A 57671-nucleotide genomic window follows, 5' to 3' on the forward strand; every position below is an offset into this window, starting at 1 on the left:
TCCCGCTAGAGTAGGACGTTGCCAGGCAATTAAATCGTATGGATGCGATGAGCCGAATCGAGACCGAAAGGTCTCTTTTTTTATGTCTAAAACAATCGGCGCCCCGAAGGTACGTAGTCTATTAGCTATGGAGAAAGAATAATTCTCTGCGAAGAGAAAGCGATTGAAGCTGATGAATTAAGGAAAGAGCGCAACGAGTTTAGTCGAGCTAAATGAGTTAGCGAGAGACGCGAATGAAGAAAGATGCGAACGCTTGACTCAAGCAGAGGAAGCTCCTTAGCGCCAGATGGTAGCCCGGCTTACGTCTAAAGGTGGTTGAGGCATAATTAATTGTCTCAGTTTTCTTTAACATATTGGCAGTAGATGTCTGAATTAAAAGTGCGCTTATATCAAGCTTCTTTCAATTCTAGCCATCCTTGCCGGGGTGGCACAACGAAAATAATTTTGTTAAATTATATTTCTGTTCCACTCCCTCTTACTTAATGGCATAAAGCCATTAAGAACCACTGAAATAATTGCCAGGCAAGTTAGAGACCGGAAGGTCTCTTTTTTTATGTCTAAAAAGCAATTGGCGCTCCGAAGGTACGTAGTCTATTAGCTATGGAGAAAAAATGATTCTTTTCACAAATGTTAATTAAAATACGATAGCCTAAAAGCTATCGCATAAGTAACACTAACTTTTAAAAAAGAAGTGTTACTTTATAATTAACGAGTTAATCAGAGCGTTCACATGGTCTTCTAACTCATCTTGTTTAATCCCGCCGAAACCTAAAATGAATTTAGGATATTTAGAAGGTTTGTCTTCATAGTTATACAATTCTAATTTTAGATTGTTCTTTTTTGCTTTCTCTAAGCATTGGGGTACACTCAAACCATTCATTACAGTTAAGGTGAAATGCATACCAGTCAAAGCGCCTTCTATTTTTAACTGTTCACTATATTGGGCGAGTTTTTTTAATATATAATTCAATTTATCTCTATAAATTCTTCGCATTTTATTTAAATGTCTTTCAAAGCTGCCACTACTCATGAATCTTGCAACCATATGTTGAAGATGAACGGGTACGGTATTTCCTTCTTTAAATCTTCTTTGTTTATAAGTGTTCATTACTTTTTCAGGCAGTACTATGTATGCAATTCTACAACTAGGAAATAGTGATTTTGAAAATGTACTGATATATATAACTTTTCCTTTAGTATCTAAACTTTGTAAAGCTGGGATTGGTTTGCCAAAGTATCTAAACTCTGAATCATAATCATCTTCAATAATATAACGATGCGTATCTTTTTGAGCCCACTGGATAAGTTGCGTTCTTTTTTTGAGATTAGTGACGTGGCCAGTTGGAAATTGGTGGGATGGTGTAATATATAAGACGTTATTTTGTGAATTTAGTATAGGTTGGATTTGTATACCGTTTTTATCAACTGGAACTTGTAAGTAATTCATATTCTTTTTATCTAAAACGTGTTTAATTGGAGGGTAACTTGGTTTCTCAATAATAAATTTTTCATGTTTCAGTAAGTTGGTAATCATATCAAGCAGTTGACTGGTAGAAGAACCAATGATGATTTGATTAGGGTGACATGTTACGCCTCTACTATTAAATAAGTAATGTGCAATTTGTTGTCGTAACGCATAAACTCCTTGAACTTCACCACGTTGTAATAGATCGAGTTGATCATCTTCGAACACGTCTTTGGCATATTTTCTGAAAATGTGCATAGGGAAGCTTTCCGAATCTATTTCAGCTAGGTTAAAAGCGTATTGAGGTCCGTCATTGTTATAAGTTTCTTCATTGATTTCATTCCCCATATAATCATGATAAGACTCTGTATTAACAACAGGTAGAGATTCTATATCTGATACATAATAACCTGATCTAGGTTTTGAATAAATAAACCCCTCATCTAATAGTAGTTGATATGCATGTTCAATAGTCGTATGACTCATTGATAAATGTTCGCTCAGTTGTCGTTTAGAAGGAAATTTATCATTAGAATGGTATAGACCTTCAATAATTTGTTTTTTTAATTTTTCATATAGGGATAAGTAAAGTGGTTGTGTTGATTTCATATAAACTGGCCCCTTGTTTTATGTATAAATTGTACCTTTTTAAATATCAGTTTATCTTTTAAAATGAATTTAATCAAGAAGTAAAGGGGTAAATAACATGTCAAAAATTGTAGGCTCAGAACGAGTAAAAAGAGGAATGGCTGAAATGCAAAAAGGTGGCGTCATTATGGACGTTGTCAATGCAGAACAAGCTAAGATTGCTGAAGAAGCAGGTGCGGTTGCAGTTATGGCACTAGAACGCGTTCCATCAGACATCAGAGCAGCAGGCGGTGTAGCACGCATGGCTAATCCTAAAATTGTTGAGGAAGTAATGAACGCAGTGTCTATACCTGTTATGGCTAAAGCCCGCATTGGACATATTACTGAAGCTAGAGTATTAGAAGCAATGGGTGTCGATTACATTGATGAATCTGAAGTATTAACTCCAGCTGATGAAGAATATCACTTAAGAAAAGATCAATTTACAGTACCATTTGTATGCGGATGTCGTAACCTAGGCGAAGCTGCACGCCGTATTGGTGAGGGAGCAGCAATGTTACGAACTAAAGGTGAACCAGGTACAGGTAATATTGTTGAAGCTGTTCGTCATATGCGCCGTGTAAATGCTGAAGTGAGTCGTCTGACTGTTATGAACGATGATGAAATCATGACATTTGCGAAAGAATTAGGTGCGCCTTTTGAAATATTAAAGCAAATTAAGGATAAAGGTCGTCTTCCAGTAGTTAACTTTGCAGCAGGTGGTGTAGCAACGCCCCAAGATGCTGCTTTAATGATGGAATTAGGTGCCGACGGTGTATTTGTAGGATCAGGTATTTTCAAATCAGAAGATCCTGAAAAATTTGCTAAAGCAATTGTACAAGCTACAACACATTATCAAGATTATGAACTGATTGGTAAATTAGCAAGTGAGCTTGGCACAGCTATGAAAGGTTTAGATATTAACCAAATTTCATTAGAAGAACGTATGCAAGAGCGTGGTTGGTAATTTATGAAAATAGGTGTATTAGCGTTGCAAGGTGCGGTTCGTGAACACATTCGTCATATAGAATTAAGTGGTCATGAGGGCATTGCAGTGAAAAGAGTAGAACAACTTGAAGAGATTGATGGATTGATTTTACCGGGTGGAGAGTCCACAACATTAAGACGATTAATGGATTTATACGGATTCAAAGAAGTATTACAGAATTCTGATCTACCAATGTTTGGCACCTGTGCAGGTTTAATTGTACTTGCCAAAGATGTAGAGGGAGAGTCAGGCTATCTGAAGAAGTTGGATATCACCGTCGAGCGTAATTCATTTGGTCGACAAGTCGATAGCTTTGAATCTGAGCTTGATATTAAAGGAATTGCAGAAGATATTGAAGGTGTATTCATTAGAGCACCTCATATTGCTCAGGTTGAAGAAGGCGTTGATGTGCTAAGCCGAGTAGGCGATAAAATTGTGGCAGTGAAACAAGGTAAATATCTTGGAGTCTCATTCCATCCAGAATTAACCGATGATTATCGAGTAACTGAATATTTCATTAATCATATGATTAAGAAGGATTGAACATTTTCTAATAAAGCGGTCATCTTGAAGATGGCCGTTTTTAATTTTGAGGAAAATGCATTTCAAAAAAGTATAAATTCTAAATTAAAAAATAAAAAAGCAAGAGTAACTCCCCAAGTTACTCCTGCAATAATTAAGTATGAATTAAATAAAGAATCCTGCGATGGCTGCTGAAATAAATGATACAAGTGTTGCGCCAAATAATAGTTTTAATCCGAAACGTGCGACGACGTCACCTTTTTTATCATTTAATGATTTAATTGCACCTGAAATAATTCCAATCGAACTAAAGTTAGCAAATGATACTAAGAATACTGAAGTGACACCTTTAGCGTGTTCAGATAAACCATGTGTTTTACCAAGTGCTTGCATTGCAACGAATTCATTTGATAATAATTTAGTTGCCATAATAGAACCAGATTGAACAGCGTCATGCCATGGTACACCTGCTAAGAATGCAAATGGAGCAAAGACAAATCCAATCAATGTTTGGAAATTCCATGTAATTGCGCCGTGTGAGAATAAACTAAAGATACCGCTGACGATTCCATTTAATAAAGCGATGATAGCTATATAACCAATTAACATTGCGCCTACGATGACCGCAACTTTAAATCCGTCTAAAATGTATTCCCCGAGCATTTCGAAGAATGATTGGTTCTTAGTTTCACTTTCATCAACTAATAATTTATCATCTTCTTCATTCACTTTATAAGGATTGATGATTGACGCGATGATGAAACCACCAAATAAATTAAGAACAACAGCTGTTACAACATATTTAGGTTCAATTAACGTGAAGTATGCACCGATAATTGATGCCGATACTGTAGACATAGCTGATGCTGTTAACGTATATAAACGTTGTTTAGGTATGTATGGCAGTTGTTGTTTTAATGAAATAAATACCTCTGATTGTCCCAAGATTGCTGCTGCTACAGCGTTATATGATTCTAAACGTCCCATGCCATTAATTTTAGAAATTAAGAAACCTAAAAAATTAATAATAAGCGGTAAGATTCGCGTATATTGTAATATACCGATAAGTGCTGAAATAAATACAATAGGTAACAATACGCTAAAGAAGAATGGTGGGTTCTTTGGATCTACAAATTTAAAACCACCGAATACGAAATTGACACCTTCAGCAGCTTGCTTTAATAGGTAACTAAAGCCGTACGAAATACTACCGATGACACTGATTCCGATATGTGTTTTTAATAAAATAAATGCGAATATAAGTTGAATTACTAATAGTAAACCAACATACTTCCAGCGTATATTTTTTCTGTCTGAACTAAATAAGAATGCGAGTGCTAAAAAGAAAATAATTCCTATAATCCCAATCACAATATGCATATTTTTTTCATTCCTTTAATTTTTTCTATTCTCTATCATACAATAAATTGAACGCGCTAACATCATAAAATTTAAATTTTAAAATCAAATTGGTTGAAAAAGGTCAAAGGTGGTCATATAATAAAGTCAAAGAAGGTCAAAAAGAGGTGATATCCATGCATAACATGTCCGACATCATAGAACAATACATTAAACATTTATTCGAGGAAACAAACGAAGATGTGGTAGAAATCCAACGTGCAAATATTGCACAACGATTCGATTGTGTACCCTCCCAATTAAATTATGTTATTAAGACTCGTTTTACAAACGAACATGGTTATGAAATAGAAAGTAAACGCGGTGGTGGAGGTTATATCCGAATCACTAAAATTGAAAACAAAGATGCAACAGGTTATATTAATCACTTACTTCAATTGATTGGACCTTCTATTTCACAACAACAAGCTTATTATATAATAGATGGTTTATTAGACAAAGGATTGATTAATGACAGAGAAGCTAAAATGATACAAGCAGTTATTGATCGAGAAACACTAAAAATGGATGTCGTTGCAAGAGATATTATAAGAGCTAATATTTTAAAACGATTATTACCAGTGATTAACTATTATTAAATGAAGTGAGGTGTTTAAACGTGCTTTGCGAAAATTGCCATTTAAATGAAGCGGAAGTAAAATTAACAGTTAAAAGTAAAGACGGTACGCATGAAAAATGGGTATGCTCAATATGTGCTCAAGGCGATAATCCTTGGCATCAATCTCATGACGACACGTCTTACCATTCGCATCAAGACGATATAGAAGAAGCATTTGTGGTCAAACAAATATTACAACATCTCGCTACGAAACATGGTATTAATTTTCAAGAAATGGCGTTTAAAGAGGAGAAGCAATGTCCGACATGTCATATGACACTGAAAGATATCGCGCATGTTGGTAAATTTGGTTGTGCTAACTGCTACGCAACGTTTAAAGACGACATTATAGATATCGTTCGACGCGTACAAGGTGGACAATTTGAACATGTAGGTAAAACGCCTCAATCTTCACATAAGAAACTTGCAATTAAAAAGCAAATCGAAGAAAAAACGAAATATCTAAATAAATTAATAGAAGAACAAAACTTTGAAGAAGCTGCAGTGATTCGTGACGAAATTAAAGCATTAAAAGATGAAAGTGAGGTGTCTCGTCATGAGTGACATTCATACTAACATTAGTCAATGGATGAAAATGACTGAAGAGGCACCTGTAGTCATTTCTTCTAGAATAAGATTAGCAAGAAATCTTGAGAATCATGTTCATCCTTTGATGTTCCCGTCCGAGCAAGAAGGATTTCGAGTAATAAACGAAGTTCAAGATGCGCTTCCAGACTTACAGTTACAACGTTTAGATACAATGGATCAACAAAGTAAAATGAAATTAGTTGCGAAACATCTTGTAAGTCCTGAACTTATTAAACAACCAGCCTCTGCAGTATTGCTTAACGAAGATGAATCTCTAAGTGTGATGATTAACGAAGAAGACCACATTCGTATCCAAGCGTTAGGAACTGACTTGTCGCTCAATGATTTATATCAAAGAGCTTCAAAGATTGATGATGACTTGGACCAAGAACTAGATATTAGCTATGACGAACATTTAGGCTATCTTACAACCTGTCCAACAAATATAGGCACAGGTATGCGTGCGAGTGTCATGTTACATTTGCCTGGACTTTCCATCATGAAGAGAATGAACCGCATTGCACAGACGATTAACCGTTTTGGATTTACGATTCGAGGTATTTATGGAGAAGGTTCGCAAGTATATGGTCACATTTATCAAGTTTCAAACCAACTCACTTTAGGGAAAACTGAAGAAGAAATCATTGATAATTTAACTGAAGTCGTTAACCAAATCATCAATGAAGAGAAACAAATTAGAGAAAGACTTGATAAGCACAATCCAGTAGAAACGCTTGATAGAGTTTATCGTTCGCTAGGGATTCTACAAAATAGTAGAATTATCTCAATGGAAGAAGCATCCTATCGCTTAAGTGAAGTCAAACTCGGTATCGATTTAAATTATATAACACTTAATGATTTTAAATTTAATGAATTAATGGTAGGTATACAGTCACCATTTTTAATAGATGAAGATGATGATAAAACAGTAAATGAAAAAAGAGCCGATTTATTAAGAGAACATATAAAATAGGAGGTATTTTATATATGCTATTTGGTAGATTAACAGAACGTGCGCAGCGAGTTTTAGCGCATGCACAAGAAGAAGCAATTCGTTTGAACCATTCAAATATTGGTACAGAACACCTTTTATTAGGTTTAATGAAAGAACCTGAAGGTATTGCTGCTAAAGTATTAGAAAGTTTTAATATTACTGAAGACAAAGTGATTGAAGAAGTTGAGAAGTTGATTGGTCACGGTCAAGAACAAATGGGCACGTTACATTACACACCTAGAGCTAAGAAAGTGATTGAACTTTCAATGGATGAAGCAAGAAAGTTACATCATAATTTCGTAGGTACAGAACACATTCTTTTAGGTTTAATCCGTGAAAATGAAGGTGTCGCAGCACGCGTGTTTGCCAACTTAGATTTAAATATCACAAAAGCACGTGCGCAAGTTGTTAAAGCTTTAGGTAGCCCAGAAATGAGTAATAAAAATGCTCAAGCAAATAAATCAAATAATACACCAACATTGGATAGTTTAGCTAGAGACCTAACTGTTATAGCGAAAGATGGTACTTTAGACCCCGTAGTAGGACGTAATAAAGAAATCACTCGTGTCATTGAAGTGTTAAGCCGTCGTACTAAAAATAATCCAGTACTTATCGGTGAACCAGGTGTAGGTAAAACAGCAATTGCTGAAGGTTTAGCACAAGCGATTGTTAATAATGAAGTACCAGAAACATTAAAAGAAAAGCGCGTCATGTCACTTGATATGGGTACTGTAGTTGCTGGTACGAAATACCGTGGTGAATTCGAAGAACGCTTGAAAAAAGTTATGGAAGAAATTCATCAAGCAGGTAACGTCATTCTATTTATTGATGAGTTACACACATTAGTTGGCGCTGGTGGTGCTGAAGGTGCTATTGATGCATCTAACATCCTTAAACCAGCCTTAGCTAGAGGAGAATTACAATGTATAGGTGCTACAACTTTAGATGAATATCGTAAAAACATTGAAAAAGATGCAGCATTAGAACGTCGTTTCCAACCCGTTCAAGTTGATGAACCAACAGTAGAAGACACAATTGAAATCTTGAAAGGCTTACGCGATCGTTATGAAGCACATCATAGAATTAATATTTCTGATGAAGCTTTAGAAGCAGCTGCAAAATTAAGCAACCGTTATGTATCTGATCGTTTCTTACCAGATAAAGCAATCGATCTTATTGATGAAGCAAGTTCTAAAGTTAGACTTAAAAGTCATACAACACCTAACAATCTTAAAGAAATTGAACAAGAAATTGAAAATGTTAAAAATGAAAAAGATGCTGCTGTTCATGCACAAGAATTTGAAAATGCAGCTAATTTAAGAGATAAACAATCTAAACTTGAAAAACAATATGAAGACGCTAAAAATGAATGGAAAAATTCTCAAGGTGGCGTAAGTACGGCATTATCTGAAGAAGATATAGCAGAAGTAATTGCAGGATGGACAGGTATTCCATTAACTAAAATTAACGAAACTGAATCTGAACGTTTACTCAATCTTGAAGATACACTCCACGAACGTGTAATTGGTCAAAATGACGCAGTGAATTCAATCAGTAAAGCTGTGAGACGTGCTCGTGCGGGACTTAAAGATCCTAAACGTCCAATCGGTAGCTTTATCTTCCTAGGACCTACTGGTGTAGGTAAAACTGAATTAGCACGTGCATTAGCTGAATCTATGTTTGGTGAAGATGATGCAATGATTCGTGTTGATATGAGTGAGTTTATGGAGAAACATGCAGTGAGTCGTTTAGTAGGTGCGCCTCCAGGCTATGTAGGCCATGACGATGGTGGTCAATTAACTGAAAAGGTAAGACGTAAACCATACTCAGTTATCCTATTTGATGAAATTGAAAAAGCCCACCCTGATGTATTTAACATCCTTTTACAAGTCTTAGATGATGGCCATTTAACTGATACGAAAGGTCGTACTGTAGATTTCCGTAATACAGTCATCATCATGACTTCAAACGTTGGCGCACAAGAATTACAAGACCAACGATTTGCAGGATTTGGTGGCGCTTCTGAAGGTAACGATTATGAAACAATTCGTAAAACAATGATGAAAGAACTTAAAAATTCATTCCGTCCAGAATTCTTAAACCGTGTAGACGATATCATTGTATTCCACAAACTTTCTAAAGAAGAATTGAAAGAAATCGTTACTATGATGGTAAATAAACTTACTGCTCGTCTTTCTGAACAAAATATTAATATTGTTGTAACTGATAAAGCGAAAGAAAAAATTGCTGAAGAAGGTTACGATCCAGAATACGGTGCGCGTCCATTAATTAGAGCAATTCAAAAAACTGTAGAAGATAACTTAAGTGAATTAATCTTAGATGGTAACAAGATTGAAGGTAAAGAAGTTACTATTGATCATAATGGCGAAGAGTTTAAATATGATATTCACGAGAAAACATCTTCAGAAAAAGAAACGACAGAAGCTTAAATTGATATAACGCATAGAAAGTAAAATTGAATCAACGATAGTAATCTATGACTATTATTGGTATTCCTCTTTAATTGAGGGGTACCTTTTTTTATTCATAAATTTTTCCGTATGTTCAGATAAACTAATTTATCTTTATTTTTCATAGAATGCAGTGCGATGTATAAGAATTAAAATAAACTTAAGGAAATTAAATTTCTCGAAAAATCAATAATTCTCAACTCGCATAAGCATAAATTCATAATAAAATTAATCGTTATCAAAATCATTCACATTTAATTTGTCATAATCAAATTGTCAGTTTAAAATAGATTTGTTCATAACAATTTGGAGGTGCAAAAGTGGCCAAGAAAAAAGTAATATTTGAATGTATGGCGTGTGGCTATCAATCTCCTAAATGGATGGGGAAGTGTCCTAATTGCGGTGCATGGAACCAAATGGAAGAAATTGTAGAGAAAGCTGCGAACCCTAAACATGGTGTGAAAACTAAAGAAGCAGCAGGAAAAGTACAGAAATTAAATAGTGTTAAACATGAGACGACGCCTAGAATTCTCACAGATTCAAAAGAATTTAACCGAGTGCTTGGTGGAGGTATTGTAAGTGGGTCACTTGTGCTTATCGGAGGAGACCCAGGTATTGGTAAATCTACATTACTGTTGCAAATCTGTGCTGCGTTATCTCAAAGTAAAAATGTCTTATATATCACTGGTGAGGAATCGATAAATCAAACTAAACTACGTGCTGAGCGTTTAGAAGAAGATTCTAGTCAACTCAACGTTTTAGCTGAAACGGATTTAGAAGTTATCCACCAAACCGTTAAAGATGAACGCCCAGATTTACTCGTCGTGGATTCCATCCAAACCATTTATCATCCAGAAATAAGTTCAGCGCCAGGATCAGTGTCTCAAGTAAGAGAAAGTACACAAAGTCTGATGAATATCGCGAAGCAAATGGATATTGCGACATTTATTGTTGGGCATGTGACGAAAGAAGGTCAGATAGCAGGGCCGAGATTGCTAGAACATATGGTAGATACGGTGCTTTACTTTGAAGGCGATGAACATCATGCATACCGAATTTTAAGAGCGGTTAAAAACCGTTTTGGATCTACAAATGAGATGGGCATTTTCGAAATGAAGCAGAGTGGTTTGAAAGGTGTCTTAAATCCTTCTGAAATGTTTCTAGAAGAACGATCAACTAATGTACCAGGATCGACCATTGTGCCAACCATGGAAGGCACACGTCCTTTGCTGATTGAGGTACAAGCATTAGTTACACCTACTACGTTTAATAATCCTAGACGTATGGCTACAGGTATTGACCATAATCGGTTAAGCTTACTTATGGCAGTATTAGAAAAGAAAGAAAATTACTTGCTTCAGCAACAAGATGCATATATCAAAGTTGCAGGTGGAGTGAAGTTAACAGAACCGGCTGTAGACCTAAGTATTATAGTAGCCACTGCCTCAAGCTTTAAAGATCAAGCTGTAGACGGCTTAGACTGTTTTGTAGGTGAGGTAGGTCTAACGGGCGAAGTTCGTCGAGTCTCTCGTATAGAACAACGGATTCAAGAAGCGGCTAAACTTGGTTTCAAACGTGCGATTATCCCTCAAACAAATATAGGAGGGTGGACTTTCCCAGAAGGTATCCAAGTGATTGGTGTATCTTCTGTCCATGAAGCTTTAAAATATGCGCTCCGTTCTTCATAGAAAGTATTTTATGAAAAGAATGAAAATGTTTATCATGTATCAAAGAAGTATATATGTATTTGATGTTTTCATTCAACGCATGTCGTTTTTTACTACAATAAATTTACGCGTATGAAATCTCGATTCAATAATACTGAAATAAGTATACATACAGAGAATAGACATCCGTGAGAGGAGGATAAGGTTGAGTATCACTAGATTAATGGTGTTAGTTATTTATATTATTATCGGCGCTGCATTAGGAATTATTATTATTCCAGAAGTCGTAGCTGATATAGGTATGAAAGTTCCACCGATTATTACGAATCACTATGTAGATGGATTTGTAGGCATTATTTTATTTTTTGCTATATTTGGATTTTTTATTAAAAGAGTGACCCATGCTTTTAAAGAACTTGAACAAGTCATTATGCGACGAAGTGCAGTGGAAATTTTATTTGCAACAATTGGTCTGATTATAGGACTCTTTATCTCAGTTATGGTTTCTTTTATTTTAGAACTTATAGGAAATTCGATACTTAATCATTTTATTCCTATTATCATTACGATTATTTTATGTTATCTAGGTTTCCAATTTGGTTTAAAGAAACGCGATGAGATGTTAATGTTTTTGCCGGAAAATATGGCAAGATCCATGTCTTATAATACACGTAAAGCTATACCAAAGATTATAGATACAAGCGCGATTATTGATGGTCGTATATTAGATGTCATTCGTTGCGGTTTTATCGATGGCGATATCCTTATTCCTCAAGGAGTCATCAATGAATTACAAGTTGTAGCAGATGCAAATGATAGTGTAAAGCGTGAGAAAGGACAGCGTGGTTTAGATATCCTTAATCAACTCTATGATTTGAATTACCCTACACGTGTGATACATCCGACGAAGTCTCATAGTGATATCGATACATTACTCATTAAGTTAGCGCAACAGCATCATGCCCATGTCATTACCACTGACTATAATTTAAATAAAGTGTGTCACGTGCAAGGCATTACAGCATTAAATGTCAATGATTTATCAGAGGCGATTAAGCCAAATGTTCATCAGGGTGACCGCTTAAATATACTTTTAACTAAGATGGGGAAAGAACCTGGTCAAGGTGTAGGTTATCTAGATGATGGTACGATGGTCGTTGTTGACAACGCGAAGAAATTAATTGGTCAACAGGTTAATTTAGAAGTAGTGAGTCTATTACAAACTTCTTCAGGTAGGATTGTTTTTGCAAAACATCATGAAGAAGACACTTCCAATTCTGAAAATTAAATCAAAAGCAGGTTTCATGTGAAACGGTATATTTTGAACTAAAATATGAATTTTACATGAAACCTTTTTATATATAAAGAGAAGTTTGAAGAAGACTTACGTAAACAATAGACTTATCAAAGACGCATTTAAGTGCTACAATATTACTGAATGTTATGTAAGAATGAATAATCAATTATTGAGGGAAGTTATTCACAAAGGAATGGTCCAACACATCATTAACTTTTGAATAACTTTTTTAAAATTGAATTAAACCATCAAAAACTTGGCAGCTTACATGCTTAAATTGGTTTGAAAAGTGGCTAAAAAATAAAGAAATTACAATTGCTTTTAAAATGTAATGATTTCTTTTAATCAACTTCTGCCATTACATCAGCCCATAATTAATAATCATAGGAGTGAATATAATGAGTGAACGCATTAGAGTAAGATATGCACCGAGTCCAACTGGATACTTGCATATTGGTAATGCTCGAACAGCATTATTTAACTATTTATTTGCGAAACATTATGATGGAGATTTTGTTGTTCGTATTGAAGATACAGATAGCAAACGTAACCTCGAAGACGGAGAATCTTCTCAATTTGATAACTTAAAATGGTTAGGCTTAGATTGGGATGAATCTATCGATAAAGATAAAGGTTATGGCCCATACCGCCAATCTGAACGTGCGGACATTTATAACCCACTAATTCAACAATTACTTGACGAAGATAAAGCATATAAATGTTATATGACAGAAGAAGAATTAGAAGAAGAACGTGAAGGACAAATTGCTCGTGGTGAAATGCCTCGTTACGGTGGTCAACATGCACACTTAACAGAAGAACAACGTCAACAATTCGAGGCAGAAGGCCGTAAACCTTCTATTCGATTCCGTGTGCCTAAAGATAAGACTTATACATTTAACGATATGGTTAAAGGTGAAATTTCATTCGACTCTAATAATATAGGCGACTGGGTTATCGTGAAAAAAGACGGTGTACCAACATATAACTTTGCAGTTGCTGTAGATGATCATTATATGAAAATTTCAGATGTTATTCGTGGCGACGACCATGTTTCTAACACACCAAAACAATTAATGATTTATGAAGCGTTTGGTTGGGAACCACCACGTTTTGGACATATGGCTCTTATTGTTAACGAAGAACGTAAGAAGTTAAGTAAACGCGACGGTCAAATCCTACAGTTTATTGAACAATATCGTGACTTAGGCTACTTACCAGAAGCACTATTCAACTTTATTACATTATTGGGTTGGTCACCTGAAGGCGAAGAAGAAATCTTTTCTAAAGAAGAATTTATTAAAATCTTTGATGAAAAACGTTTATCTAAATCACCTGCAATGTTTGATAGACAAAAATTAGCTTGGGTAAACAACCAATACATGAAAACGAAAGACACTGAAACAGTATTTGAATTGGCTTTACCGCATCTAATTAAAGCAAACCTCATCCCTGAAAATCCTTCTGAAGAAGATAAAGATTGGGGACGTAAACTTGTTGCACTTTATCAGAAAGAAATGAGTTATGCAGGTGAAATCGTTCCATTATCAGAAATGTTCTTCCATGAAATGCCTGAACTTAATGAAGAAGAACAAGAAGTTGTCAATGGTGAACAAGTTCCAGAATTAATGAACCACTTGTATGGTAAATTAGAAGCTTTAGAACCATTTGAAGCTGCTGAAATCAAGAAAACAATTAAAGAAGTTCAAAAAGAAACTGGAATCAAAGGTAAACAATTGTTTATGCCTATTCGTGTAGCTGTAACAGGACAAATGCACGGACCAGAATTACCAAATACAATTGAAGTATTAGGTAAAGAAAAAGTATTATCTCGTTTACAAAAATATGTATAAGAGCTTTCAAGATTGTCATTTACATACGCTGAATTCATTTTTCTAAAAAGCGTATGTTACGACTTGAAATTTCACTACTAACGACCTATTATTATAACTATAAAATGAATCAAAGGATTAGTAATTAATCATTATATGACTCAGAGAGTGTGCGGGTAGCTGCGAGCATACCATATAGATTAATGAATGCACCTTTGCTACTTTAAATAAATAATGATAATGAGAGTAATGAATACGATTATAAGTATCATTGCTGAATGAAGAGTGGAACCGTGCGATAGCGCCTCTAGCAACTGAATTGTTAGAGGCGCTATTTTGATATCATGAATTTTTAAATCAGGCACATGTATTAAAAAAGCATTGATGAAATAAAAATCAATTTGATTAGGCTAAGGGGGAGAAGGTCTTGTTAAAAAGAATGAGAGACGATATAAAAATGGTGTTTGAACAGGATCCAGCAGCACGCTCAACTTTAGAAGTTGTTACTACTTACGCGGGATTACATGCAGTATGGAGTCATTTAGTAGCGCATAAACTTTATAATAAAAAGCGCTATGTTGCAGCGAGAGTTATTTCACAAGTGTCACGATTTTTCACAGGAATAGAAATTCATCCTGGTGCTAAAATAGGTAAACGTTTATTTATTGACCATGGTATGGGTGTCGTTATTGGTGAAACATGTACAATCGGGGATAATGTCACAATTTACCAAGGTGTGACACTAGGTGGTACAGGAAAAGAGAAAGGAAAACGTCATCCTGATATTGGAGATAATGTTTTAATCGCCGCAGGTTCTAAAGTTTTAGGTAATATACAAATTGATTCAAATGTAAATATTGGTGCGAATTCTGTTGTACTACAATCTGTACCAAGTTATACAACTGTTGTCGGTATTCCAGGTCACATTGTTAAGCAAGAAGGCAAACGAATTGGTAAAACATTTGACCATCGTAATTTACCGGATCCACTTTTCGAACAAATCAAACATTTAGAACGACAACTTGAAAAAGCTAAGAATGGAGAGATTCAAGATGATTACATTATATAATACGTTAACACGTCGGAAAGAAACATTTGAGCCGATTGAACCAGGTAAGGTGAAAATGTATGTGTGTGGTCCGACGGTTTACAATTATATTCACATCGGGAATGCACGACCTGCAATTAATTATGATGTAGTCAGAAGATATTTTGAATATAAAGGATACGAAGTTATTTACGTTTCAAATTTTACTGATGTAGATGATAAGTTAATCAATCGCTCTAAGGAATTAAATGAAAGTGTTCCAGAAATTGCTGAGAAATATATCAAAGCATTTTACGAAGATGTTGGCGCTTTAAACGTCAAAAAAGCAACATCAAATCCACGCGTGATGAATCATATGCAAGAAATTATTGATTTCATCAAAGAACTCGTAGATGAAGGATATGCTTATGAAAGTGATGGCGATGTTTATTTTAGAACACGTCAGTTTGATGGATATGGTAAACTCAGCCATCAATCGTTAGATGACCTCAAAGTAGGTGCACGAATTGAAGCCGGTGAGCAAAAGGAAGACGCCCTAGACTTTACGTTATGGAAGAAAGCGAAACCTGGAGAAATTAGCTGGGATAGTCCATTCGGTGAAGGCCGTCCAGGTTGGCATATTGAATGCTCTGTAATGGCTTACCACGAGTTAGGACCAACGATAGATATTCATGCTGGTGGTTCCGATTTACAATTCCCACACCATGAAAATGAAATTGCCCAATCAGAAGCACACAATCACGCACCATTTGCTAACTACTGGATGCATAACGGTTTTATTAATATCGACAATGAAAAAATGAGTAAGTCATTAGGTAACTTTATTTTAGTGCATGACATTATTAAAGAAATAGATCCTGATGTGCTTCGATTCTTCATGATTAGTGTACATTATCGTAGTCCTATCAATTATAATTTAGAACTTGTGGGTGCAGCTCGAAGCGGTTTAGAACGTATACGTAACAGCTATAAACTTATAGAAGAACGTGAAGCGATTGCTACAGATTTAGAAGAACACACAGAATATATGAACCAAATTGATGAAATTCTTAAACAATTCGAAACTGTAATGGATGACGACTTCAACACTGCCAATGCTGTAACTGCATGGTATGATTTAGCTAAACTCGCTAATAAATATGTTCTTGAAAATACAACTTCCACAAAGGTATTCAATAAATTTAAAGAAGTATATCAAATCTTTAGTGATGTTCTTGGCGTTCCCCTTAAAGGAAAAGAAGCTGATGAGTTATTAGATGAAGAGATTGAGAAATTAATAGAAGAGCGTAATGAAGCCCGTAAAAATAAAGATTTCGCTCGTGCGGATGAAATTAGAGATATGCTTAAAGAACGCAACATTATTTTAGAAGATACACCACAAGGTGTAAGATTTAAGCGTGGTTAAATGATGAATGTTAAATTGTTAAATCCGCTTACACTTGCATACATGGGCGATGCTGTTTTGGATCAACATATTCGAGAATACATTGTTCTTAAGTTGCAAAGTAAACCCAATCGTTTACACCAAGTATCAAAACAATATGTTTCTGCTAAAAGTCAAGCACAGACATTAGAACGATTAATCTCAGATGATTGGTTCACTGAAGAAGAGTTGAATGTCTTGAAAAGAGGGCGCAACGCTAAAAGTTACACAAAAGCTAAAAATACAGATATTCAAACATATCGAAAAAGTTCAGCATTAGAAGCTGTTATAGGTTTTTTATATTTAGATCATCAACAAACGCGTTTAGAAGAATTACTTCATAACATTGTTGAAATAGTAAATGAAAGGTAGTGTGGATGTGGAAGATATCGTCATAGTAGGCAGACATGCAGTTAAAGAGGCAATTATTTCAGGCCATGCCATTAATAAAATTTTGATTCAAGATGGTATAAAAAAACAACAAATCAACGAAATTTTAAAAAATGCAAAAGCTCAAAAACTGATTGTTCAAACAGTACCGAAATCTAAATTAGATTTTTTATCAAATGCACCTCACCAAGGCGTTGCTGCATTAGTCGCCCCATATGAATATGCAGATTTTGACCAATTTTTACAAAGTCAAAAAGATAAAGATGGTTTTTCTACTGTAATGATTTTGGATGGTTTAGAAGATCCGCATAATCTGGGTTCAATATTAAGAACTGCTGATGCTTCTGGTGTCGATGGCGTTATCATACCTAAAAGACGTTCAGTAGCCTTAACACAAACTGTTGCTAAAGCTTCAACAGGTGCAATACAACATGTTCCAGTTATTCGTGTAACTAACCTTTCAAAAACGATTGACGAATTAAAGGATAATGGTTTTTGGGTTGCAGGCACTGCAGCGAATAATGCTACAGATTATAGAGACTTACAAGCGGATATGTCTTTAGCTATCGTTATTGGCAGTGAAGGTCAAGGTATGAGTCGCTTAGTCAGTGATAAATGCGACTTTTACATTAAAATACCTATGGTCGGTCATGTAAATAGTCTTAACGCTTCTGTAGCAGCGAGTTTGATGATGTATGAAGTTTTCCGTAAAAGAAATGAAACTGAGGCATCCTCATGAAAGAAAGATATTTAATTATCGATGGCTATAACATGATAGGTCAATCGCCGACACTCAGTGCGGTAGCTAAAGAAAGTTTAGAAGAAGCACGAGAACAACTTTTAGACGCTATTGCGAATTACAATGCACTGATTGCAGATGAAATTGTTTGTGTTTTTGATGCGTATGAACAATCAGGTATCGAACGAGAATATGTGTATCACGGTGTAAAAACAGTGTTCACTAAAGAAAAGGAAACTGCAGATAGCTTTATTGAGCGCTATGTCTATGAGCTATATGACAAACATACAACGCATATTACTGTTGTAACGAGCGATATGAGTGAACAACATGCAATATTTGGGTCAGGTGCCTACCGTATTTCCTCAAGAGAAATGTGGCGCGATTTAAAAGAAAATGAAATAACAGTGAGTAAATCCATTGATGATTTTAGTGAAAAGAAGCCAAGAACTCGAATTCAGCTATCAAATGAAATACTAGAAGAATTTGAAAAAATAAGACGCGGAAACCATCATAAAGACTGATTTGGTACTATTGCGAATTTGACCTTACTTCATTTAAACTAACCTAAATTTATACGGAAGGTTAGGTAAATCAGTTTGAATAATAAACATCACGAGCAAACATCAAAGTGTTATTTTACTGATGCAAATGAAGACATTGATCAATTATTTATAACGTTACTTGAAGAATTAAGGCCATTTATTTTTAGAAAGATTGGTTACTTAACATCAAATCAATTTGATATTGAAGATATGTATCAAGATATTCTCATAAAAATGTATCTAGCTCTTCAAAATTTTGATTTTAGTAGGTCTATACCATTTAAAAGGTATTTATATTTTCTTATCCGTTCTGTTAAATATGACTATTTGAGAAAGTTGAAAGCTGAACGCCACCGTGAGCCATTACTTATAAATGAGTGTGTAGTGGATTACAATTGTGCTTTAGCAATTGATGAAGTTGAGCGGTCATTTTTCAGAAAGGAATTGTCGAAGGAATTCAACAAACAAGTATTTACATTAAGCAGAATGGAAAAGAAGATTATACATTTAGTAAGAAGAGAGTATAAACCGAGAGAAATAGCACATATATTAAGATTAAGAGATAAAGACGTTTACAATGCTATACAACGTTGTAAAATTAAAATGAAACGGCAATTAAAGAAGTAATATATGTATGATAATTCTTATTATCTAAGCAATTTCAACCAGAAAAGGAAGTTTGACATTTATAACGACATTTATGTATAGTATATTGGTATTATAATGAGTAAAGGTGAATAAACGTGAAGAAAGTACCTTTAAATTGTGAAGTTTGCGGCAATCGAAATTATAATGTCCCTAAAAAGGAAGGTTCAGCAACAAGATTAACTTTAAAAAAGTATTGCCCAAAGTGTAATGCGCATACAGTTCATAAAGAATCAAAATAGAGTAATATTAAGTTGAATGTGACTTAGAATCGAGTCTGAAAATGTGGAGGTCTTACTAATGGCTAAAAAAGAGAACTTCTTTAAAGGCGTTAAGTCAGAAATGGAAAAGACAAGTTGGCCAACAAAAGAAGAATTGTTCAAATATACTGTAATCGTTGTATCTACAGTTATTTTCTTCTTAGTCTTTTTCTATGCGTTAGATATAGGAATTAATGCATTGAAACAATTATTATTAGGTTAGGAGTGAAGACATGTCTGAAGAAGTGGGCGCAAAGCGTTGGTATGCTGTGCATACCTATTCTGGATATGAAAACAAAGTTAAAAAGAATTTAGAAAAAAGAGTAGAATCTATGAATATGACAGAACAGATTTTCAGAGTTGTCATACCAGAAGAGGAAGAAACACAAGTTAAAGACGGTAAAGCGAAGAAACTTGTTAAAAAAACATTCCCTGGCTACGTACTTGTAGAATTAGTAATGACTGATGAATCATGGTATGTAGTTAGAAATACACCTGGTGTTACAGGGTTCGTAGGTTCAGCAGGAGCAGGTTCAAAACCGAACCCGCTACTTCCTGAAGAAGTGCGCTTCATTCTTAAGCAAATGGGACTTAAAGAGAAAACAATTGATGTTGAACTTGACGTAGGTGAACAAGTTCGCATTAAATCAGGACCTTTTGCAAATCAAGTTGGCGAAGTACAAGAAATTGAAGCTGATAAATTTAAATTAACTGTACTTGTAGATATGTTTGGTCGTGAAACACCAGTAGAAGTTGAATTCGATCAAATAGAAAAGCTTTAATCTGAATTTATAAAGGCTCATTTGAAAAACAATAAAAAACTTTCAATTAAAAGATGAAATTTTACTATTGATTTTTCGATAGGGCGAGTGTTAAAATAATGTGGTCGCGCTTTTAGAGCGTTCATTTCGTCACGAAATGTTTAAGAGTGGGAGGGCAAAACTGAGCCCTGTGACCACATCACGATATCAAGGAGGTGCACATCGTGGCTAAAAAAGTAGAAAAAGTAGTTAAATTGCAAATTCCTGCAGGTAAAGCGAACCCAGCACCACCAGTTGGTCCAGCATTAGGTCAAGCAGGTGTGAACATCATGGGATTCTGTAAAGAGTTCAATGCACGTACTCAAGAACAAGCAGGTTTAATCATTCCGGTAGAAATTAGTGTTTATGAAGACCGTTCATTCACATTCATTACTAAAACACCACCGGCTCCAGTACTACTTAAAAAAGCAGCTGGCGTAGAAAAAGGTTCAGGTGAACCTAATAAAACAAAAGTTGCATCAGTAACTAAAGATCAAGTACGCGAAATTGCTCAAACTAAAATGCAAGACTTAAACGCTGCAGACGAAGAAGCAGCTATGCGTATTATCGAAGGTACTGCACGTAGCATGGGTATCACTGTAGAATAATTGAAGTTAAACTATAAATTAATTTTTTTAAACGAACTTAATTTAGACGATAAAAGCAGGTAACAGAGAAGGTAAACAATTGATATTGTCTATTCATATGAGGTTGAGATAATGCAATCATTCGTTAAAGATAAGATGATCATCTCACTCAATTTCCACTGTTATCTGCTCTTAACTTGCAAGAGGCAAGTAAATGTGGGAGGAAATTCCGCTAAAACCACTAAAGGAGGAACAATAAATGGCTAAAAAAGGTAAAAAGTATCAAGAAGCAGCTAGTAAAGTTGACCGTACGCAACACTACAGTGTTGAAGAAGCAATTAAATTAGCTAAAGAAACTAGCATTGCTAACTTTGACGCATCTGTTGAAGTAGCATTCCGTTTAGGAATTGATACACGTAAGAATGACCAACAAATCCGTGGTGCAGTTGTTTTACCAAACGGAACTGGTAAATCTCAACGTGTATTAGTATTCGCTAAAGGCGATAAAATCACTGAAGCTGAAGAAGCAGGTGCAGATTACGTAGGCGAAGCAGATTACGTACAAAAAATCCAACAAGGTTGGTTTGACTTTGACGTAGTTGTAGCTACTCCAGACATGATGGGCGAAGTTGGTAAATTAGGTCGTGTATTAGGACCTAAAGGTTTAATGCCAAACCCTAAAACTGGTACAGTAACGATGGACGTTAAAAAAGCAGTTGAAGAAATCAAAGCTGGTAAAGTAGAATACCGTGCTGAAAAAGCTGGTATCGTACATGCTTCTATCGGTAAAGTTTCATTTGACGATGAAAAATTAGTTGAAAACTTCAAAGCTTTACAAGACGTTTTAGCAAAAGCTAAACCATCTTCTGCTAAAGGTACTTACTTCAAATCTGTTGCTGTTACTACAACAATGGGTCCTGGAGTTAAAGTTGATACTTCATCTTTCAAACTATAAATTTAAAATAGTCAACACGATTACAGACTGAAGGAAGCAATCTTTCGGTCTGTAAATTTTTTGTTGACTTATTACATCAAAGCAGTTATATTATTAATTGTGATTATTTTACCTAAGACAGTAGGAGTTATTTATAACTTAAAACTTATCCTACCGAGGCTAAAATTGACTTGAACGTGATGATTAATGATCTTTCAAGCACTTTTTGCCGTGGGTAGAAAGTGCTTTTTTTATTGCAATTAAAAAAAGCACCAAAAAATATAAATGGAGGTGTCTGAATGTCTGCTATCATTGAAGCAAAAAAACAACAAGTAGATGCAATTGCTGAACAACTTAAAAATTCAGTATCAACAGTTATCGTTGACTACCGTGGTTTAACAGTAGCAGAAGTTACTGAATTACGTTCACAATTACGTGAAGCTGGTGTTGAGTACAAAGTTTACAAAAACACTATGGTTCGTCGTGCAGCTGAACAAGCAGGTATCGAAGGCTTAGATGAATTCTTAACAGGTCCAACAGCTATCGCAACTTCAACTGAAGATGTTGTAGCTCCAGCGAAAGTTATCGCAGGATTTGCTAAAGAACACGAAGCTTTAGAAGTTAAAACAGGCGTTATGGAAGGTAGCGTAATCTCAGCTGAAGAAGTTAAAACTGTTGGTTCATTACCTTCACACGATGGTCTTGTATCAATGCTTTTATCAGTATTACAAGCTCCAGTACGCAACTTCGCTTATGCAGTTAAAGCCGTTGGTGAACAAAAAGAAGAGAGCGCTGAATAATTGCGCATAATAAAATTAAAATTAATGGAGGAATTATAAAATGGCTAATCAAGAACAAATCATTGAAGCAATTAAAGAAATGTCAGTATTAGAATTAAACGATTTAGTAAAAGCAATTGAAGAAGAATTTGGTGTAACTGCAGCAGCTCCAGTAGCAGCAGCAGGCGCAGCTGGTGGCGGCGACGCAGCAGCTGAAAAAACTGAATTTGATGTTGAATTAACTTCAGCTGGATCTTCAAAAATCAAAGTTGTTAAAGCAGTTAAAGAAGCAACTGGCTTAGGCTTAAAAGATGCTAAAGAATTAGTAGACGGAGCTCCTAAAGTAATTAAAGAAGCTATGCCTAAAGAAGACGCTGAAAAACTTAAAGAACAATTAGAAGAAGTTGGAGCTACTGTAGAATTAAAATAGTTTCTACTTTCTAATTAAATAGTTAGGTTGAAACGTCATGTTCGACCAACTTCTTTAGTCTAGTCAACATGCATACAACCTGAATTCTTTGAGAAATTAAAACCCCGTTATTGCGATAACGGGGTTTTTAGTTAGTTTATGGTAATATATAGTATTTTGTAATCACGCACATGCGTATTTGATAAATTTGATTCGAGGTGGAGAAATGGGTCACTATTATGATGAAAATCCAGAAGTGAAAAGTAATCAAAAGAAAATTAGCTATCATTTCGATAAAACACGTCTAGAGTTCACTACGGATGCAGGAGTATTCTCGAAAGATAAAGTAGATTTTGGTTCAGACTTACTGATTCAAACCTTTTTGAAAGAGCATCCTCCAGGTCCTAGTAAACATATTGCAGATGTAGGGTGTGGATATGGGCCAATTGGTTTAACAATTGCAAAGATTTCTCCGCATCATCAGCTGTCATTACTAGACGTTAATAACAGGGCTCTAGCGCTTGCGGAAATAAATAAAACAAAAAATCAAATTGAAAACGCTGAAATTATTGAAAGTGATTGTTTATCAGATGTAGATAATCAACGATTTGATTATGTTTTAACTAATCCACCCATTCGTGCAGGTAAAGATATTGTGCATCGTATTTTTGAAGAAGCTTATGAAAAGCTTAAAGCACAGGGCGAACTTTACGTTGTGATTCAAAAGAAACAAGGTATGCCATCTGCGAAGAAAAAGATGGAAGCTCTTTTTAATAACGTAGAAGTTGTTAATAAGAGTAAGGGATATTATATTTTGAAAAGTTCAAAAGGTTGATTTCAAAATCGTATTCTGATATAGTTATAAAATGTAAAAATTTATGTTCAATAAGTGTGTACTTTTACGTAAAAAGGATAAATAAATTAAGTATAAATATAAATCGAAAATGGTGTCATCATAAGTGTTGCCGTTTTCTTTTTGTCTTTTATATTCGTTATTGTTTCCTTTTAAAAAGTATCAGTAAAACACACAATTTTTGAGGGGTGAATCTGTTTGGCAGGTCAAGTTGTCCAATATGGAAGACATCGTAAACGTAGAAATTACGCGAGAATTTCAGAAGTATTAGAATTACCAAACTTAATAGAAATTCAAACTAAATCTTACGATTGGTTCCTTAAAGAAGGTTTATTAGAAATGTTTAGAGACATTTCTCCAATTGAAGATTTCACAGGCAACCTATCTTTAGAATTTGTAGATTATAGATTAGGTGATCCGAAATACGATTTAGAAGAATCTAAAAACCGTGACGCTACTTATGCTGCACCTCTTCGTGTGAAAGTACGTCTCATTATTAAAGAAACAGGCGAAGTGAAGGAACAAGAAGTCTTCATGGGTGATTTCCCATTAATGACTGACACAGGTACATTCGTTATCAATGGTGCTGAACGTGTTATCGTTTCTCAATTAGTACGTTCACCATCCGTTTATTTCAACGAGAAAATTGATAAAAATGGACGCGAAAACTACGATGCAACTATCATTCCTAACCGTGGTGCTTGGTTAGAGTATGAAACAGATGCGAAAGATGTAGTATACGTTCGTATCGATAGAACTCGTAAATTACCATTGACAGTATTATTACGTGCTCTAGGTTTCTCAACTGATCAAGAAATTGTTGATTTACTAGGTGAGAGTGAATATTTACGTAATACATTAGAAAAAGATGGTACTGAAAATACTGAACAAGCATTATTAGAAATTTATGAACGTTTACGTCCTGGCGAACCACCAACAGTTGAAAATGCTAAAAGCTTATTATACTCACGCTTCTTCGACCCTAAACGTTATGATTTAGCAAGTGTTGGTCGTTACAAAGCTAACAAAAAGTTACATTTAAAACACCGTTTATTTAATCAAAAATTAGCAGAACCTATTGTTAATAGTGAAACAGGTGAGATTGTAGCTGAAGAAGGTACTGTATTAGATCGTCGTAAAATTGAGGAAATCATGGACGTTTTAGAAACAAACGCTAACAGTGAAGTTTTCGAATTAGAAGGTAGCGTTATTGACGAACCTGTTGAAATTCAATCAATTAAAGTCTATGTACCTAATGATGAAGAAGGTCGCACAACTACTGTAATTGGTAATGCATTACCAGATTCAGAAGTTAAATGTATTACACCAGCTGATATCATTGCGTCAATGAGTTATTTCTTCAACTTATTAAATGGTATTGGTTATACAGATGATATCGACCACTTAGGTAACCGTCGTTTACGTTCAGTTGGTGAACTTTTACAGAACCAATTCCGTATCGGTTTATCAAGAATGGAACGTGTTGTTCGTGAAAGAATGTCTATTCAAGACACTGATTCAATCACACCACAACAATTAATCAACATTCGTCCGGTTATTGCGTCTATTAAAGAATTCTTCGGAAGTTCACAATTATCGCAATTCATGGACCAAGCTAACCCATTAGCTGAGTTGACTCATAAACGTCGTCTATCAGCATTAGGACCTGGTGGTTTAACGCGTGAACGTGCCCAAATGGAAGTGCGTGACGTTCACTATTCTCACTATGGCCGTATGTGTCCAATCGAAACACCTGAGGGGCCAAACATTGGTTTAATCAACTCATTATCAAGTTATGCACGAGTAAATGAATTTGGTTTTATTGAAACACCTTATCGTAAAGTAGATTTAGATACGAACTCTATCACTGACCAAATTGATTACTTAACTGCTGATGAAGAAGATAGTTACGTTGTTGCCCAAGCGAACTCTCGTTTAGACGAAAATGGTCGTTTCTTAGATGACGAAGTTGTTTGTCGTTTCCGTGGTAATAACACAGTTATGGCTAAAGAGAAAATGGACTACATGGATGTATCTCCTAAACAAGTAGTATCTGCAGCGACAGCTTGTATTCCATTCTTAGAAAATGATGACTCTAACCGTGCATTAATGGGTGCGAACATGCAACGTCAAGCAGTACCATTGATGAATCCAGAAGCGCCATTTGTTGGTACAGGTATGGAACATGTAGCCGCACGTGATTCAGGTGCAGCGATTACTGCTAAACATAGAGGACGCGTTGAACACGTTGAATCTAACGAAGTATTAGTACGTCGTTTAGTAGAAGAAAACGGCACTGAACATGAAGGTGAATTAGATCGTTACCCATTAGCTAAATTCAAACGTTCAAACTCTGGTACATGTTATAACCAACGTCCAATTGTTTCTGTTGGTGATGTAGTAGAATACAATGAAATTTTAGCTGACGGTCCTTCAATGGAATTAGGTGAAATGGCATTAGGACGTAACGTTGTAGTTGGTTTCATGACTTGGGACGGTTATAACTACGAGGATGCTGTTATCATGAGTGAACGTTTAGTTAAAGATGACGTTTATACTTCTATTCACATTGAAGAATATGAATCTGAAGCTCGTGATACTAAGTTAGGACCTGAAGAAATTACTCGTGACATTCCTAACGTATCTGAAAGTGCACTTAAAAACTTAGACGATCGCGGTATCGTTTATGTTGGTGCTGAAGTTAAAGACGGTGACATCTTAGTAGGTAAAGTAACGCCTAAAGGTGTAACTGAATTAACAGCTGAAGAAAGATTATTACATGCTATCTTCGGTGAAAAGGCTCGTGAAGTCCGCGATACATCATTACGTGTACCACATGGTGCAGGCGGTATCGTTCTAGATGTTAAAGTATTCAATCGTGAAGAAGGCGATGATACGTTATCTCCAGGTGTAAACCAATTGGTACGTGTTTATATCGTTCAAAAACGTAAAATTCATGTAGGGGACAAAATGTGTGGTCGTCACGGTAACAAAGGTGTTATCTCTAAAATTGTTCCTGAAGAAGATATGCCATACTTACCAGATGGTCGTCCAATCGACATCATGTTAAACCCACTTGGTGTACCATCACGTATGAACATCGGACAAGTACTTGAGTTGCATTTAGGTATGGCTGCTAAGAACTTAGGCATCCATGTAGCATCTCCAGTATTCGATGGTGCAAACGATGATGATGTATGGTCAACAATTGAAGAAGCAGGAATGGCTCGTGATGGTAAAACTGTATTATACGATGGACGTACAGGTGAACCATTCGATAACCGTATTTCTGTAGGTGTCATGTACATGCTTAAACTTGCTCACATGGTTGACGATAAATTACACGCACGTTCAACTGGACCATACTCACTTGTTACACAACAACCACTTGGTGGTAAAGCACAATTCGGTGGTCAACGTTTCGGTGAGATGGAGGTATGGGCACTTGAAGCATATGGTGCTGCATACACATTACAAGAAATCTTAACTTATAAATCTGACGATACAGTAGGTCGTGTTAAAACTTACGAATCTATCGTTAAAGGTGAAAATATCTCTAGACCAAGTGTTCCAGAATCATTCAGAGTATTGATGAAAGAATTACAAAGTTTAGGATTAGATGTTAAAGTGATGGACGAGCAAGACAACGAAATTGAAATGGCGGACGTTGATGATGAAGATGCAACTGAACGCAAAGTAGATTTACAACAAAAAAATGCTCCCGAATCACAAAAAGAAACAACTGATTAATAAGCACTTAAGATAAATGAATCCTAAAGAGGTTATGAGATGGTTGCCATTTCAACCTCTTTAAGGTATTCGATTTCAATGAATGTAAATCAATCAAATAGCACAGCTAATCTAAATTGAAGGAGGTAGGCTCCTTGATTGATGTAAATAATTTCCATTATATGAAAATAGGATTAGCTTCACCTGAAAAAATTCGTTCTTGGTCTTATGGTGAAGTTAAGAAACCTGAAACAATAAACTATCGTACTTTAAAACCAGAAAAAGATGGTCTTTTCTGTGAAAGAATTTTCGGACCTACGAAAGACTGGGAATGTAGTTGTGGTAAGTACAAACGTGTACGCTACAAAGGTATGGTATGTGATAGATGTGGCGTTGAAGTAACTAAATCAAAAGTGCGTCGTGAAAGAATGGGACACATAGAATTAGCAGCACCTGTATCACATATTTGGTATTTCAAAGGAATTCCAAGTCGTATGGGTCTATTGCTTGATATGTCTCCAAGAGCATTAGAAGAAGTCATCTACTTCGCTTCTTATGTTGTAGTTGATCCAGGTCCAACTGGTTTAGAAAAGAAAACTTTACTATCTGAAGCTGAATTCAGAGAATACTATGACAAATATCCAAATCAATTCGTAGCTAAAATGGGTGCTGAAGGAATTAAAGACCTATTAGAAGAAATTGATTTAGATGAAGAATTAAAAATGTTACGTGACGAGTTAGAATCAGCTACTGGTCAAAGATTAACTCGTGCAATCAAACGTTTAGAAGTTGTTGAATCATTTAGAAATTCTGGTAATAATCCTTCATGGATGATTTTAGATGTACTTCCAATTATTCCACCAGAAATTCGTCCAATGGTTCAATTAGACGGCGGACGTTTTGCAACAAGTGATTTAAACGATTTATATCGTCGTGTGATCAACCGTAACAATCGTTTAAAACGTTTATTAGATTTAGGTGCTCCTGGCATCATCGTTCAAAACGAAAAACGTATGTTACAAGAAGCAGTAGATGCTTTAATTGACAACGGTCGCCGTGGTCGTCCAGTAACTGGTCCAGGTAACCGTCCATTGAAATCACTTTCACATATGTTGAAAGGTAAACAAGGTCGTTTCCGTCAAAACTTACTTGGTAAACGTGTTGACTACTCAGGACGTTCAGTTATTGCGGTAGGACCTAGCTTGAAAATGTATCAATGTGGTTTACCGAAAGAAATGGCACTTGAACTATTCAAACCATTTGTAATGAAAGAATTAGTTCAACGTGAAATCGCAACAAACATTAAAAATGCGAAAAGTAAAATCGAACGTATGGATGACGAAGTTTGGGACGTATTAGAAGATGTTATTACTGAACATCCAGTACTACTTAACCGTGCGCCTACGCTTCACAGATTAGGTATCCAAGCATTTGAACCAACATTAGTTGAAGGACGTGCAATCCGTCTTCACCCACTTGTAACTACTGCTTACAACGCAGACTTTGATGGTGACCAAATGGCTGTTCACGTACCTCTATCTAAAGAAGCTCAAGCCGAAGCACGTATGTTAATGTTAGCTGCTCAAAACATCCTTAACCCTAAAGATGGTAAGCCGGTCGTTACACCATCTCAAGATATGGTATTAGGTAACTATTACTTAACATTAGAACGTAAAGATGCTGTTAATACTGGTGCTATCTTTAATGATACAAACGAAGTATTAAAAGCATATGCGAATGGCTATGTTCATTTACACACTCGTATTGGTGTACATGCAAGCTCATTCAACAATCCAACGTTCACTGATGAACAAAATAGTAAAATTTTAGCTACGTCTGTAGGTAAAATTATTTTCAATGAAATTATTCCGGATTCATTCGCATATATAAATGAACCAAGCCAAACAAACTTAGAAAGTACAACACCTGATAGATACTTTGTTGACCCTACACAATTAGGTGAAGGTGGCTTAAAAGAATACTTTGAAAATGAAGAACTTATTGAGCCATTTAATAAGAAATTCTTAGGAAATATCATTGCAGAAGTATTCAACAGATTCAGTATTACAGATACTTCTATGATGTTAGATAGAATGAAAGACTTAGGTTTCAAATTCTCATCTAAAGCTGGTATTACAGTTGGTGTATCTGACATCGTGGTACTTCCAGACAAACAAGATATCTTAGACGAACACGAAAAATTAGTTGAACGTGTTACTAAGCAATTTAACCGTGGTTTAATCACTGAAGATGAACGTTATAACGCTGTTGTTGAAATTTGGACTGATGCGAAAGACCAAATTCAAGGCGAATTAATGCAATCACTTGAGAAAACAAACCCAATCTTCATGATGAGTGACTCTGGTGCCCGTGGTAACGCATCTAACTTCACGCAATTAGCAGGTATGCGTGGATTAATGGCTGCACCATCAGGTAAAATCATCGAGTTACCTATCACATCTTCATTCCGTGAAGGTTTAACAGTGTTAGAATACTTCATTTCTACACACGGTGCGCGTAAAGGTCTTGCTGATACAGCCCTTAAAACAGCTGACTCAGGTTACCTTACTCGTCGTCTTGTTGACGTTGCACAAGATGTTATCGTTCGTGAAGAAGACTGTGGTACTGACAGAGGTTTATTAGTTTCTGATATCAAAGAAGGTACAGAAATGATCGAACCGTTTATCGAACGTATCGAAGGTCGTTATTCTAAAGAAACAATTCGTCATCCTGAGACTGATGAAATTATTATCCGTCCAGATGAACTCATCACAGCAGATATCGCTAAACAAATCACAGATGCTGGTATCGAACAAATGTACATCCGCTCAGCATTTACTTGTAACACGCGTCACGGTGTATGTGAAAAATGTTACGGTAAAAACCTTGCAACTGGTGAAAAAGTTGAAGTGGGTGAAGCAGTTGGTACAATTGCCGCTCAATCAATTGGTGAACCAGGTACACAGCTTACAATGCGTACATTCCACACAGGTGGTGTAGCAGGAAGCGATATCACACAAGGTCTTCCACGTATTCAAGAGATCTTCGAAGCGCGTAACCCTAAAGGTCAAGCGGTTATTACTGAAATCGAAGGTGTCGTTGAAGATATTAAATTAGCTAAAGACCGTCAACAAGAAATCATCGTTAAAGGCGCTAATGAAACTAGATCTTATCTAGCTTCAGGTACTTCAAGACTTAAAGTAGAAGTAGGTCAATCTGTAGAACGTGGTGAAGTTCTTACAGAAGGTTCTATTGAACCTAAGAACTACTTAGCCGTTGCTGGCTTGAATGCAACTGAAAGTTACTTACTTAAAGAAGTACAAAAAGTTTACCGTATGCAAGGTGTTGAAATTGACGATAAACACGTTGAAGTAATGGTAAGACAAATGTTACGTAAAGTTCGTATTATCGAAGCTGGTGACACTAAATTATTACCAGGTTCACTTGTAGACATCCACAGCTTTACAGATGCTAACAGAGAAGCATTCAAACATCGTAAACGCCCTGCAACTTCTAAACCAGTATTGCTTGGTATTACTAAAGCTTCTCTTGAAACTGAAAGCTTCTTATCAGCTGCATCATTCCAAGAAACAACACGTGTACTTACAGATGCGGCTATTAAAGGTAAACGCGATGACTTACTCGGACTTAAAGAAAACGTTATTATAGGTAAGTTGATTCCAGCTGGTACTGGTATGAGACGTTATAGTGATATTCAATATGAGAAAACATCAGCTCCTGTAACAGAAGTTGATGAAGAAGTAGAAATCACTGAATAAGATATTCTTTGAGAGTGGGAGAGACCATTTCCCACTCTCTTATATTAATTTATAAAAGCATAGATATAATGTTGACTATGTGTACTAAAAAATGTTAATATATTAAAGGTTGATGCAAGCAGAACTTTGGAGGATATGTACATGTCTAATGAAAAAGTTGCACGCTTTAACAAACAACACTATGTAGTTGGTCTTAAAGAAACGCTTAAAGCGTTAAAGAAAGATCAAGTTACATCATTGATTATTGCTAAAGACGTTGAAGTTCATCTATTGACTCGCGTGTTAAGCTATATCAATCAAGAAAATATACCAGTTACATTTTTCCGAAGCCAACGTGCTTTAGGAGAATATGTAGGTATCAACGTTAATGCAACGATTGTTGCGTTATTGAATGAGAATTAGTAAGTATTTTACTTACTAAATTTTATTTAACCTTAAAATGAACCACCTGGATGTGTGGGATTAAAAAATGAAGAGAGGAGGACACATTCAATGCCAACTATTAACCAATTAGTACGTAAACCAAGAAAAAGCAAATCTAAAAAATCAGATTCACCAGCTTTAAACAGAGGTTTCAATAGTAAAAAGAAACAATTTACTCACTTAAACTCACCTCAAAAACGTGGTGTTTGTACTCGTGTAGGTACTATGACACCTAAAAAACCTAACTCAGCGTTACGTAAATATGCACGTGTGCGTTTATCAAACAACATTGAAATCAACGCATATATCCCTGGTATCGGACACAACTTACAAGAACACAGTGTAGTACTTGTACGTGGTGGACGTGTAAAAGACTTACCTGGTGTGCGTTATCATATCGTACGTGGTGCACTTGATACTTCAGGTGTTGATGGACGTAGACAAGGACGTTCATTATACGGAACTAAAAAACCTAAAAATTAAGTTTAAGATTACGTAAATTTTAAATACATTTTTAAAGATTATACTATAATAGGAAGGGAGGATTTACATTATGCCTCGTAAAGGATCAGTACCAAAAAGAGACGTATTACCGGATCCAATTCATAACTCTAAGTTAGTTACTAAATTAATTAACAAAATTATGTTAGACGGTAAACGCGGAACAGCTCAAAGAATTCTTTATTCTGCATTCGACCTAGTTGAACAACGTAGTGGTCGTGATGCATTAGAAGTATTCGAAGAAGCAATCAATAACATTATGCCAGTATTAGAAGTTAAAGCTCGTCGTGTGGGTGGTTCTAACTACCAAGTACCAGTTGAGGTACGCCCAGAACGTCGTACTACTTTAGGATTACGTTGGTTAGTAAACTATGCTCGTCTTCGTGGTGAGAAAACTATGGAAGATCGTTTAGCTAACGAAATCTTAGACGCTGCAAATAATACAGGTGGTGCAGTCAAAAAACGTGAGGACACTCACAAAATGGCTGAAGCAAACAAAGCATTTGCTCACTACCGTTGGTAAGATGAAAGCTTTTACCCTGAGTGTGTTCCGTTATATGGTTTACCAATAATGGCTCATGCTTAGGGCATCGCCATATCTATAGTACTTATTCAGTAAATACTGGAAGGAGAAAAACACATGGCAAGAGACTTTTCTTTGAAAAATACTCGTAACATCGGTATCATGGCTCACATTGATGCTGGTAAAACTACTACGACTGAACGTATTCTTTATTACACAGGTCGTATCCACAAAATTGGTGAAACACACGAAGGTGCTTCACAAATGGACTGGATGGAACAAGAACAAGACCGTGGTATCACAATCACATCTGCTGCAACTACAGCACAATGGGATGGACACCGTGTAAACATTATCGATACACCTGGACACGTAGACTTCACTGTAGAAGTTGAACGTTCATTACGTGTATTAGATGGTGCGGTAACTGTACTTGATGCTCAATCAGGTGTAGAACCACAAACAGAAACTGTTTGGCGCCAAGCAACTACTTACGGTGTACCACGTATCGTGTTTGTAAACAAAATGGATAAATTAGGTGCGAACTTCGACTATTCAGTAAGCACTTTACATGATCGTTTACAAGCAAACGCTGCACCTATTCAATTACCAATTGGTGCTGAAGATGAATTCGAAGCAATCATTGACTTAGTTGAAATGAAATGCTTTAAATATACAAACGATTTAGGTACAGAAATCGACGAAATTGAAATTCCAGACGATCACAAAGAAAGAGCTGAAGAAGCTCGTGCTCAATTAATTGAAGCCGTTGCTGAAAACAATGACGAATTAATGGAGAAATATCTTGGTGACGAAGAAATTTCAATCGACGAATTAAAAGCTGCTATCCGTAAAGCAACTACTGACGTAGAATTCTACCCAGTACTTTGTGGTACAGCATTCAAAAACAAAGGTGTTCAATTAATGCTTAACGCAGTAATTGATTACTTACCTTCACCATTAGACGTTAAACCAATTATTGGTCACCGTGCTAATGACCCTGAAGAAGAAGTGATTGCTAAACCAGACGATTCAGCTGAATTTGCTGCATTAGCATTCAAAGTTATGACTGACCCTTACGTTGGTAAATTAACTTTCTTCCGTGTATACTCTGGTACATTAACTTCAGGTTCATACGTGAAGAACTCAACTAAAGACAAACGTGAACGTGTAGGTCGTTTATTACAAATGCACGCAAACTCACGTCAAGAAATCGATACTGTTTACTCAGGCGATATCGCTGCTGCGGTAGGTCTTAAAGAAACAGGTACTGGTGATACTTTATGTGGAGAGAAAAACGACATTATCTTGGAATCAATGGAATTCCCAGAACCAGTTATCCACTTATCTGTTGAACCAAAATCTAAAGCTGACCAAGACAAAATGACTCAAGCTTTAGTTAAATTACAAGAAGAAGACCCAACATTCCATGCACACACTGATGAAGAAACTGGACAAGTTATCATTGGTGGTATGGGTGAATTACACTTAGACATCTTAGTTGACCGTATGAAGAAAGAATTTAACGTTGAATGTAATGTAGGTGCGCCAATGGTTTCATACCGTGAAACATTCAAGCAAGCTGCACAAGTTCAAGGTAAATTCTCTCGTCAATCTGGTGGTCGTGGTCAATACGGTGATGTTCACATTGAATTCACACCTAACGAAACAGGTGGCGGTTTCGAATTCGAAAACGCTATCGTCGGTGGTGTAGTTCCACGTGAATACATTCCATCAGTTGAACAAGGTCTTAAAGATGCTATGGAAAATGGTGTCTTAGCTGGTTATCCATTAATCGATGTTAAAGCTAAATTATTTGATGGTTCATACCATGATGTCGATTCATCAGAAATGGCCTTCAAAATTGCTGCATCATTAGCACTTAAAGAAGCTGCTAAAAAATGTGATCCAGTTATCTTAGAACCAATGATGAAAGTAACTATCGAAATGCCTGAAGAATACATGGGCGATATCATGGGTGACGTAACTGCTCGTCGTGGACGTGTAGATGGTATGGAACCTCGTGGTAATGCACAAGTTGTAAATGCCTTTGTGCCACTTTCAGAAATGTTCGGTTATGCAACTTCATTACGTTCTAACACTCAAGGTCGCGGTACTTACACTATGTACTTTGACCACTATGCAGAAGTTCCTAAATCAATCGCTGATGAAATCATCAAGAAAAATAAAGGTGAATAATATAACTTGTTAAGACTAGCCATACTAGGTTAAAATACAGGTTGAGCTTATTGTTAAGCTATCACTTTTATGATTTGATTTTTAGGGGTAAATGCATTATAAAAGAATTATAAATTCTTTTAGGCTAAACTCAATCAATTATCTTCTCATGATGGTGAGAAACTATCATGAGAGATAAATTTGAAATAACTTTTACTAAGAATAGGAGAGATTTAATAATGGCAAAAGAAAAATTTGATCGCTCAAAAGAACATGCCAATATTGGTACTATCGGTCACGTTGACCATGGTAAAACAACTTTAACAGCTGCTATCGCAACTGTATTAGCTAAAAATGGTGACACTGTTGCACAATCATACGACATGATTGACAACGCTCCAGAAGAAAAAGAACGTGGTATTACAATCAATACTGCACACATCGAGTATCAAACTGACAAACGTCACTATGCTCACGTTGACTGCCCAGGACACGCTGACTATGTTAAAAACATGATCACTGGTGCTGCTCAAATGGACGGCGGTATCTTAGTAGTATCTGCTGCTGACGGTCCAATGCCACAAACTCGTGAACACATTCTTTTATCACGTAACGTTGGTGTACCAGCATTAGTTGTATTCTTAAACAAAGTTGACATGGTTGACGACGAAGAATTATTAGAATTAGTTGAAATGGAAGTTCGTGACCTATTAAGCGAATATGACTTCCCAGGTGACGATGTACCTGTAATCGCTGGTTCAGCATTAAAAGCTTTAGAAGGCGATGCTCAATACGAAGAAAAAATCTTAGAATTAATGCAAGCAGTTGATGACTACATTCCAACTCCAGAACGTGATTCTGACAAACCATTCATGATGCCAGTTGAGGACGTATTCTCAATCACTGGTCGTGGTACTGTTGCTACAGGCCGTGTTGAACGTGGTCAAATCAAAGTTGGTGAAGAAGTTGAAATCATCGGTATCCACGAAACTTCTAAAACAACTGTTACTGGTGTAGAAATGTTCCGTAAATTATTAGACTACGCTGAAGCTGGTGACAACATCGGTGCATTATTACGTGGTGTTGCTCGTGAAGACGTACAACGTGGTCAAGTATTAGCTGCTCCTGGTTCAATCACACCACACACTAAATTCAAAGCTGAAGTATACGTTTTATCTAAAGACGAAGGTGGACGTCACACTCCATTCTTCAGTAACTACCGCCCACAATTCTATTTCCGTACTACTGACGTAACTGGTGTTGTAAACTTACCAGAAGGTACTGAAATGGTTATGCCTGGCGACAACGTTGAAATGACAGTTGAATTAATCGCTCCTATCGCAATTGAAGACGGTACTCGTTTCTCAATCCGTGAAGGTGGACGTACTGTAGGATCAGGCGTTGTAACTGAAATCTTCGAATAATATTAATTATTTGATACAAAGGACTCCCTTTTGGGGGTTCTTTTTTTGTGCGCAATTTATCCTATCATGTTCCACATCGTCTTCTAGAATTTTTTCTAAAAAGCGATACTCGAAATACAACCACTTGATATATTTTCAAAAGTAAAAAAGGTAGCATATGAGTGCTCACTTGTTTAAAAGTAAGAATCATACACTACCTTTGTATCTAAAAACTAAAATACCTGTTCAATTTCTAAAATCTTCAAGAATTCACTTGCTGCATATTTAAAAGCTGTCTCATCAATATCGAAATATGGATTATGATGAGGTGCTGTAATTCCTTTATCCTCATTACCACAGCCTGTTAAGAAGAAAGCACCAGGACGTACTTTAAGATAATGTGAGAAATCTTCTCCAATCATCATCAAATCAGACTCATTAAATCTCAAATGTAAATCATTTGCTGCTTGTTTAACGACTTCATATGCTTGAGGATGATTATGCACTGGAAGATATCCTTTAATATACTCCATCTTATATGTGATGTCGTTAGCAACTGCTAACCCTTGTAAAAGTTTATCCATTTTTTCTTGGATATGATTTTGTAGTGCAGTATCAAAGGTGCGAACGGTTCCTTTACAGAACGCGGTATCAGGAATCACACTATCTGTAGAACCTGCTTGAACCATGCCAAACGTTAATACGGCTTCTTTAACTGGATCAATCGTACGAGAAACAATCTTCTGAGCACTCAATATAAATTCAGCCATGATAACGATAGGGTCAATCGTTTCATGAGGCTTTGCACCATGACCGCCTTTTCCTTGGATCGTAATACTAAATTCATCAGGCGATGCCATAATCGCTCCGGGTCTTGAATAAATTGTGCCTGAAGGATAACCACTCCATAAATGCGTTCCATAAATCTTATCAACATCTTGAAGACATCCAGCATCAATCATTTCTTGAGAACCACCTGGCATGATTTCCTCACCATATTGAAAAATGAACACCACATTACCCTTCAACAAATGACGATGTTCATTCACAATCTCAGCAACGCCAAGTAAGATGGCAGTGTGACCATCATGACCACATGCATGCATACAGCCTTCATGTTTAGAGCGATATGGAACATCATTTAATTCTTGAACAGGTAAGGCATCAAAATCTGCACGAAACGCAATTGTAGGACCGTCTTCAGCGCCTTTGAACGTCGCCTTAATACCATTGCGTCCAACTGGCGTTTCAATATTGCATGATAACTGGCTTAATTGATTCACAATAAAGTCATGTGTACGTTTTTCTTCAAAAGAGAGTTCAGGATATTGATGTAAATATCGTCGCAGCTGAACCATTCTCTTCTCTTTTTTGCTTGCCAATTGGAACCAATCAAACACGTTTATCACTTCTTCCGTCATATTATCGTTATAAGTATATCATTATTGCCATAGCTACAGTAGACCTTCATATGAATTATTTTCAAGAGTGTTAAACAGTTATAATGCTCAAATGATAAGGCTTTCATGATTTTGAAAATTAAGGTATCATTAAAGAAAATAGACAATGCAAGGGGGATTCCATTGTGGTTCAATCACTACATGAGTTTTTAGATGAAAATATTCAATACTTAAAAGACAACGGCTTATACAATGAAATTGATTCAATTGAAGGTGCCAACGGTCCTGAAATTAAAATTGATGGAAAAACATATGTTAATTTATCATCAAACAACTACTTAGGACTAGCAACAAACGATGATTTAAAAGCAGCAGCCAAACAAGCTATCGATACACATGGTGTGGGTGCAGGTGCTGTACGATCTATTAATGGTACGTTAGATTTACATGATGAATTAGAAGAAACACTTGCAAAGTTTAAAGGAACTGAAGCAGCTATCGCATATCAATCAGGGTTTAACTGTAATATGGCTGCTATTTCAGCTGTCATGAATAAGAACGACGCGATTTTATCTGACGAACTCAACCATGCTTCTATTATTGATGGCTGTCGTTTATCTAAAGCTAAAATTATCCGTGTAAATCATTCAGATATGGATGATTTACGTGCAAAAGCTAAAGAAGCGGTAGAGTCAGGTCAATATAATAAAGTGATGTACATCACTGATGGCGTATTCAGTATGGATGGAGACGTTGCTAAACTACCAGAAATCGTTGAAATTGCTGAAGAATTTGGTTTATTAACATACGTTGACGATGCGCACGGTTCAGGTGTAATGGGCAAAGGTGCAGGAACAGTTAAACATTTTGGATTACAAGATAAAATCGATTTCCAAATTGGCACATTGTCTAAAGCAATCGGTGTAGTAGGTGGTTATGTTGCCGGATCTCAACAATTAGTCGACTGGCTGAAAGCACAATCAAGACCATTCTTATTCTCAACATCACTTGCACCTGGAGATACGAAGGCTATTACTGAAGCTGTTAAAAAGTTAATGGCTTCTACAGAACTACACGATCAGTTATGGGAGAATGCACAATACTTAAAGGATGGACTTTCTAAATTAGGGTTCGATACTGGAAAATCAGAATCACCAATTACTCCAGTAATAATTGGTGATGAGAAAGATACACAAGCGTTCAGTAAACGTCTTAAAGAAGAAGGCATCTACGTTAAATCAATCGTCTTCCCAACAGTTCCTAGAGGCACTGGCCGTGTAAGAAACATGCCTACAGCTGCGCACACGGAAGACATGTTAGACAAAGCGCTCGCTGCTTATGAAAAGGTCGGAAAAGAATTAAATATTATATAAATTGCTATTATATAGGGAGTGGGAAATGAAAGTAATGTTACTAAATTATATTTCTAACCCACTTCCTTAATTTTTTCTATTTAAAATGCTTTAATATGATGGGGCATTCATTTTACAATAAAAAGTGACAAGAATGGATGAGAAGAGGTATGACGGTGTGGAAGAATTAAGGCAACTTACGTATAAAGACGAAGAAGCATTCAAAGTTTATATTCAAGAATGGTATGACAATGATGAGAAAGTAGTCCCAGGAAATACAAATTTGAAAGAATATCAATCATTTAAAGCTATGGTTGATGAGCTTAATCAAGAAAAGCCGAGTGAGGGTGGTGTTCCTTCAACGACACTATTCTATTTTGTTGACGGAAATATCGTGGGCGCAGTAGATATTAGACATGAACTAAATCATAGGTTAAGTAATATTGGTGGTCATGTTGGATACGGTGTCGCGTCATCATATAGAGGTAAAGGGTATGCCTCAATCTTATTAGGACAAGCTCTTAATTATTTAAAATCTCTCAATGTTGAAACAGTGCTCATGACTACAAATCCATTCAATTATGCCTCACAAAATGTAATAAAAAAGTACGGTGGCTATGAAATCGAACCCTATATTAAAAAGAATGGGAAAGTCGTTAATCGATATCAAATTTTGAATAAATAATAAAAATAAAAAAATCATCCTTCGAAAACGAAGAATGATATGTGTCAAAAGTTAGTTAAATAGTTTTGCTTATATAAAAGCAAAATCGCAAGGTAATGTGTTAGTGCACATTGCCTTTTATTTATAAATAAAAGAATAGCACGGAATTTACATTGTCACAACATAAATTTAATAAATCCAACACTTTTGTTTCAAATATCGGATTTAGTCAATATATCATCTAGAAAAGTTAAATGCTTATGAACCATAGCACATGAAAATAAAGTCACATAAATAGGAGCAAACAATGAAGTATTTAATTTATGGAATGAACCTATTGAATTATCTTATTTTAATCATTTGTATTTGTATCAATTTCAACAATATAAGTAAATTTGGGCTAGATATTATATCAATTTTTGGTTTGTTTAGTATCACTTTACTTATCATTTCATTATGCTTGAGATTTCTACTTCAACGTCAAAATTTGATTAAAAATGTTCTTAATGTCAGTATTTTCATTAATCTCTTTAATGTCATTGTACTTCTTCCAATATTACTACCGATTTTGTTTTAAAATTAATTAAAGTGTTACATCCTCTTTTCATAGGGAATGTTATTAAAAAAGAGGCTTTTTCATTAATAAGGAGTGATTAAATGCGATATTTAAACGAACAAACTCAAGCAGAGTTATTAAATATGAATGAAGTTATCGAAGAGGTAGGACAAGCGCTTCAGGCATTTTCTGAAGGTAAAACAGAAACACCGCTACGACATGTCATACCATTTAATGAAGAGAATCGTTATTTAGTCATGCCAGCATTATCAGATGAATTAAAAATTGTTGGGTTAAAAACAGTTTCATTTGTTCCTGACAATCCTAAAAAAGGAAAATCAACGATTACTGGTTCAGTCATATTAAGCGATTATGAAACAGGGGAAACGCTAGCAGTATTAGATGGTGGTTATTTAACTAAAATTAGAACAGGCGCGATCTCTGGTGTTGCTACCAAATACTTGTCTCGTGAAGATGCTAAAGTATTAACCGTCATTGGTGCTGGTGTACAAGCTGAAGGTCTCATAGAAGCTGTAATGGCTGTAAGAAATATTGAGGAAATTCACTTTTCAAGTAGGACAAAGGAAAAGGCTGAAAAACTTGCTAAAGCAACTCAACAACAATTCGGAGTTAAAGTAAAAGTTTATGATGAAGCGGATGAGGCAATGGAAGGAGCAGATGTTGTTGTAACAGCTACAAATGCTTCAAAGCCAGTATATTCACATACGTTACATCCGGGCGTACATCTTAATGCAGTAGGATCATTCAAACCTGATATGCAAGAGTTACCTTCAGAGTCTATGATGGTTGCTAATAAGATCGTTGTTGAATCAACTGAAGCGGCTATGGAGGAGACAGGTGACTTAAAAGTGCCTCAAGATGAGGGTGTATTGACTGATGATATGTTATACAGTGAGTTAGGTGATATCGTCTCAGGAAAGAAAGCGGGTCGTGAAGACGAAAAAGAGGTCACATTATTTAAATCAGTAGGATTAGCAATTGTAGATATCGTTGTTGCACAGTATTTTTATAAAAAGTCACTAGAAAACGAAAAATCATAATCAGACGAGGGTGAACAAAAGCATTATCCTCAAAAGATAAACAAAAAGTAGCAGTAAGATGATTTTCCATTGAAGTCATCTTGCTACTACTTTTTTAATGGAATTATGTCCCGAACTACTATTAAAATCGATTATGGTCGGCGACGATAATTTGAAATAATGCGCATAACGTTGAGCACACAAAGAAACAGAAATCCAATTAAACTAAAGCTACAAAGAAGAATACGAGTTAATTCTTGTTTCGTGCAAAGGATATGTATATCTTGATAGATAAAACATATAAACACGATTAAAGAAATGATTAAACCCAGTTGTTCTTGTTTATATGTTTTTGGTGCCTCTTTCATGTCAATCATCCTTGTACTTTACGAGTATATAATAAATGATACCGTTCTCAATTATCATTTTCAAATATTTTCAAAAAAGAGGGTGTTCACTCTGACTTCAGACAAACCTCAGACTGAATAGAAGAGATTAATGCTTTAAGTTATTTCCCGAGAAATAATACTTCCAAATAACATGATAAACTATTCATAATCTTTGGGATCAATTGCTACAACGTTCGAACATACTTCACGATATGCACTTAAATCATGTTGGTTATCTGTAATAAGTGTATCAATCTTTTCAATTGGACTCACTTGATAGAATGCAACTTTATCTAACTTCGTACTATCAGTAAGTAAATAGACTTCATGCGCTTGTTCGACCATTTGTCTTTTTGCAGCAATAAATTCTTCACTATAATGCGTCATACCTTTGACAGCGTCTAAAGCAGGCGTCGCTATAAATGCCTTCATAGAATTAAAGGATTGTAATGTTTGAGTTGTTATAAAGCCGTTGAGTACATAGTTATTATGATATAATACGCCACCTGTTACGATGACACGATGATTCGTGGAACGTAAAACTGAGGCAATATGAATATCATTAGTGATGACAGTGAGATTCTGTTTATGTACTATCGCTCTTGCAAATTGTAATGTCGTTGAGCCAGAATCAATGATGAGTGTATCTCCGTCATTGACAAATTCCGCTGCCTTTTGACCGATTCCTAATTTTTCATAGTAGTTTGTAGTTTCTCGATCATCAAAATTAAGTTCACTTGATACGTCAGTGCTGTTTAAGACGACACCACCATGTGTACGTCTAATTTGATTATATTGTTCAAGTTTAATTAAATCACGACGTATGGTTGCGTCATGTACGTTGAACTCTGCAGCTAAGGTATGAACAGTTGCAGTTTTATGCTTTTTCAAGTATGAAATTATATTTTGTTCTCTTTCTGCTGGTAACATAGGCGTCGTCTCCATTTTCGATATCATTGATTTGTGTAAAATGTATGATACGTATTTGTATCTCGAGATTTTATATTAATTTTCAATAAAAAGAGTTATCTTCAACGTTATTATAACAAACGAAGAGAAAAGGCTGTAGAAAGAAAGGAACTAATTCTCTCCACAGCCTATTACCTATTCTATTTCACCGTATTGTTGACTTTTAGGCATCTTTATAAAGAACGTTAAAATAGTACTAATGAAATACAATATACCAAGAATCCAAATGACTCCTAAATCACCTAAAGGATCTAAGAAGAATCGTACAATCATAGGACCTACGAATACAGGTAAGCCTGCACCTAAGTTTAATATAGAAAGTGTAGCACCTTTGTCTTTCTTAACGAGTGAAGGGATTAAAGCAGTTAAAGGAACATAAGCTGCGATGAAGATACCCCAAGCAACACCGACTACTGTAAGTAAGATAATATTACCATGAGTCCAAATAGGCACATAGCCCATTAATAGACATGAAATACCACTACCAATACCACCAAAAATCATAACAGTATTACGCCAACCAATTTTATCACCGATTATTCCCCAAATTAGATTAAAGACGATATTTCCGAAGAAAATAGCTGACCATACAGCAAGCCATTTAGAGGTAGGAATACCATAATGTTCTAAATAGAGAGGTAGGAATACAGGAAATGCAAATTGTGCAGTTGTGTTAATTACACGGACAATACCGCCTAAAAGAACTTTAGGTTGTTCCACTACAATTGTAAAACCTTTGCCCATCTCTAATAATTTAGATTTAGCATTACTTTTATCCGTAGGTAATTTATCTCGATTCAACGCTAACGCTAAAATAGCACCGAGAATAACCCAGAAGAGTGAGCTCCATAATGTTCCAATATGTCCGAAATATTTAATCGCGAAAATTGAGTATAACGCACCTAGCACATTTAAACCGCCAGTAAAGACGAGCCAGAACCAACCAACTGCTGCGCCTAAAGTACGTTGTTCAGAACGATAAGAAATCCAAACTAAGAAAGAATAGGCGAATAGCGGATAACCTAGTCCTCTTAATGCATAAGCTGGATACATAATTGCTAAACTTTCTGATGGTAGGGCAATACCTACGAAGCAGACAGTTCCAATCACATATAAAATGAGCCCAATAAACATCGTACGTTTTCCACCAAGTGCTTCTGCAAGTACACCACTGAACCAACTTGCAATGGCTACTGTTATACCGTAACAACTGAATAACCAACTTACTTCGTGACTATTAAAACCATTATGTTGTAAGTATGGACTTAGCCATCCAATTTCTAAGCCATCACCCATCATAAAGACAAGTATACCTATATATCCCCAAACAATTTTGCGTGGCATACCTAAAATAGTGTTTTGATTTATCATATGACTCTCTCCTTAGATGTAATTAACCTAAGCCCAGTGATATTGAAGATATGTTTTCTTCCAACCTTTATGAGCTGCAGTGTCATCCATTGCTTTTTTAAGATCCTCAGTGCTATAAATATCATAGTAATCTTCTGGAATTAATTTTTTTAATGCTTCTTGGTATTCCTCGTTTTCGAATGCTTGAATTAATTGTTCGAATTCTCTTTTTGTACTTCGAGAACTACCAGATAGAGTTAATCCTTTTTCTAAGACATCTCTCGTATTTATTCCAACAAGTTCTTCAGTGACACCCATCAATACGAGTTGGCCTTGACGATCGATTAAATCAATCGCTTGGTTAATTGCTGACTCTGAGAATTTACCACCACAACATTCAAACACAGTATGTACACCTCTATGACTGTTAAAGTCATAATCAAAAACAAGATGCGTTGTAGCAAAACTTTCGAATGATTTTAATTTCTCTTCAATCGCACCGAAGACAATTAAATTTTCTTTATCGATACCATAAATGTAGTGAAGTGCAGTAGCAGCAAGATAGCCTACAGGTCCGTCACCAAAGACTGCTACTTGAGGAGAAGACTGAGTTGTGACTTCTTTTAATTGATTAATTGGAAATAGTGATACAGAACAAAGTTCTGCTAATAATGCGACGTCTTCATCCAAATGATCAGGAATTTTTACGATATTTTCTCCAGGTACGACCATTCTATTTTGGCAAATACCGTCATAGCCGCTACCCATAAACACGGCATTTTCATCGTAATTATCTAATAAATCTGTCTCTACGAAATCACCTGTTCTAAGACGAGATGGAATATTTGGTACAATCACTACTTTGTCGCCTTTATTAAAATTAGGATGTTTCGATTCTTCGATTGTGCCAATACCTTCATGGAATAATGCCATAGGTAATTTTTTCTCTAACGCTTCTTTACGACGATTACCTGTGTAATAACGTAAATCTGCGTGACACACACTTGCTTTTTTAGGATTTACGATGACATCTCCATCGTTAAATTCATGTGTGATAGTAGTGAATTCAAATTCTCCCGGTTTTACTAAACGATATGCATCTGCATTAATGCTCATTTATGTTCAACTCCCCTTAATTCGATTGCTCTTTTTTGTTTATGTGAATAATAGTAAACGCTTACAATTGTAATTGTCAATCACTTTTGTTCGAAATCTGCACATTTATGTTTCGTTGGAAACTTTATCATTGATTTATTGTTTATTTATGCTTATTATTTAAGAAAACGCTTTCTTAAGCTATTGATAAAGAGATGTTAAAGATAGATACTATCGGGGGTATTACGAATGACATATAGTATAGGTGTAGATTATGGTACAGGCTCAGGTAGAGCTTTTTTAGTGAATACAGATAATGGGAGCATTGTTGCTAAGTATGTAAAGCCGTATACACATGGCACAATAGAACGATCATTAAATGGTACAAAGTTACCTCAAAGTTTTTCTTTACAAAATAGTAATGACTATATGGAAGTTTTAGAAGAAGGGATACCAGCAATTATTGAAGAATCTGGTGTCGATGCGAGTGAAATCGTAGGAATTGGAATAGATTTCACATCTTCTACGGTCATGTTTACAGATGAACATTTAACACCGATTCATAACCTGCCGGGGTTCGAAAATAATCCGCACGCATACGTCAAATTATGGAAACATCATGGAGCTCAAGCTGAAGCAGATTTACTATTTCAAACAGCACTAGATAACCAAAATCGTTGGCTAGGATATTATGGATTTAATGTGAGCAGTGAATGGATGATTCCAAAAATTATGGAAGTGAAAAATAAAGCGCCTGAAGTTATGAATGTGACTCAGAATATTATGGAAGCCGGTGATTGGATTGTTAACCAACTTACTGGTCAAAATGTGAGATCGAATTGTGGGCTTGGTTTCAAATCATTTTGGGAAGAAAATGAAGGATTCCATTATGATTTATTTGATAAAGTCGACGATGAATTATCTGCAATCGTGCGTGACAAAGTCGATGCGCCAATCGTAAAAATTGGAGAAACAGTTGGTACAATATCTAAAGAAATGGCTCAGAAATTAGGTTTGAGTAAAGAAACAAAGGTCAGCCCATTTATTATCGACGCCCATTCTAGTTTATTAGGTATTGGTTCACAAAAAGATAAACAAATGACGATGGTTATTGGTACAAGCACTTGTCATTTGATGCTTAATGAGGAGCAACATAAAGTCCCAGGTATCTCTGGTTCGGTAAAAGGCGCAATTATTCCGGAATTGTATGCATACGAAGCTGGTCAATCAGCAGTTGGAGATTTGTTTGAATACGTTGCGAAACAAGCACCGAAAGAATATGTAGATGAAGCACAACAAAGAGACATTTCAATATTTGAATTATTAAATGAAAAAGTTGAACATCAATTACCAGGTGAGAGTGGGTTGGTTGTGTTAGATTGGCACAATGGTAATAGAAGTGTACTTAGTGATAGCAATCTTAAAGGTTGTATATTTGGAATGTCTTTACAAACAACGCATGAAGAAATATATCGTGCTTATTTAGAAGCTACTGCGTTCGGTACTAAAATGATTATGCAACAGTATCAAAGTTGGAATATGGATGTAGAAGAAGTCTTCGCTTGTGGTGGTATTCCTAAAAAGAATCCTCTAATGATGGATATTTACGCTAATGTGTTAAATAAAAAAATTACAATCATTGATAGTGAGTATGCACCTGCTATAGGAGCAGCAATACTAGGTGCGTTATGTGGTGGGGCACATAGTAATTTAAATCAGGCAATTGATGCAATGAAAGAACCTGTACTATATGAAATTGAGCCAACACCAGAGAAAGTGAAACGTTACAAAAAGTTATTTAGTGCGTATAAAGAACTTCATGACATACATGGTTATAAAAAAGCGAGAATTATGCGCAATGTGGGTAAACTAATGGAAGTATAGAACGATTATTAAATTTTGAAAGTGACTCTGAGAATAGAGGTTCAACTCAGAGTCACTTTATTTTTATGCTGACTTCTTATGAGGTTGTGCTGTTTTTGATGTTGAATTTTTAGAGTGAGTATGTTGGTTAGAATCACTTGTGGATTTCTTAGCTGAGCTTGGTTTACCATTAATCACTCTTACAGGATGAGTAGTATTATATTTACTTAGATCATGTTTTTGGATATAACTGCCTACAACTTCGTCTAACGAAATACCTTCTTCACGTTTTCCTCCAAACATATCATACCCATCACCTTTATTAGCAGTGAAGTCATTCGTAGCTACATAATATGTCTTATTAGGGTCTAATTTTTCAAACTTTCCAGTATCGTGATTAACCACTTGAATGTCTTTCACTCTTGAACCAGATTTTTGATTGATATCATAATAAACGCGTATGGATTTAGAAACCTGTAAGAAACCGCCGTTTGATGAGAGTTGTTTCTTGCCATTCTTAGTTTCAGTTGGTGCACTTAAGCTATGTTCAAAAGCTTTCTTCACATCTGAACCTTTAACTTTAATTTGAGATATTAAATTACCGAAAGGAAGAACAGATATAATATCATATTTTGTAACCTTGCCTTTGGAAATTGATGCACGAATACCGCCACCATTTGTGATAGCGAAATCAGGTTTATGTTTAAAGTTCTTAGTTGCATAATCTTCCATTGCATCCGTAATTAAATTGCCTAGATTTGTTTCTTGTTTGCGAGCTATATTTCTTTCGCCGTTTAATTCGACTTTATTATTAGGAATGACAACAGTGGAAGTTTGTTTTTTGAATTCATCATTTGCTTTATTGACTTGTTTCTCAAGAGCTGGGTCAGCTTTCACATTGCTTGTGTCTTTAACATTAATCAAACTCGCTGTTAAATCTGAAACTTTACCATGGTTAAAAGTGAAATCAATTTTACCAACATTTTCTAAAGCAGTCCCAGTTTGAGCTAAGATGTTATTATGAAATTTCATACCATGTTTAATAGCTGTATGAGAATGACCGTCTAATACAATAATAGGTTGTTTAAATGATTTGTCCTTCGATAATTGATCTGTTAAATAATCACCTCGCCACTGTTCTTTCGTATTTTTATCGATACCAAGGTGAGATAAAACAATATAAACGTCAACTTTGCCGTCAATATGTTTCATAGCATTTTTAACGCTATTTAAAGGATCTTTAAACTCTACATTCTTAACAGCGTCTGGAGAAGTTTTAATTTTGGTTTCTGGAGTTGTGACGCCAATAATTCCATAACGTACGCCGTTTCTTTTAATCACTGTGGAAGGTTTGAAAACTCTTTTCCCGTTTTTATAAATATTAGAAGAAAGCATCGGAAATTTCACTTTACTTTGTAACTTTAATAATTGGTTATAGCCAAAGTCGAATTCATGGTTACCGATAGCCATGGCATTATAACCAACCGTATTCATTGCTTCAGCCATTTCTTCACCTTTTGAATGGTTTGAAACAGGTAATCCTTGAAAGGCATCTCCTGAATCTAGAACTAAATCAGGATTTTCTTTATTTTTTAATCCTTTTAATTTTGGCATGCCTATCACACGACCTTTTTCTTCTACAAAGCGACCGTGAATATCATTTGTATGTAATATCTTATGTTTACTTAGAGACTGCTCTTGATTTGAGTGACTCGTACTAGTATGTTCGGTTGCAAAGGCGTCATTTCCGTTAGGTACAATACCTAAACCAACGAGTAGTGTAATGATGATACTAATAAGTATTCTCTTCATATTTTCCTCCTTTATAAAAATGGATTTACAATGTAATATTACCATATAAAAAGAATAGATAATTATTTTATTAAAATTTTTAACTTTAAATTTAGACCTATTTAACAAAAAGTAAAATCACTGAGTATAAAGCACAATAACTAATATGGTTATAACTCCAAATTTTCATAACTCCAAATATTATTTTCATACAATTATGTGCTCACTACATATACAAGAAAGCGCTTTTATAATATAATATAGATGTAAATTAAGAATATGTACATACCAGAAGGACATCGCATTTTTATAAATGAACAAGGGGAGATTTCGTGATGAAAAAGATAATGATTACAGGCGCATTAGGACAAATTGGAACCGAGTTAGTTGTGAAATGTAGGGAAATTTACGGTACTGAAAATGTATTGGCTACTGATATAAGGGAACCTGAAGTCGATTCTCCGGTTCAAAATGGACCGTTCGAAATTTTAGATGTTACAGATAAAGATCATATGTTTGAATTAGTAAAAGACTTTGAAGCAGATACATTGATGCATATGGCAGCATTATTATCTGCGACTGCTGAAAAGAACCCATTATTTGCATGGGATTTAAATATGGGTGGATTAATGAATGCCTTAGAAGCGGCACGTACATATCACTTGCAATTCTTTACACCAAGTTCTATTGGGGCGTTTGGTGCGTCAACGCCTAAAGTCAATACGCCACAGGTAACAATTCAACAGCCTACAACGATGTATGGTGTAAATAAAGTCGCAGGTGAATTATTATGCCAGTATTATTTCGTTAAGTTTGGTGTAGACACTCGTAGTGTAAGATTCCCTGGACTTATTTCACATGTGAAAGAGCCTGGCGGAGGTACAACAGACTATGCAGTAGAAATATACTTTAAAGCAGTGAGAGAGGGTCGTTATACAAGTTATATCGATAAAGACACATACATGGATATGATGTACATGGATGATGCGATCGATGCCATTATTAAATTAATGGAAGCTGATGGTGCTAAATTAGAAACACGCAATGGATATAACTTAAGTGCAATGAGTATTGAACCTGAAATGGTTAAGAATGCGATTCAAGAATTTTATCCAGACTTTGAATTAGATTATGATGTTGATCCAGACCGTCAACAAATTGCATCAACTTGGCCAGATAGTATTGATACAAGTTGTTCTCGAGGCGAATGGGGATTTGATCCTAAGTATGATTTAGCTTCAATGACAAAGGTAATGCTTGAGGCTATCGAAGAGAAAGAAAAGGTTGCTAAATAACCACTCACTATTTACAACGAAGTTCACTTATTTTTTACTCCTTTTAAAGTTAAAATTCTTTAAAAGGGGTTTTTTTAATTTGTTGCGAAGTTAATTTCTTATTCAAGTATTTTGTATAATATAAATAATGAAACTTGTAACTTTAGTATGGTAATGTTTAACTAATTAAGAATACATAATTACATTTGGGTATTTATTTTGAATATTTAGAAAACTTATTGAATAGTAAATATACGATTGATATAATCTAATATAACTATTCGATTGGGAGAAATTATTAGGAGGCAATAATCATGTCAGAAAAAGTAAAATTTGAACAACGAGATAACTTAAAAGAGAAGCCAGATCCATCCAATTTAGGCTTCGGTCAATATTTCACAGACTACATGTTAAGTCTGGATTATGACGCAGATAAAGGTTGGCATGATATGAAGATTGTGCCTTACGCACCATTAGAAGTTTCACCAGCTGCGCAAGGTTTACATTATGGTCAAGCAGTTTTCGAAGGTCTTAAAGCATATAAACATAATGATGAAGTCGTTTTATTCCGTCCAGACCAAAATTTCAAACGTATTAATAATTCATTAGCACGTTTAGAAATGCCTGAAGTAGATGAAGAGGCTTTACTAGAAGGATTGAAACAACTTATTGATGTTGAACGTGATTGGGTACCAGAAGGAGAAGGACAATCTCTATACATTCGTCCGTTCGTCTTCGCAACAGAAGGTATTCTTGGTGTACGCGCGTCTCAACAATATAAATTATTAATTATCTTATCACCATCAGGCGCTTATTACGGCGGAGATACATTGAAAGCAACAAAAATTTATGTTGAAGATGAATATGTACGTGCCGTTCGCGGTGGTGTAGGATTCGCTAAAGTTGCTGGTAACTATGCTGCTAGCTTACTTGCACAAACCAATGCTAACAAGCTAGGATATGACCAAGTTTTATGGCTAGATGGTGTTGAGCAGAAATATGTTGAAGAAGTGGGTAGCATGAACATCTTCTTCGTTGAAAATGGAAAAGTAGTTACGCCAGCATTAAATGGTAGTATTTTACCAGGTATCACTAGAAAATCAATTATCCAATTAGCTGAAGATTTAGGATATGAAGTTGAAGAACGTAAAGTTTCTATCGAAGAATTATTCAATGCTAACGATAAAGGTGAACTTACAGAAGTATTTGGTTCAGGTACAGCAGCAGTTATTTCACCTGTTGGTACACTTCGCTATGAAGACAGAGAAATTGTTATCAATAACAACGAACCTGGTGAAATTACACAAAAACTTTATGATACTTATACAGGAATCCAAAGTGGCAAATTAGAAGATAAATACGGCTGGAGAGTAGAAGTCCCTAAATATTAATTTGTCTTTTTCAGAAAGAGCTTTCTCATATGAGAGGGCTCTTTTTTAAATACCATCTTTTCAATAACAATCCTCTTTTCTATAATTATCGATGTCTCTATATTACAATAATAAATAAACGTATAAACTAATAAAATCATTTTCAGGAGAGAAGCAAAGATGGAATGGATATTATTTGATAAAGATGGCACACTCATCGAATTTGATAAAAGTTGGGAGAAAATTGGTGTCCGCCTCGTTGATAAACTATTAGAAACATTTCCAGTTCATGACAAAGAGGTTGCGCATCGTCAACTTGGAATTATCGATGACAAAATTGTTCCTGATTCAGTGATGGGCTCAGGATCTCTAGGAGATATGATTAAATCTTTTAATGATGTGACGGGTCAAGATACAACGGACTGGACAAGAGATACAAGTCAAGAACTTGTTGATACGAGAGTTCCTGAAAATAACTGGATTGAAGGCGTACAAGATGTAATTCAAGAACTTAGAAATGAAGGCTATAAAATTGGTATTGTCACAAGCGATACGAAAAAAGGCGTGAATCAATTTTTAGAGGAAACACAGTCGAAATCATTATTCGATCTCATCATCTCTACAGAAACACATGCCGAAGAAAAACCTAATCCAAAAGTCTTGGCACCCTTATTTGATGCATATGATGTTTCACCTAATCAAGTGGCGATTATAGGTGATACAGCCAACGATATGAAAACGGCAATTAATGCTAAACTAGGTCTAGGCATTGGTGTACTCACTGGGATTGCTAAAAGAGAAGAATTGCATGAAGCGGATGTCATTATTGATAGTGCTAAAGATGTGAAACAAATTTTAGATCAGTACAAAAATGAATCAAATTGATATAGAAAAGCGTGGGAACTTGAATCACTATACTAAACCAAAGTACAACTTTTGGGTACAGTACAGACTCAAGAAAAAGACCACGCTTTTTAAAATATCTTAGTTGCGCTATAACGTTTTGCTTTATTCTAATCCTAAACGCATACGGAAAGTTTCATCTTGATAAGCACTTCTGAATCGTCCACGTTTTTGTAATTCAGGTACAATCAATTCCACAAAATCTTCTAAACTATAAGGTAAAGAAGGTGGCATAAGATTAAAACCATCAGCGACGCCTTCGTCTATCCATTTCTCCATAGTATCTACAATTTCTTCGGGAGTGCCTATGAGAGTAAGATGGCCACCACCCGCGCTCAAATATCCTAGTAATTCGCGTACAGTAGGTTGTTTGTCTTTAATAATGGCGAGCACTGTTTCATAACGGCCAACGGGGCCTTTGAACGCTTCAACAGGTGGTAAGTCTGGCACAGGTTGATCCAGTTCCCAATTTGAACAATCTTGTTGAACGAAAAAGCTCAATTGCTTTAAGGCATCTTCAATAGGTAGGTAACGATCTAATTCTGCTTTTTTAGCCATTGCTTGCTCGTGTGTCTCTGCCACGTACGTAACTAAACCAGGAAAAATTTTGATGGCTCTATTTGGGTTTTCACTTTTAGCAACGGCATCAGACAATTTGTCACGGTAAGCCCGTGCTTGTTCAATATTCCAAGACACAGAATAAACAGCATCAGCATATTTTGCAGCTAATGCGACGCCCTCTTTAGAGGCGCCAGCCTGCATGGATACTGGTTTTCCTTGAGGGCTTTGTGGCGTTGTTAATGGCCCACGTACTTGAAAGTTGTCATCTTTATGATTGAATGGTTGAATATCGCTAGATTCTAGTATTTTATCGTCCTGTCTGTTAGGAACGAAAGATGATGTTGACCATGATGTAAACAATTGGTTCATGACTGACGCAAATTCATCCGCTTTTTTATAACGTTCAGGTCTTTCTGGTAACTTTTTAAGACTGTGATTTTGAGCTTCTGCATCGGTCATTGATGTGACTAAGTTCCATCCCACTCGACCTTGAGTTATATGATCTAGACTGAGTAATTGTCGTGCTGCTGTAAATGGATTTGAAAAGGTGCTAGAGATTGTGGGTACCAAACCAACATGAGAGGTCACTTGAGCAATTGTGGTTAAATTAATGATAGGGTCAAACCAAAACGCAGGCAACGTTGTATCATCACTTGCATTAAAAGCTTGATTATCTGCAAAAAATACAACATCAAAATATCCTCTTTCAGCAATTTGAGCCAGATGCTGATAGTACGATATGTCTCCGATTTGTTCTATATAAGAATTATCCATTCGCCATGCTGCTTGATGATGTCCACATCCATAAAGTAAAACACCTATGTTAAGTTCACGAGATTCTTCCAATTATGACACCTCTTTGTCTCTCTATTTTAATAAAGAATGACTCGAAAAATTGAGGCATTAATTCATTGTTAATCCGCCATCAACTGTAATATTTTGACCAGTGATGCCACGAGCTTCATCTGATGCCAAATAGGCCACCATATTTGCTACATCTTGTGGTGTAGTTACCTTTTTTAAAGGTGTAGTTTGAGCAATTAAATCAAATACTTCAGGTGTCGTGACTGCACTTGCGTCTGTTGTTTTTAATAATCCTCCAGAAACGACATTTGCAGTAATCCCATATTGTCCTAACTCTGCTGCAATGTTACGTGTGAATCCTATCAAGCCAGCCTTTGCAGTAGTATATTCATGATAAGGAACTACAGGGTTTTGATATAAATTTGTGCCGATATTTATAATTCTGCCACCTTGCTGGTTGATAAATTGCGGGATGACACTTTGAGTGACATTGAATGCAGCTTTTAAAGTGCCGTCCAGTTGTTGTTGGTAATCATCCCATGATAAATCTTTGAAACTTTTTTGTTGATTAGGATCAAATTTAAAGTTAACTAACGCATTATTAATCACAATATCGATCTTTCCAAAGTGTGCTGTAGCTGTTTCTATCATTTGGTAAACTTCATCACGACACGTGACATCTGCTTGAATTGCGATGGCTTTTTCATCACTTATATGTTCAATCAACGCTTCGGCTTTTTCTTTACTCTGCTTGTAATTGACGACGACATTATAACCTTTCTCAATTAATGTTTGAGCGATTTTAGCGCCTAGACCACGACTGCTTCCTGTAACGATTGCTGTTTTAGACATAATAATCCTCCAATAAAATAATTGTAATTAGGTAAAAAAATGCACAACCCTTCCGTAAGAAAAGTTGTGCATCTTAGTGATTAAATATTTAAACAGTTTAATGGTAAGATTGATGTCCACACTTTCCTACGCTAGTTCGAACTAGTTCAGGTTCAAAGGGTTTGGATTGTCTCCATCTCAGTTAAAAAACACCCCTAGTGCAAATAATTAACTTGTAATATTAACGTATATTTAATTTAAATGGTTGTCAAACATAGGATGTGAGCTATGTTTTAAGTTGTTTTACGATCTTGTATCTACATTTCGATGTGTCTGTATAATGTGTGCAATTTTCTCAATAATTGGATCTAATGAATCGAAATCTTCATGAATATCATACTCATTGATATTGACGCGTACGACAGGACACGCATTGAAATTGTTAATCCAATCTTCATAACGTTTAAATAACTTCTTCCAATATTCTGGTTCTGTATTGATTTCCATGTCACGACCACGTTGCTTAATACGGTCAATGACCTCGTCATAATCACATTCTAAATAAATCAGTACATCTGGTTTTGGAAAATAAGGTGTCATTACCATAGCATTAAATAATTCTGCGTATGTATGGTAATCTTCCTGACTCATTGTACCTTGTTCTTCGTGCATTTTCGCAAAGATATCAACATCTTCATAGATAGAGCGGTCTTGCACAAACCCGCCACCATATTCAAACATACGTTTTTGTTCCTTGAAACGTTCCGCTAAAAAGTATATTTGTAGGTGAAAACTCCAACGTTCGAAGTCGTGATAAAATTTATCTAAGTAAGGATTATGATCAACATTTTCAAAAGAAGTTTTAAAATTTAATTTGTCAGCAAGTGCTTGCGTTAATGTAGATTTACCTACACCTACAGTACCTGCAATCGTAATCACTGCATTTTGAGGAATGCCAAAATTATTCATCTTTGCTATCTCCAATCATGGGTTTTATTAATTCTAAAATTTCTTTATAATCGTTATCATTTTCCACAAAATCTTTCTCGGTTGTATCAATAAGGATCACGTTTGCGCCTTCCTTTTTTAAAGATTCATAATAGGCTTTATAATCTTTTTTCAATGTTAATAAATAATCATCTTCAATTGTATGTTCGAAGTCACGATTACGTTTGGCTATTCTAGATTTCAAAATATCTAAATCTGCATCTAAAAAGATAATCATATTAGGCATTTCAAGATCCTCAGTTAAAATATCATAAATACGGCTGAATTTATCAAATTCTTTCTCATCTAACGTATTGCTCGCAAAAATTTTATTCTTATGTATGTGGTAATCACTTACAACACCTTGATCTAACGCTTCAAGATCTCTAATTTGTTTATATCTATTACACAGAAAGAACATTTCAGTTTGGAAACTCCATTTTTCAATATCGTCATAAAAATCTGAGAGAAATGGATTTTCGTCAACAATTTCTCGTTCTTCATAATAGTTAAGCGTCTGACTGAGCTTGTGTGCAAGTGAGGATTTACCTACACCTATAGGTCCTTCAATTGCAATAAATGGTTTATTCATATTCACTTCTCCAAATGTTAAAATAGACATTGAGTATTGTACCATAAGTGAGGTATTGCAACACATATGAGAACTGATAATGATTACATGCGTTTAGCAATTAAAGAAGCAAGAAAGGCTCAAGAACTAGGGGAAGTTCCAATTGGCGCTGTCATCGTGAAAGATAATCATGTTATTGCTCGCGCTCATAATTTGAGAGAAACATTACAACAACCCACGGCTCACGCGGAACACATTGCTATCGAACGAGCGTCAGAAGTGATTGGGAGTTGGCGTTTAGAAGATTGCACGTTGTATGTCACTTTGGAACCGTGTGTGATGTGTGCAGGTGCAATTGTGATGAGTCGCATACCACGCGTCGTTTACGGTGCTGTTGATCCTAAAGGTGGCTGTACAGGGAGTTTAATGAACTTATTAGCACAGCCGCAATTTAATCACAGAGCGATAGTTGAGTCTGGTATTTTGGAAAATGAATGCAGCACACTGCTACGTGAATTTTTCAAAAATATACGCCAACAAAAGAGAGCCCTCAAACAAGCCAAGATACAAAATGACACAAATTTGTTAGAATAACTGTGTAAATTAAAGGTGACTATTCACGTTCGCCTTTTCAAAAAATAAAACATAAATATTACCTTCAAACAGGAAGAAACGAGGTCAATGAATGATAAAGTTAATTGCAACAGATATGGATGGAACGCTACTTAATGCAGCACATGAAATTACTCCAGAAAATCAAGCAGCTATTAAATTTGCGCAAGAACACGGTATTACAGTCGTTATCGCAACAGGACGTGCCTTTTACGAAGCGAATACGCCCGTTGCTGAAACAGATTTGAAAGTACCATATATCTGCCTGAACGGAGCGGAAGTTCGCGACGAAACGTTCAATATCATGAGCACGTCTCATCTCAATCATTCCTTAGTAAATAAGATTACAACTACGTTGAAGAAGGAAGACATTTATTATCAAGTCTATACAAATAGAGGAATTTATACAGAAGATCCTCAAAGAGATTTAGAAATATATATTGATATCGCTGAACGTGCCGGTCAAAAAGCAGATGTTGAAAAAATTAAAAATAGTATTCAAAAACGTATCGATAATGGAACTTTAAAAATTGTAGATAACTATGACAAAATTGAAGAGATCCCTGGCGAATTGATTATGAAAATTTTAGCGTTCGATTCTGATTTAGGAAAAATTGATCTTGTAGGTCAAGAACTAGCCAAATCACCTAATCTTGCCGTTTCTTCTTCTTCAAGAGGTAATTTAGAAATTACGCATTCAGATGCGCAAAAAGGGATTGCCTTAGCGACCATTGCTAAACAACTTGGTATTGACTTAGACAATGTCATGGCACTCGGAGATAACTTAAATGATATTTCGATGCTAGAAAGAGTAGGCTACCCTGTAGCCATGGATAATGCTGCACCAGAAGTGAAAGCTGTGGCTAAGTATGT

At 35.6% G+C, this 57671-nt stretch carries 50 protein-coding genes, 1 riboswitch and 1 other annotated feature (1 of these 52 running past the window's edge); of the genes, 39 read left to right on the forward strand and 11 right to left on the reverse strand.

The window, feature by feature from the left end; all coding sequences use genetic code 11:
• Nucleotides 1-694 precede the first annotated feature (694 nt).
• The gene (locus HMPREF2580_RS10135) at nt 695-2074 is read right to left on the reverse strand and encodes a MocR-like pyridoxine biosynthesis transcription factor PdxR (RefSeq protein ID WP_070832652.1); all 1380 of its coding nucleotides are present in this window, start codon (nt 2072-2074) and stop codon (nt 695-697) included.
• A gap of 97 nt (nt 2075-2171) precedes the next feature.
• Here HMPREF2580_RS10135 and pdxS point away from each other — a divergent pair, with 97 nt between their 5' ends.
• Together pdxS and pdxT are read left to right on the forward strand one after the other, a co-directional pair.
• A complete protein-coding gene (pdxS, locus tag HMPREF2580_RS10140) occupies nt 2172-3059 on the forward strand; it encodes a pyridoxal 5'-phosphate synthase lyase subunit PdxS (RefSeq protein WP_070832655.1) in 888 nt (295 codons plus the stop codon).
• 3 nt (nt 3060-3062) lie between these two features.
• Nucleotides 3063-3623, forward strand: coding sequence for a pyridoxal 5'-phosphate synthase glutaminase subunit PdxT (gene pdxT / locus HMPREF2580_RS10145; RefSeq protein ID WP_002441056.1), 561 nt, complete (start codon nt 3063-3065; stop codon nt 3621-3623).
• Nucleotides 3624-3767: 144 nt separating this feature from the next.
• On the opposite strand, the gene HMPREF2580_RS10150 is transcribed toward pdxT, so the two are convergent.
• Nucleotides 3768-4982: a NupC/NupG family nucleoside CNT transporter gene (locus HMPREF2580_RS10150; protein ID WP_002441057.1), complete on the reverse strand. Its 1215-nt coding sequence runs from the start codon at nt 4980-4982 to the stop codon at nt 3768-3770.
• 155 nt (nt 4983-5137) lie between these two features.
• Here HMPREF2580_RS10150 and HMPREF2580_RS10155 point away from each other — a divergent pair, with 155 nt between their 5' ends.
• The 28 genes from HMPREF2580_RS10155 to tuf all read left to right on the forward strand — a co-directional run bounded on the left by HMPREF2580_RS10155 (nt 5138) and on the right by tuf (nt 36437).
• Nucleotides 5138-5599, forward strand: a complete 462-nt coding sequence (locus HMPREF2580_RS10155; protein ID WP_037541112.1) for a CtsR family transcriptional regulator — start codon at nt 5138-5140, stop codon at nt 5597-5599.
• Nucleotides 5600-5619: 20 nt separating this feature from the next.
• Entirely contained in the window at nt 5620-6183 is a 564-nt protein-coding gene (locus HMPREF2580_RS10160; protein WP_002441061.1) for a UvrB/UvrC motif-containing protein, read from the forward strand.
• Entirely contained in the window at nt 6176-7180 is a 1005-nt protein-coding gene (locus HMPREF2580_RS10165; protein ID WP_002441063.1) for a protein arginine kinase, read from the forward strand. The genes HMPREF2580_RS10160 and HMPREF2580_RS10165 overlap by 8 nt, the downstream gene beginning before the upstream one ends.
• Nucleotides 7181-7194: 14 nt before the next feature.
• On the forward strand, nt 7195-9651 hold the full coding sequence (locus HMPREF2580_RS10170; RefSeq protein WP_070832658.1) for an ATP-dependent Clp protease ATP-binding subunit: 2457 nt from the start codon (nt 7195-7197) through the stop codon (nt 9649-9651).
• Nucleotides 9652-9992: 341 nt separating this feature from the next.
• Nucleotides 9993-11360 (forward strand): DNA repair protein RadA, encoded by a 1368-nt coding sequence (gene radA / locus HMPREF2580_RS10175; protein ID WP_002441068.1) that lies wholly within the window; start codon nt 9993-9995, stop codon nt 11358-11360.
• Between the two features lie 202 nt (nt 11361-11562).
• The gene (locus HMPREF2580_RS10180; protein WP_371106732.1) at nt 11563-12627 is read left to right on the forward strand and encodes a PIN/TRAM domain-containing protein; all 1065 of its coding nucleotides are present in this window, start codon (nt 11563-11565) and stop codon (nt 12625-12627) included.
• A 407-nt stretch (nt 12628-13034) separates the two neighbouring features.
• Nucleotides 13035-14489 (forward strand): glutamate--tRNA ligase, encoded by a 1455-nt coding sequence (gltX, locus tag HMPREF2580_RS10185; RefSeq protein WP_002441075.1) that lies wholly within the window; start codon nt 13035-13037, stop codon nt 14487-14489.
• Nucleotides 14490-14907: 418 nt separating this feature from the next.
• Nucleotides 14908-15537: a serine O-acetyltransferase gene (gene cysE / locus HMPREF2580_RS10190; protein ID WP_002441077.1), complete on the forward strand. Its 630-nt coding sequence runs from the start codon at nt 14908-14910 to the stop codon at nt 15535-15537.
• Nucleotides 15521-16921 carry a cysteine--tRNA ligase gene (gene cysS, locus HMPREF2580_RS10195; RefSeq protein ID WP_070832668.1) on the forward strand — a complete coding sequence of 467 codons (1401 nt, stop codon included), beginning with the start codon at nt 15521-15523 and terminating at the stop codon, nt 16919-16921. The genes cysE and cysS overlap by 17 nt, the downstream gene beginning before the upstream one ends.
• A gap of 3 nt (nt 16922-16924) precedes the next feature.
• Nucleotides 16925-17311 (forward strand): Mini-ribonuclease 3, encoded by a 387-nt coding sequence (locus HMPREF2580_RS10200; protein WP_037541525.1) that lies wholly within the window; start codon nt 16925-16927, stop codon nt 17309-17311.
• A 7-nt stretch (nt 17312-17318) separates the two neighbouring features.
• Nucleotides 17319-18068: a 23S rRNA (guanosine(2251)-2'-O)-methyltransferase RlmB gene (gene rlmB, locus HMPREF2580_RS10205; RefSeq protein WP_037541526.1), complete on the forward strand. Its 750-nt coding sequence runs from the start codon at nt 17319-17321 to the stop codon at nt 18066-18068.
• On the forward strand, nt 18065-18592 hold the full coding sequence (locus HMPREF2580_RS10210) for an NYN domain-containing protein (RefSeq protein ID WP_002441085.1): 528 nt from the start codon (nt 18065-18067) through the stop codon (nt 18590-18592). The genes rlmB and HMPREF2580_RS10210 overlap by 4 nt, the downstream gene beginning before the upstream one ends.
• Nucleotides 18593-18661: 69 nt before the next feature.
• Entirely contained in the window at nt 18662-19240 is a 579-nt protein-coding gene (locus HMPREF2580_RS10215) for a sigma-70 family RNA polymerase sigma factor (RefSeq protein WP_176747481.1), read from the forward strand.
• Nucleotides 19241-19356: 116 nt separating this feature from the next.
• On the forward strand, nt 19357-19500 hold the full coding sequence (gene rpmG / locus HMPREF2580_RS10220; protein ID WP_002441090.1) for a 50S ribosomal protein L33: 144 nt from the start codon (nt 19357-19359) through the stop codon (nt 19498-19500).
• 58 nt (nt 19501-19558) lie between these two features.
• Nucleotides 19559-19741 (forward strand): preprotein translocase subunit SecE, encoded by a 183-nt coding sequence (gene secE / locus HMPREF2580_RS10225; protein WP_037541116.1) that lies wholly within the window; start codon nt 19559-19561, stop codon nt 19739-19741.
• Nucleotides 19742-19751: 10 nt separating this feature from the next.
• A complete protein-coding gene (gene nusG, locus HMPREF2580_RS10230) occupies nt 19752-20300 on the forward strand; it encodes a transcription termination/antitermination protein NusG (protein ID WP_002441094.1) in 549 nt (182 codons plus the stop codon).
• A 203-nt stretch (nt 20301-20503) separates the two neighbouring features.
• Entirely contained in the window at nt 20504-20926 is a 423-nt protein-coding gene (rplK, locus tag HMPREF2580_RS10235) for a 50S ribosomal protein L11 (RefSeq protein WP_002433084.1), read from the forward strand.
• Nucleotides 20927-21164: 238 nt separating this feature from the next.
• The gene (gene rplA, locus HMPREF2580_RS10240) at nt 21165-21860 is read left to right on the forward strand and encodes a 50S ribosomal protein L1 (RefSeq protein ID WP_002441096.1); all 696 of its coding nucleotides are present in this window, start codon (nt 21165-21167) and stop codon (nt 21858-21860) included.
• Nucleotides 21861-21953: 93 nt separating this feature from the next.
• Nucleotides 21954-22100: a sequence feature (ribosomal protein L10 leader region), on the forward strand.
• 38 nt (nt 22101-22138) lie between these two features.
• Nucleotides 22139-22639, forward strand: coding sequence for a 50S ribosomal protein L10 (rplJ, locus tag HMPREF2580_RS10245; protein ID WP_002441098.1), 501 nt, complete (start codon nt 22139-22141; stop codon nt 22637-22639).
• A 40-nt stretch (nt 22640-22679) separates the two neighbouring features.
• Entirely contained in the window at nt 22680-23048 is a 369-nt protein-coding gene (gene rplL, locus HMPREF2580_RS10250) for a 50S ribosomal protein L7/L12 (RefSeq protein ID WP_002433406.1), read from the forward strand.
• A 205-nt stretch (nt 23049-23253) separates the two neighbouring features.
• Nucleotides 23254-23862, forward strand: a complete 609-nt coding sequence (locus tag HMPREF2580_RS10255) for a class I SAM-dependent methyltransferase (RefSeq protein ID WP_070832674.1) — start codon at nt 23254-23256, stop codon at nt 23860-23862.
• Nucleotides 23863-24078: 216 nt separating this feature from the next.
• Nucleotides 24079-27630 carry a DNA-directed RNA polymerase subunit beta gene (gene rpoB / locus HMPREF2580_RS10260; RefSeq protein ID WP_070832700.1) on the forward strand — a complete coding sequence of 1184 codons (3552 nt, stop codon included), beginning with the start codon at nt 24079-24081 and terminating at the stop codon, nt 27628-27630.
• A 161-nt stretch (nt 27631-27791) separates the two neighbouring features.
• Complete coding sequence (rpoC, locus tag HMPREF2580_RS10265) at nt 27792-31388, forward strand: DNA-directed RNA polymerase subunit beta' (protein WP_002441104.1); 3597 nt, start codon at nt 27792-27794, stop codon at nt 31386-31388.
• A gap of 141 nt (nt 31389-31529) precedes the next feature.
• Nucleotides 31530-31790: a ribosomal L7Ae/L30e/S12e/Gadd45 family protein gene (locus HMPREF2580_RS10270; protein WP_002441106.1), complete on the forward strand. Its 261-nt coding sequence runs from the start codon at nt 31530-31532 to the stop codon at nt 31788-31790.
• Between the two features lie 90 nt (nt 31791-31880).
• Nucleotides 31881-32294 carry a 30S ribosomal protein S12 gene (rpsL, locus tag HMPREF2580_RS10275; RefSeq protein ID WP_037541120.1) on the forward strand — a complete coding sequence of 138 codons (414 nt, stop codon included), beginning with the start codon at nt 31881-31883 and terminating at the stop codon, nt 32292-32294.
• A gap of 70 nt (nt 32295-32364) precedes the next feature.
• Nucleotides 32365-32835 (forward strand): 30S ribosomal protein S7, encoded by a 471-nt coding sequence (rpsG, locus tag HMPREF2580_RS10280; protein WP_001137495.1) that lies wholly within the window; start codon nt 32365-32367, stop codon nt 32833-32835.
• A 117-nt stretch (nt 32836-32952) separates the two neighbouring features.
• Complete coding sequence (gene fusA, locus HMPREF2580_RS10285) at nt 32953-35034, forward strand: elongation factor G (protein WP_002441110.1); 2082 nt, start codon at nt 32953-32955, stop codon at nt 35032-35034.
• 218 nt (nt 35035-35252) lie between these two features.
• The gene (gene tuf / locus HMPREF2580_RS10290; protein ID WP_002432994.1) at nt 35253-36437 is read left to right on the forward strand and encodes an elongation factor Tu; all 1185 of its coding nucleotides are present in this window, start codon (nt 35253-35255) and stop codon (nt 36435-36437) included.
• 212 nt (nt 36438-36649) lie between these two features.
• Here tuf and HMPREF2580_RS10295 read toward each other — a convergent pair whose 3' ends face one another.
• Nucleotides 36650-37816, reverse strand: a complete 1167-nt coding sequence (locus HMPREF2580_RS10295) for a M20 family metallopeptidase (protein ID WP_070832704.1) — start codon at nt 37814-37816, stop codon at nt 36650-36652.
• Between the two features lie 185 nt (nt 37817-38001).
• On the opposite strand from HMPREF2580_RS10295, the gene HMPREF2580_RS10300 reads away from it, so the two are divergent.
• The 3 genes from HMPREF2580_RS10300 to HMPREF2580_RS10310 all read left to right on the forward strand — a co-directional run bounded on the left by HMPREF2580_RS10300 (nt 38002) and on the right by HMPREF2580_RS10310 (nt 41449).
• The gene (locus HMPREF2580_RS10300) at nt 38002-39189 is read left to right on the forward strand and encodes a glycine C-acetyltransferase (RefSeq protein ID WP_070832707.1); all 1188 of its coding nucleotides are present in this window, start codon (nt 38002-38004) and stop codon (nt 39187-39189) included.
• A 157-nt stretch (nt 39190-39346) separates the two neighbouring features.
• On the forward strand, nt 39347-39853 hold the full coding sequence (locus HMPREF2580_RS10305) for a GNAT family N-acetyltransferase (RefSeq protein WP_070832710.1): 507 nt from the start codon (nt 39347-39349) through the stop codon (nt 39851-39853).
• 636 nt (nt 39854-40489) lie between these two features.
• The gene (locus HMPREF2580_RS10310; RefSeq protein ID WP_070832713.1) at nt 40490-41449 is read left to right on the forward strand and encodes an ornithine cyclodeaminase family protein; all 960 of its coding nucleotides are present in this window, start codon (nt 40490-40492) and stop codon (nt 41447-41449) included.
• A gap of 527 nt (nt 41450-41976) precedes the next feature.
• Here the strand turns inward: HMPREF2580_RS10310 and HMPREF2580_RS10315 are convergent.
• From HMPREF2580_RS10315 to HMPREF2580_RS10325, 3 genes are all read right to left on the reverse strand, one after another.
• Nucleotides 41977-42747 carry a DeoR/GlpR family DNA-binding transcription regulator gene (locus tag HMPREF2580_RS10315; protein WP_037541126.1) on the reverse strand — a complete coding sequence of 257 codons (771 nt, stop codon included), beginning with the start codon at nt 42745-42747 and terminating at the stop codon, nt 41977-41979.
• Nucleotides 42748-42921: 174 nt separating this feature from the next.
• On the reverse strand, nt 42922-44157 hold the full coding sequence (locus tag HMPREF2580_RS10320) for an MFS transporter (protein WP_044466953.1): 1236 nt from the start codon (nt 44155-44157) through the stop codon (nt 42922-42924).
• 27 nt (nt 44158-44184) lie between these two features.
• Nucleotides 44185-45252 (reverse strand): alcohol dehydrogenase catalytic domain-containing protein, encoded by a 1068-nt coding sequence (locus tag HMPREF2580_RS10325; RefSeq protein ID WP_070832716.1) that lies wholly within the window; start codon nt 45250-45252, stop codon nt 44185-44187.
• A 228-nt stretch (nt 45253-45480) separates the two neighbouring features.
• Here HMPREF2580_RS10325 and HMPREF2580_RS10330 point away from each other — a divergent pair, with 228 nt between their 5' ends.
• The gene (locus tag HMPREF2580_RS10330; RefSeq protein ID WP_070832718.1) at nt 45481-47115 is read left to right on the forward strand and encodes a ribulokinase; all 1635 of its coding nucleotides are present in this window, start codon (nt 45481-45483) and stop codon (nt 47113-47115) included.
• 63 nt (nt 47116-47178) lie between these two features.
• Here the strand turns inward: HMPREF2580_RS10330 and HMPREF2580_RS10335 are convergent, their stop codons facing one another.
• A complete protein-coding gene (locus HMPREF2580_RS10335; RefSeq protein WP_070832721.1) occupies nt 47179-48906 on the reverse strand; it encodes a 5'-nucleotidase C-terminal domain-containing protein in 1728 nt (575 codons plus the stop codon).
• Between the two features lie 314 nt (nt 48907-49220).
• Between HMPREF2580_RS10335 and HMPREF2580_RS10340 the strand changes: the two genes are divergently transcribed.
• From HMPREF2580_RS10340 to HMPREF2580_RS10350, 3 genes are all read left to right on the forward strand, one after another.
• The gene (locus HMPREF2580_RS10340; protein WP_044466951.1) at nt 49221-50180 is read left to right on the forward strand and encodes an NAD-dependent epimerase/dehydratase family protein; all 960 of its coding nucleotides are present in this window, start codon (nt 49221-49223) and stop codon (nt 50178-50180) included.
• 293 nt (nt 50181-50473) lie between these two features.
• A complete protein-coding gene (locus tag HMPREF2580_RS10345; RefSeq protein WP_070832724.1) occupies nt 50474-51550 on the forward strand; it encodes a branched-chain amino acid aminotransferase in 1077 nt (358 codons plus the stop codon).
• Nucleotides 51551-51709: 159 nt separating this feature from the next.
• Entirely contained in the window at nt 51710-52414 is a 705-nt protein-coding gene (locus tag HMPREF2580_RS10350) for an HAD family hydrolase (RefSeq protein WP_002441130.1), read from the forward strand.
• 123 nt (nt 52415-52537) lie between these two features.
• On the opposite strand, the gene HMPREF2580_RS10355 is transcribed toward HMPREF2580_RS10350, so the two are convergent.
• The 4 genes from HMPREF2580_RS10355 to HMPREF2580_RS10370 form a co-directional block, all read right to left on the reverse strand.
• A complete protein-coding gene (locus HMPREF2580_RS10355; RefSeq protein ID WP_070832727.1) occupies nt 52538-53839 on the reverse strand; it encodes an LLM class flavin-dependent oxidoreductase in 1302 nt (433 codons plus the stop codon).
• Nucleotides 53840-53896: 57 nt separating this feature from the next.
• Nucleotides 53897-54649 (reverse strand): 3-oxoacyl-ACP reductase, encoded by a 753-nt coding sequence (locus tag HMPREF2580_RS10360; RefSeq protein ID WP_070832730.1) that lies wholly within the window; start codon nt 54647-54649, stop codon nt 53897-53899.
• Between the two features lie 106 nt (nt 54650-54755).
• A riboswitch (TPP riboswitch) is annotated at nt 54756-54855 on the reverse strand.
• 76 nt (nt 54856-54931) lie between these two features.
• Entirely contained in the window at nt 54932-55597 is a 666-nt protein-coding gene (locus HMPREF2580_RS10365; RefSeq protein WP_070832732.1) for a deoxynucleoside kinase, read from the reverse strand.
• Nucleotides 55590-56207, reverse strand: coding sequence for a deoxynucleoside kinase (locus HMPREF2580_RS10370; protein WP_044466950.1), 618 nt, complete (start codon nt 56205-56207; stop codon nt 55590-55592). Before HMPREF2580_RS10370 ends, HMPREF2580_RS10365 begins: the two co-directional genes overlap by 8 nt.
• Nucleotides 56208-56273: 66 nt before the next feature.
• On the opposite strand from HMPREF2580_RS10370, the gene tadA reads away from it, so the two are divergent.
• Together tadA and HMPREF2580_RS10380 are read left to right on the forward strand one after the other, a co-directional pair.
• Nucleotides 56274-56780 carry a tRNA adenosine(34) deaminase TadA gene (tadA, locus tag HMPREF2580_RS10375; RefSeq protein ID WP_070832735.1) on the forward strand — a complete coding sequence of 169 codons (507 nt, stop codon included), beginning with the start codon at nt 56274-56276 and terminating at the stop codon, nt 56778-56780.
• 91 nt (nt 56781-56871) lie between these two features.
• Nucleotides 56872-57671 carry the 5' portion of a Cof-type HAD-IIB family hydrolase gene (locus tag HMPREF2580_RS10380; protein ID WP_070832738.1) on the forward strand. 76 nt of this gene lie beyond the right edge of the window, so only the first 800 of its 876 coding nucleotides appear in the window; it begins with the start codon at nt 56872-56874; its stop codon lies off the right edge, out of view.

Source organism: Staphylococcus sp. HMSC036D05, from assembly GCF_001836225.1.
GTDB classification, from domain to species: Bacteria; Bacillota; Bacilli; order Staphylococcales; family Staphylococcaceae; genus Staphylococcus; species Staphylococcus caprae.

What these genes read in the sequence shown, in the direction of transcription:
- HMPREF2580_RS10345 (WP_070832724.1), top strand. Translation starts at nt 50,474, where the DNA reads ATGTCAGAAAAAGTAAAATTTGAACAACGAGATAACTTAAAAGAGAAG.
- HMPREF2580_RS10350 (WP_002441130.1), top strand. Translation starts at nt 51,710, where the DNA reads ATGGAATGGATATTATTTGATAAAGATGGCACACTCATCGAATTTGAT.
- tuf (WP_002432994.1), top strand. Translation starts at nt 35,253, where the DNA reads ATGGCAAAAGAAAAATTTGATCGCTCAAAAGAACATGCCAATATTGGT.
- pdxT (WP_002441056.1), top strand. Translation starts at nt 3,063, where the DNA reads ATGAAAATAGGTGTATTAGCGTTGCAAGGTGCGGTTCGTGAACACATT.
- rpsG (WP_001137495.1), top strand. Translation starts at nt 32,365, where the DNA reads ATGCCTCGTAAAGGATCAGTACCAAAAAGAGACGTATTACCGGATCCA.
- HMPREF2580_RS10340 (WP_044466951.1), top strand. Translation starts at nt 49,221, where the DNA reads ATGAAAAAGATAATGATTACAGGCGCATTAGGACAAATTGGAACCGAG.
- HMPREF2580_RS10325 (WP_070832716.1), bottom strand. Translation starts at nt 45,252, where the DNA reads ATGAGCATTAATGCAGATGCATATCGTTTAGTAAAACCGGGAGAATTT.
- cysS (WP_070832668.1), top strand. Translation starts at nt 15,521, where the DNA reads ATGATTACATTATATAATACGTTAACACGTCGGAAAGAAACATTTGAG.
- HMPREF2580_RS10360 (WP_070832730.1), bottom strand. Translation starts at nt 54,649, where the DNA reads ATGTCTAAAACAGCAATCGTTACAGGAAGCAGTCGTGGTCTAGGCGCT.
- secE (WP_037541116.1), top strand. Translation starts at nt 19,559, where the DNA reads ATGGCTAAAAAAGAGAACTTCTTTAAAGGCGTTAAGTCAGAAATGGAA.
- HMPREF2580_RS10330 (WP_070832718.1), top strand. Translation starts at nt 45,481, where the DNA reads ATGACATATAGTATAGGTGTAGATTATGGTACAGGCTCAGGTAGAGCT.
- HMPREF2580_RS10155 (WP_037541112.1), top strand. Translation starts at nt 5,138, where the DNA reads ATGCATAACATGTCCGACATCATAGAACAATACATTAAACATTTATTC.
- HMPREF2580_RS10165 (WP_002441063.1), top strand. Translation starts at nt 6,176, where the DNA reads ATGAGTGACATTCATACTAACATTAGTCAATGGATGAAAATGACTGAA.
- gltX (WP_002441075.1), top strand. Translation starts at nt 13,035, where the DNA reads ATGAGTGAACGCATTAGAGTAAGATATGCACCGAGTCCAACTGGATAC.
- HMPREF2580_RS10135 (WP_070832652.1), bottom strand. Translation starts at nt 2,074, where the DNA reads ATGAAATCAACACAACCACTTTACTTATCCCTATATGAAAAATTAAAA.
- rplA (WP_002441096.1), top strand. Translation starts at nt 21,165, where the DNA reads ATGGCTAAAAAAGGTAAAAAGTATCAAGAAGCAGCTAGTAAAGTTGAC.
- tadA (WP_070832735.1), top strand. Translation starts at nt 56,274, where the DNA reads ATGAGAACTGATAATGATTACATGCGTTTAGCAATTAAAGAAGCAAGA.
- HMPREF2580_RS10170 (WP_070832658.1), top strand. Translation starts at nt 7,195, where the DNA reads ATGCTATTTGGTAGATTAACAGAACGTGCGCAGCGAGTTTTAGCGCAT.
- HMPREF2580_RS10310 (WP_070832713.1), top strand. Translation starts at nt 40,490, where the DNA reads ATGCGATATTTAAACGAACAAACTCAAGCAGAGTTATTAAATATGAAT.
- fusA (WP_002441110.1), top strand. Translation starts at nt 32,953, where the DNA reads ATGGCAAGAGACTTTTCTTTGAAAAATACTCGTAACATCGGTATCATG.
- HMPREF2580_RS10200 (WP_037541525.1), top strand. Translation starts at nt 16,925, where the DNA reads ATGAATGTTAAATTGTTAAATCCGCTTACACTTGCATACATGGGCGAT.
- cysE (WP_002441077.1), top strand. Translation starts at nt 14,908, where the DNA reads ATGAGAGACGATATAAAAATGGTGTTTGAACAGGATCCAGCAGCACGC.
- HMPREF2580_RS10335 (WP_070832721.1), bottom strand. Translation starts at nt 48,906, where the DNA reads ATGAAGAGAATACTTATTAGTATCATCATTACACTACTCGTTGGTTTA.
- rpsL (WP_037541120.1), top strand. Translation starts at nt 31,881, where the DNA reads ATGCCAACTATTAACCAATTAGTACGTAAACCAAGAAAAAGCAAATCT.
- HMPREF2580_RS10270 (WP_002441106.1), top strand. Translation starts at nt 31,530, where the DNA reads ATGTCTAATGAAAAAGTTGCACGCTTTAACAAACAACACTATGTAGTT.
- rplL (WP_002433406.1), top strand. Translation starts at nt 22,680, where the DNA reads ATGGCTAATCAAGAACAAATCATTGAAGCAATTAAAGAAATGTCAGTA.
- nusG (WP_002441094.1), top strand. Translation starts at nt 19,752, where the DNA reads ATGTCTGAAGAAGTGGGCGCAAAGCGTTGGTATGCTGTGCATACCTAT.
- HMPREF2580_RS10150 (WP_002441057.1), bottom strand. Translation starts at nt 4,982, where the DNA reads ATGCATATTGTGATTGGGATTATAGGAATTATTTTCTTTTTAGCACTC.
- rpoC (WP_002441104.1), top strand. Translation starts at nt 27,792, where the DNA reads ATGAAAATAGGATTAGCTTCACCTGAAAAAATTCGTTCTTGGTCTTAT.
- HMPREF2580_RS10370 (WP_044466950.1), bottom strand. Translation starts at nt 56,207, where the DNA reads ATGAATAAACCATTTATTGCAATTGAAGGACCTATAGGTGTAGGTAAA.
- HMPREF2580_RS10255 (WP_070832674.1), top strand. Translation starts at nt 23,254, where the DNA reads ATGGGTCACTATTATGATGAAAATCCAGAAGTGAAAAGTAATCAAAAG.
- rplJ (WP_002441098.1), top strand. Translation starts at nt 22,139, where the DNA reads ATGTCTGCTATCATTGAAGCAAAAAAACAACAAGTAGATGCAATTGCT.
- pdxS (WP_070832655.1), top strand. Translation starts at nt 2,172, where the DNA reads ATGTCAAAAATTGTAGGCTCAGAACGAGTAAAAAGAGGAATGGCTGAA.
- HMPREF2580_RS10180 (WP_371106732.1), top strand. Translation starts at nt 11,563, where the DNA reads ATGGTGTTAGTTATTTATATTATTATCGGCGCTGCATTAGGAATTATT.
- HMPREF2580_RS10315 (WP_037541126.1), bottom strand. Translation starts at nt 42,747, where the DNA reads ATGTTACCAGCAGAAAGAGAACAAAATATAATTTCATACTTGAAAAAG.
- HMPREF2580_RS10320 (WP_044466953.1), bottom strand. Translation starts at nt 44,157, where the DNA reads ATGATAAATCAAAACACTATTTTAGGTATGCCACGCAAAATTGTTTGG.
- HMPREF2580_RS10210 (WP_002441085.1), top strand. Translation starts at nt 18,065, where the DNA reads ATGAAAGAAAGATATTTAATTATCGATGGCTATAACATGATAGGTCAA.
- HMPREF2580_RS10365 (WP_070832732.1), bottom strand. Translation starts at nt 55,597, where the DNA reads ATGAATAATTTTGGCATTCCTCAAAATGCAGTGATTACGATTGCAGGT.